Below are 55273 nucleotides of genomic sequence, written 5' to 3'. Positions count from 1 at the left end.
GCGCACTGACTCGGGATAGCGCCAGTGCTCGTCCCAACCGCCTTGACCGGCGGTCTCTACTAGGTCCCCGTACCTCACGACTTGTGAATAGTGGAACTTCCGCAGCTGATGGTCGCCATAGCCGGGAGTGACAGAAAATATCGGCCTACCCATGCGAGCCATCTTCGTCGCCGGCAATCAAACGCGCCCGCGGCCAGAGGCCTTTAAGGTGCTGGCATGCAGACACTGCTGTTCACGCTCGGGCTGGTCCTGTTCCTGCTCGGACTGCTCACCGGGTTCGCCGTCGCCGCGCTCAAGAACCCGCGCATGGGGCTGTCGAGTCACCTCGAAGCCGTCCTCAACGGCATGTTCCTCGTGCTGCTCGGCCTGCTCTGGCCGCACATCCACCTGCCCCACGCGTGGGCAGTCACGGCGGCGGTGCTGATCGTGTACGCCGCCTACACGAACTGGCTGGCAACCCTGCTCGCGGCGGCATGGGGCGCCGGCCGCAAACTAGCGCCGATCGCGGCGGGCGACCACGAGGCCTCAGCGCCAAAGGAGTGGATCGTCAGCTTTCTGTTGCTGTCGCTCGCAGTGGCGTCGATCGCCGGCGTGGTCATCGTCATCATCGGGCTATGACACCCCACTAGACGGCGTGCACGTCGGGCGTACGGACATGCTCCGGACGGAAACCGCGACCGACCAAAATCGGCGGAATCGCTTGCAGTGGACCGAATCCCACGATCTTCGGCACGCGAATCGGGGACAAGTCACCGTTCAGATTGGGAGCGACCACATTGTCCTGCACGAGCACCTGAAAAGCCTGGACGATACGGGTGGGCAGTTCGCGTCGCCGCTGCACCCTGGCGAGATCTTTGTCGGTCAGCCGACCACCGCGAAGCGGAGCGCACAAGATGTTGGCCGCGGCCACCGCATCGGCGACGGCGAGGTTGATTCCGACGCCGCCGGCCGGCGACATGGCATGCGCGGCATCGCCGATGCACAGCAACCCGGTACGCCACCACGCCTCGAGCCGGTCCACTCGCACGTCGAGCTCGCTGGTGTCGTCCCACGAGCTCAGGTCATCGACATGCTCGCGCAGCCGCGGCTGCGCGGTGACCATCCGCTCCTTGAACTCCTCCAGTGATCCGCCGCGGGGATTCGAGCCCTTTGGCATCAGATAGGCGACTTGCCAATAGTCGCCCCGGTAGATCATGACCATCATCAGGCCTTTACGGGCCACGCCGAACAATTCCTGAGGGTCACCGGGGCGCCACTTCAACCGGAACCACAGCACGTCCATCGGCGAGTGCGCCGCGGCGATCTGCAGCCCCGCCGCCGCGCGCACCGCCGACTTGCGTCCGTCCGCGGCTACCACCAGCTCGGCACGCACCTCCAGATTCGGCGTGCGCACCCCGGTCACCCGGTCGCCGTCGAATACCAGGTCGGTGACCTCCGCATTGCGGACCAGGGTGAATTCGGGGTAGGCAGACGCCTTTTCGGCTATGAAGTCGAGAAAGTCCCACTGCGGCATCATGGCGATATAGGGCTGCCTGAAACCGAGCCACTTGAGGACCTTGAAGTTGCCGAAGGTGCGAATCGAGCCGTCGGTGTCGAAGGCGACGCGGTCGATCTTGGTGTGCGGCAACCGCAGGAACTCGTCGATAAACCCCAGCTCGTCCATGATCCGCAGGGTGGTCGGGTGCACGGTGTCACCGCGGAAGTCGCGCAGGAAGTCGTTGTGCTTTTCCAGGACGACGACCCGGATTCCGGCCCGGGCGAGCAGGAGGGCGTGCACCATGCCGGCCGGCCCGCCGCCGGCAACGCACACCTGGGTCTCCATCACTTGCGTCATGGTCGCGACTCCTCATGGAGTGTGGAATAGAATTGCAGGCTACATCAAGTAACGTTCATAGCGGTGGAGGGGGCGGTATGGCTCGGCAGGTGTCGCCGCCCCAGGTGGTGGAGGCCGCACTGCGCGCCGCGGAAAAGCTGGGCAAGGACGTGGCCGACGTTTCCGTCGCCAGGATCGCCACCGAGGCCGGGATCTCGCGAAGCACCCTGTTGCGCCGCTTCGGCGGCTCACGCACCGCCCTGAACGAGGCCATCCGCGCCGCCGGAGTCGACCCCGGCGGCCTGCCCCCCGTCCGCATCCGTGCCGTGGCCGCCGCCGCGTCGTTGATCGGCGAATCCGGCCTTGCCGCAGCAACATTGGAAGCCGTTGCCGCTCGGGCACATTGCTCGGTCTACAGCTTGCACGCGGTGTTCGGCGGGCGCGACGAGTTGATGCGAGCGGTCTTCGAGCAGCACAGCCCGGTCCGCGACATCGAGGAATACCTCGCGGGTGCCGACGGTGAGCTGCCCGAAACGGTGCGGGGGTTCTACCGGACCGTGGCGAACGCGCTGAGCCGCGAACCCCGCGTCGCCCCAGCGATATTCGCCGAGGCCTTCGCACGGCCGACAAGTCCCGCCGTGCAATCGCTGGCGGCCTACGGCGCCCCGCGCATGCTCGGCGTGCTCGGTCGCTGGTTCGAAGCCGAGATCCGTGCCGGACGCATCCGCGAGTTGCCCATGCCGCTACTGGCCCAGCTACTCCTGGGACCCATCATGATCCACCTGCTGACCCGACCGGTTTTGCCGAATGTCGTCGCGTGGCCGCTGCCCGAAATCGACACCGCCACAGAAGTTCTCGCCGATGCGTTCGTCCGCGCCGTCGCGACGTAATTTCCCCTGGATCAGCTCGCGCCCGCCGCGATCACCTCGTCCACCTCGACGGCTCGGGCGGCCATCTCGGCGTGTGCCTGGTCCAGCGCGGCGGCCTGATCCTCGTCGGCCTTCATCAACGCCTCGATGTCGGAGCCGGCCATGTCGAGCACACCCATGTCCCTGAAGGCCCCCTGCACCTTGTCGCCCCACAACCCGATGTCCTTGACGATCGGCACGATCCGGCTGAACAGGTGCGAGCGGAACTGGATCATCAGCGGCGACGTGTCGACCCACTCGGCACACGCTTTGACGTCCATGCCCAGGGTCTCGAAGACCTCCTCGCCGCGGAACCGGTCGCGCATCAGGTAACAGTCGTCCACGACGAACTCTTCGCGCTCGTCCCGCTCGGCCTCGGTCAGTGCGGAGTAATAGTCCTTCAGCGAGATTCGGCCGAACGCGACATGCCTGGCCTCGTCCTGCATGACATAAGCCAGCACGGACTTGGCCAGTGAGCCCGGCGCCGACATGTCACGCAGCACCCCGAAGGCGGCGAGCGCCAGCCCTTCGATGAGGACTTGCATGCCCAGGTAGGGCATGTCCCAGCGCGAGTCGCGCAATGTGTCGTCGAGCAATGCGGTCAGGTGCTTGTTGATCGGGTAGACCACGTCGACCTTGTCCTGCAGGAACCGCGAGAACGCCTCGACGTGCCGGGCCTCGTCCATGGTCTGGGTGGCCGCGTAGAACTTCGCGTCCAGGTCCGGGACGACCTCGACGATCTTGGCCGCGCACACCATCGCACCCTGCTCCCCATGCAGGAACTGCGAGAGCTGCCAGGCCTGGAAGTGCTGGCGCATCTCGGCGCGACGTGCGTCGTCTGCGGAGTCCCACATCGGACTGCCGAACAGCGGATGGAACTCGTCAGGCAGCCCGACCGGGTTCATCGGGTCGACGTCTTGCGCCCAGTCGATGCGCGACTGGGCATCCCACTGCTTGTCCTTCCCCTTTTGGTAGAGGGAAAGCAGCCGGGCGCGCCCGTCGTCGTACTCCCAGGTAAAGCGCGCGTCACCGGCACTGGGGACCTCCCATGAGTAGGGCGCGGGCACTTCGGTGTACTTGTCCCTCGTGGTCATGCGCGGCCGCCTTTCTGCCCGGTGTGACCAGTGGTCATATGACGTGCATCACATTGTGCCGGGTTCGGCCGCGCTGTCAACCCTGAATGCAAAACACCCCCGGCCATCAGGCCGGGGGTGTTTCTTCGGCACTACCTAGTGGTGGTGATGGCCGTGGCCGTGGTCGTTGGCCTCCTCGGCCGGTTTCTCGACAATCGCCGTTTCGGTGGTGAGGACCATCCGGGCCACCGAGGCCGCGTTGACCACCGCCGAGCGGGTGACCTTGACCGGGTCGATGACGCCGTCGGCGATCAAGTCTCCGTAGGTCAGTTTGTCGGCGTTCAGCCCGTGGCCGTTGGGCAGCTCGGTCACCTTGTGCACGGCGACCGCGCCGTCGAGCCCGGCGTTGGCGGCGATCCAGTACAGCGGCGCCGCCAACGCCTCGGAGAAGACGTCGACGGCCAGCGCCTGATCGCCGCTCAGCGACTTGCGGAGCTTTTCCAGCGCCTTTCGGGTCTGCAGCAACGCGGAGCCACCGCCCGCGACGATGCCCTCCTCGACCGCGGCCTTGGCCGCCGCGACGGCATCCTCGACGCTTTCCTTGCGTTCCTTGAGCGCGGTTTCGGTGGCCGCGCCCACTTGGATCACGGCCACGCCGCCGGCCAGCTTGGCCAGCCGCTCCTGCAGCTTCTCGCGGTCCCACTCGGAGTCACTCGCCTCGATCTCGGCGCGCAGCTGCTTGATCCGGTTGGCGACCGCATCCTTCGCGCCGCCGCCGTCGACGATGACGGTGTCGTCCTTGCTGACGACCACGCGACGGGCCGAGCCCAGCACGTCCATGCCGACCTCACGCAGCAATAGGCCCGCGTCTGGGTTGATCACCTGGCCACCGGTCACCACCGCCAGGTCCTCGAGGAACGCCTTGCGGCGGTCACCGAAGAACGGCGCCTTGACCGCGACGGCCTTGAGCGTCTTGCGAATGGAGTTGACGACCAGGGTCGCCAGCGCCTCGCCCTCGACGTCCTCGGCGATGATCAGCAGCGGCTTGCCCGATTCGGCGACCTTCTCCAGCAAGGGCAGCAGGTCGGGCAGCGAGCTGATCTTGTCCTGGTGCAACAGGATCAACGGGTCGTCCAGCACGGCCTGCTGGGCGTCGAAGTCGGTGACGAAATACGCCGACAGGAAACCCTTGTCGAAACCGACGCCCTCGGTGAACTCGAGCTCGGTGTTCAGGGTCGAGGATTCTTCGACGCTCACCACGCCGTCGGTGCCGACCTTGGTCATCGCTTCGCCGACCAGCTCACCCAGCAGCTGGTCGCGCGACGACACGGTCGCCACCTGCGCGATCGCGTCCTTGCCGGAGACGGGGGTGGCCGACGCCAGCAGCGCCTCGGACACCGCGTCGGCGGCCCTGCCGATGCCCGCCCCCAGCTCGATAGGGTTGGCGCCGGCCGCGACCAGTCGCAGGCCGCCCTTGACCAGCGCCTGCGCCAGCACGGTCGCCGTCGTGGTGCCGTCGCCGGCGACGTCGTTGGTCTTGGTCGCCACCGACTTCACCAGCTGGGCGCCCAGGTTCTCGAACGGGTCTTCCAGGTCGATCTCGCGCGCGACGGTCACGCCGTCGTTGGTGACCGCGGGCCCGCCGAATGCCTTGGCCAGCACCACATGCCGGCCGCGCGGCCCGAGCGTCACGCGCACCGCATCGGCGAGCGTGTTCACGCCGGCCTCGATGGCGCGACGCGCTGTCTCGTCGTACTCAATAATCTTGCTCATCAGGCTCCTTCACCCAAACGCATGCCGCCCCGGAAATCACCCACGCAAAGCGCGGGGATCGCCGGGGCGGAACACGGTTATTACTTGGAGACGACAGCCAGCACGTCGCGTGCCGACAGGATCAGGTACTCCTCGCCGCCGTACTTGATCTCGGTGCCGCCGTACTTGCTGTAGATGACGGTGTCGCCTTCCGAGACGTCCAGCGGGATGCGCTTCGCGCCGTCTTCGTCCCACCGGCCGGGGCCGACTGCGACGACGGTGCCTTCCTGCGGCTTCTCCTTGGCGGTGTCAGGAATGACCAGACCAGACGCGGTCGTGGTCTCGGCCTCGTTGGCCTGCACGAGAATCTTGTCCTCGAGTGGCTTGATCTTCACCTTCGCCACGATTGGAGCCCTCCAGTGTTTGGGTCGGGTCCGGGACATCCCCGGACCGGAGTTGACGGCCGGCACGGGTTGACCCCGAACCGTCCGAGTTATCAGGTGTTCGGCATCCGTCCGTGCCCGAGCGCCGTCGTCGCGGGTGCCGACACAGGGCTTGGCCGATTGCCACCTAGCACTCTATACATGCGAGTGCTAGCACTCAAGGGCGGCCTGCTGCTTCCTTTTCGTCCGTGAGCGATACCGGCACCCGTGCAAGTCATTCCGGGCAAGCGCGAAAGGTGAATAATGCAAACTGTGCGTCCTGGCAGCTTTTTTGTGAATCGTGTCGGACTTGTCACGGCGATCGCCACCGTGCTCGTAGTGGGCTTCACCGGGTTGACCGGGCTAGCCAAGGCCGACCCGAACGGGCAGATGTATGGCAACCCGCAGCAAGCCGCCGCCTACTGGCGCTACCAGCACCAGGAAGACTGCGGCCTGATGGCCGTCGCCGACGTGGTCGGCCAGCTCACCGGTCACGAGCCCACCCAGCTCGGCGTCGAGCTGCGAGGCATCTTCACCCCGAGCCAATCCCACGGCGGAGACGTCTACTTCTTTGACGGCACGTCCCCGCAGGACATGGTCATGCTGCTGCAGCACTACGGCATCCAGTCGGACATCACGACCGGCAACACCATGCAAGGACTTGAGCAATACCTGGCCGGCGGCCACAAGGTGATCGCCGCGCTCAACGCGGAAACCATCTGGAACTACCCCCGGGGTAAGGGGCAGCGCGGGCAGGCAGATCACGCGGTCGTCGTCACCGGGGTCGACACCACCAACAACGTCGTCCACCTCAACGACAGCGGCACCCCCTCTGGCCGCGACGAGCAGATCCCTATGGCCACCTTCACCCAAGCCTGGTCAACCAGCAACAACCTGCTGATCGTCAGCCGGCAGACCGGCTATGGCACCGTGCAGTGGATGCCCCACCACATCTGATGCGTCAGCTCACCTGCGCCTTGATCACCGGCAGCCCCGGATCGCTCGGCGCGTCGAGCGGCGAGGGCGGCGCCCCGGCGGCCACCAGGTGCGCGGCGAAGGACGCAATCATCGCCCCGTTGTCGGTGCACAGCCGCGGCCTGGGGATCCGCAGCGCCAGCCCGGCCGCCGCGCAGCGCTGCTCCGCAAGCTCGCGCAACCGCGAATTCGCGGCCACTCCCCCGGCGATCAGCAGGGTCTGCACGCCGAGCCCGGCGGCGGCGCGCACCGCCTTTTTGGTCAGCACGTCGGCGACGGCCTCCTGGAACCCGGCCGCAATGTCGGCGTTGACGGCGTCCGGGTGGCTTTCCAGATAGCGCGCGACGGCCGTCTTCAGCCCGGAGAAGCTGAACGCGTACGGGTCGTCGCGCGGCCCGGTCATGCCGCGCGGGAAGGCGATGGAGTCGGGGTCTCCGGTGCGGGCCAGCTCGTCGAGCACCCTGCCGCCCGGGTAGCCCAGGCCGAGCAGCCGAGCCACCTTGTCGTAGGCCTCGCCGGCGGCGTCGTCGACGGTGCTGCCCAGCTCGACGATCGGCTCGCCGAGCGAGCGCACGTGCAACAGGTGGGTGTGGCCGCCGGAGACCAGCAGCGCCACACACTCGGGCAGCGGCCCGTGCTCGTAGACGTCGGCGGCCAGGTGTCCGCCCAGGTGGTTCACCGCGTAGAAGGGCACGTCCCAGGCGGCCGAATAGGCTTTGGCCGCAGCGATTCCCACCAGCAGGGCGCCGGCCAGCCCGGGCCCGATGGTGGCCGCGACGACGTCGGGCTTGTCCAGGCCGGCGGTCGACAGCGCGCGGCGCATGGCGGGGCCCAGTGCCTCCAGGTGTGCGCGGGAGGCGATCTCGGGTACCACGCCACCGAACCGCACGTGTTCGTCGACGCTGGAGGCCACCTCGTCGGCCAGCAGCGTCACGGTGCCGTCGGCGTCCAGTCGTGCGATGCCGACTCCCGTTTCGTCACAAGAGGTTTCGATCGCCAAGATGGTTTTCACCGGGCCTCCCGCCGCATCGTGTACGCGTCGGCGCCGCTGACGCGGTAGTAGCGGCGGCGCAGGCCGATCTGCTCGAACCCGACGCTGGTATACAGCCCGATGGCCGCCGCGTTGTCGGTGCGGACCTCCAGGTACACCGCACCGCCGTCGGCGAAGGTCAGCAGCGCGTCGAGCAGCCGGCGGCCGATGCCCCGGCCCTGGTATGCGGGATCCACGCCGATGGTGTGCACCTCGTACTCATAAGGCGGGGTGCGGCCCAGCCGCGAGATACCGGCGTAGCCGACCAGCGTCTCGCCGATCCGGGCGCCCACGTAATGGTTGTGCGCGCTGGCCAATTCGCGGTGGAACGCCGCCGCTGGCCACGGGTCGTCGCCGTCGAAGAGCTGCGCCTCCAGCTCGGCGCAGCGCTGCGCGTCGGATCGGGTCAGGCCGCCGACGGTGACGGCCTCGCTGTGAGCGGTCATTGGCGTGCCGCCAACGGTTTGGCGTCGGGCCTACGCAGATACAGGGCCACCAGCGGTTCGGGCTCGGCGGACCAATCGCCCACCGCCGCAACCAATCCGGCCGACGTCGGGCAGCTGGGCTCGCACACCGGAAGGCCGAACAGGCCGGCGTGTTCGGGTGAGCCGGCGACGGTCGCGGCGGTACCCGGGTCGACGTCGACCGGCGAGCTGACCGCGGGACCGTGGGTGCGCACGCCGTCGCGGTAGCGGGCCCAGTACACCTCGCGGCGGCGGGCGTCGGTGACCACCAACGCGTCCCCGGTGGTTCGCACGCCGATGGCGTCCAGGCTGCACACGCCGTGCACCGGGATGCCCAGCGCATGCCCGTAGGCGGCGGCGGTGGCCATCCCGGCCCGCAGACCGGTGAACGGGCCCGGCCCGCAGCCCACCACGACGGCGTTCAGGTCAGCCATCGTCATCCCCACATCGGCTAGGGCCGCAACGACATTCGGGGTGAGCCGTTCGGCGTGGGCCCGGGGGTCGACGGTGACCCGCTCGGCCAGCACGCTCAGGTCGTCGCTGCGAACCAGGCCGGCCGTCACCGCCGGGGTGGCGGTGTCCAGCGCAAGGACGATGCTCATGAATGGCCCTCGTTATCGGCGTTGCCGGCCCACTGCCAGGTCGCGATTCGAACGTCGGAGTTGGTGACGCGCTCCAGCCGGATGTCCAGATGACGCTCGGCGAGCCGCTCGGCCAGGCCCTCGCCCCATTCCACCACGACCACAGCGTCGTCGAGATCACTGTCCAAGTCCAGTGAATCGAGTTCACCGAGCAGGTCGGCTCCCTGGTTGCCGGTGTGGTCGAGCAGCCGGTACATGTCGACGTGAATCATGGTCGGCGCGCCGGAGCGCCGCGGCGGATGCACCCGCGCCAGCACGTAGGACGGTGAGGTGACCGGCCCGTCGACATCCATCGCCGCGGCGATTCCCTTAGCCAGCACGGTCTTTCCGGCGCCGAGCGGGCCGGAGAGCACCACCACGTCGCCCGCCCGCAGGTGTTGCCCCAGCCGCGACCCCAGCGCCATGGTGTCCTCGACGCGCTCCAGCGTCGCGGTGCCGCCATTGACCTCAACCACGGCGCCGCAACCTTTCTCGGATCCGTCGTATCCGCAGCGCCGCCTTGGACGGGGTGGCCCGTCCGACCAGTCGGACCAGTCCGCCGTTGATCGCGTCGGGCTTGTCCAGCAGCGCCAGGTGGCTGGCCCCGGCGACGATGACCAGCTCGGACTGCGGCAGGCTGGCGGCCATCTTCCGTGAATACTCGTCCGGGGTGAGCAGATCGTGGTCGCCGCACGCGATCACGGTCGGGACGCGCAGCAGCGTCCACAGCCCGGCGGTTTCGTCATGCTTTTCCAGCGCGTCGAGGAAGCCAACCATGGTGGGGATCGGGGTGCTGTTCATCATCCGCTGGGAGAATGCGTCCAGGCTGCGGCTGACCTGCAGGTCGCTGTAGGAGGCAGCCCGCAGCACCGGGCCGATCAACGAGCGGGACACGTTGCGGCCGCGGTGCATCAGCTTCGGCGCGGACCGGGCTGCGACCCGGACCGCTTCCAGCGCAGGGTTTTTCAGTATCTCACCCAGCGGTGACCTCGAAACACCTTCGGCCGCCGAGGAAATCAGCGCGGCGCCCACGATGCGCCGCCCGTACTGCTCGGGGAACTGGCGAGCATGGGCCAACACCGTCATGCCACCCATCGAGTGGCCCACCAGCACGATCATTCCACGCGGTGCCATTACGTCCAGCACGTTCTGCAGGTCCCTGCCGAGTTGGGTCAGCGTGTAGGTCTCGGGGTCGGCCTCGCCGGACCTGCCGTGCCCGCGCTGGTCGTAGAAGACCATCCGCACGTCGGGACCCAGCTGATCGGGCAGCCGCGTGCGCTGAAAATGAAAGGCGCCCATCTGCAAACAGAATCCGTGGACGAACACCAGGGTCAGCGGTGCATCGGCCGGGCCCGCCTCGCGGACCGCCAGCGGTACCCCGTCTGGCGTGGTCACCACCGACCTGGTGTCGTCCTCGATCCTGTTGAAATCCTCGTGGGCGTACGGGTCTTCGACCGTGGCACGCTGGGTCATCGACCGGCGGGCCGAGGCTCCGATGATGGTGGCGACGGCGGTCACCCCCGCGCCTCCCGCGAGCCAGGCGCCGGCCTTGCGGCGCCTGCGGGATTTCTCACGACTCAACGGTTCGCGCCTCGCGGTAGGTCCTGGTGATCCGCCCGCGGGGGCTGGTCACCACTTCGTAGTGGATGGTCCCGAGCAGGTCGGCCCAGTCCTGCGCGGTGGGCTCGCCATTGGTGCCCGGCCCGAACAGGATCGCCTTGTCGCCCTCGGCCACGTCGGTGCGTCCCGGACCGAGGTCGACGACGAACTGGTCCATGCAGATCCGCCCGACACCCGGTCGCCGCCTGCCGTTGATCATGACCTCCAGCCGGCCGCCCAGCGACCGGAAGACGCCGTCGGCGTAGCCGACCGGGATGAGCGCAAGGTTGGTGTCGCGCTGCGCGGTCCAGGTGTGGCCGTAGGACACGCTCTCCCCCGCACGAATCGACTTCACCAGGGCCACAGTGCATTTCACCGTCATAGCCGGGACCAGACCCATGCCGCCGCGCTCGGGGACCGGGCTCAGCCCGTATATCGCGATGCCGGGGCGCACCATGTCGAAGGCCAGGTCGGGACGGGACATGGTGGCCGACGAGTTCGATAGGTGTGCCACGTCGAACCGCACACCGTGATCGCGCGCCTGGGCCAGCATGTCGCTGAATCGTTGGGCCTGAAGGTTATTCACGGGATTGGCGGGCTGGTCGGCGTACACCATGTGCGACATCAGGCCCCGCACCGCGATGGCCTCTTCGGCGACGGCCTTGCGCAGCGCAGTCAGCATGGCGGGGTACTGCCCCGGCGGGACCCCATTGCGGTTCAGCCCGGTGTCGACCTTGACGGTCACCGTCGCGGTCCGTCCGGTGCGGCGCGCCGCGTCCAGCAGCTCGTCGAGTTGGCGCTCCGATGACACGGCGATCTGGAGGTCGGCCAGCAGCGCGGGCCCGAAGTCGAAGCCGGGCGGGTGCAGCCAGGCCAGCACCGGGGCGGTGATTCCGGCCGCGCGCAGCGCCAGACCCTCGGCCACGGTGGCGACGCCCAGCTCGGTGGCCCCCGCGGCCAGCGCGGCGCGCGCCGTTTGGGGGGCTCCGTGGCCGTAGCCGTCGGCCTTGACCACGGCCATCACCTGCGCGCCGGCGGCCTGCTCGCACAGCAGCCGCACGTTGTGCTCAATCGCGCCCAGGTCGACCAGGGCCTCAGCGAGGACGCCCGGTGTCAGGGATATCGGCGTAACGGCCAAGGAAGTCGCGCTCCACTCGTCTGTCTGTCAGTTCGCAGCAGCCATTGTCCCAGAACCGGTCGGACACACCGCTCGCCGACGGCGGGCGAACCGCGCGCGGCCGGGCCCGCGTCGCCGCAATGGTCACAGCCGCCACATGCGCCCCGGCCACAGGGTGGAGGGACAATTGCCCGCCCCGCGCCGAGGCCACTGTGGCCGGTGTGACAAAGCCCGGTGTGACGAAGCCCGCTAAACGGACTCAGTGTGCGAAGTGTTCGGCGCGGTAATGCCCGCCCGGCTTGAGCTTGTCCAGTGACGCCAGCGCGGTGCGGGCGTCGTCGTGCAGCGCCCGGGCCAGGTCGGCGGACAACCCCTCTCGCACAACGATGCGCAGCACCGACACGTTCGTCGCGTTGTCGGGCATCGTGTAGGCCGGCACCTGCCAGCCGTATCCGCGCAGCTCGTGCGAGACGTCGAACTCGGTGTAGCCGCGGTCCTTGGCGAGCCGGAAGCTGACCACCGGGATCGCCGAGCCGTCGGAGATCAGCTCGCAGTGATCCCCGACGCGCAACTGCTCGCCCAGCCAGCGCGCGGTCGACGACAGCGATTGCATGACCTGGATGTAGCCCTCGCGGCCCAGCCGCAGGAAGTTGTAGTACTGGCCGATTACCTGGTTGCCGGGCCGGGAGAAGTTCAGCGTGAAGGTCGGCATGTCACCGCCCAGGTAGTTGACGTGAAAGACCAGGTCCTCGGGCAGGTACTCCTTGCTTCGCCACACCACGAAGCCGATGCCCGGGTAGGTCAGGCCGTATTTGTGGCCGCTGACGTTGATCGACACCACCCGGGGCAGCCGGAAATCCCACTTCAGCTCGGGGTGCAGGAAGGGCACCACGAATCCCCCGCTGGCGGCGTCGACGTGCACCGGGACGTCCACACCGCCGCCGGATGCCAGTTTGTCCAGCGCCGCGCAGATCTCGGCGATGGGCTCAAGCTCACCGGTGTAGGTGGTGCCCAGTATCGCCACCACGCCGATGGTGTCCTCGTCGACGGCGTCGAGGACCTGCTCGGGGGTGATGACGTAGCGGCCCTCCTCCATCGGCAGATAGCGCGGTTCGACGTCGAAGTAGCGGCAGAACTTCTCCCACACCACCTGGACGTTGGAGCCCATCACCAGATTCGGGGTGCGGCCCTTCCAGTCTTTGCCGACCTTTTCCCGCCAGCGCCATTTCATGGCCAGCCCGCCGAGCATGACCGCCTCGCTGGAGCCGATGGTCGACACCCCGACGGCGCTGGCCGGATCGTCGTCGCGCAGGTCCTCGGCGTGAAAGAGGTCGGCCACCATGCAGACGCAGCGCTGCTCGATGGCCGCGGTCGCCGGATATTCGTCTTTGTCGATCATGTTCTTGTCGAGTGTCTCGCCCATCAGCTTTCCGGCCTCGGGGTCCATCCAGGTGGTGACGAAGGTGGCCAGATTCAGCCGGGAGCTGCCGTCGAGCATCAGCTCGTCGTGGATGAAGCGGTAGGCGGCCTCCGGATCCATCGACTCCTCGGGCAGCCGCAGCGCCGGCACCGGGGTGGTGAACAGCCGACCGGTGTAGGCGGGGGCGATGGAGTGCGCGGGCACGGACGGATGGCTGAGGGTCACGTGGATCCTTTCGTTGGACGGTATTCGTTGGACGGTATTGGGCTACAGGGCGGCCAGAGCGGCGCGGATGTGCCGCAGGATGCGTGACGCCGAGGTGGGCGCCTCACCGGGTCCCGGGTCGGCGGCCGACAGTGCCGCCGCGTGCGCGTGCACGAAGGCCGCGGCGGCGGCCGCCTCGGCCGGGGGCAGGCCGGCCGCCAGCAGCGCGCCGATCATCCCGGACAGCACGTCGCCGGAGCCGGCGGTGGCCGCCCAGGACTGCCCGGCCGGGTTGAGGTAGACCGGGCCGCCCGGGTCGGCGATGACCGTGACGTTGCCCTTGAGCAGGACCGTGGCGCCCAACGCGTCCGCCAGCTTGCGGCACGCACCCACCCGGTCATCACCGGGCGGGTTACCCGCTAAGCGGGTGAATTCACCGGCGTGCGGGGTCAGCACCGTCGGCGCGGTGCGGTTGGCCACCAGCTCGGGATGGGCTGCCAGAATGGTCAGCCCGTCGGCGTCCACGATCACCGGCAGGTCGGTTTCCAGCGCGAACCACAGCGCCGCGGCCCCAACGTCGTCGGTGCCCAATCCCGGCCCGACGACCCAGGACTGCACGCGGCCGGCCGACACGGGGGTGGGCGAGGCGATCACCTCGGGCCAGACCGCGAGCACCTCGCGGTGCGCGCTGCCGGCGTAGCGGACCATGCCCGAGGTCGCCGCGACGGCGGCGCCGGTGCACAGCACGGCCGCGCCCGGATACGTCGACGAGCCGGCCATCACGCCTGTGACGCCCTGCGTGTACTTGTCGTCGTGGGGCCCGGGGACCGGCCAGCGGGCGGCCACGTCGGCGGCTTCGAACCCCAGCGCTGCGACGTTCGGTGGACCGGGCAGGCTCAGCCCGATGTCGATCAGCTTCACCCGCCCGCAGTCGCCGAGCGCGTGCACGGGTTTGAGGCCGCCGAAGGTGACGGTCAACGTGGCGTGCACCGCGGGGCCCGTGATCGCCCCGGTCGCCGCGTCGATGCCGCTGGGGATGTCGACGGCGATCACCGGGATTCCCGCGTCGTCGACGGCGGCGAACACCTCGGCCGCCGCGGGCCGCAGCGCCCCGGAGCCGGAGATGCCCACCACGCCGTCAATGACGAGATCGGTTGTCGGCGAAACACTTTCGACGACACGACCGCCGGCCCGCCGAAACGCCGCCAGCCCCTTGCGGTGGGTGCGCTCCGGGTTGAGCAGGATCGCGTCGGCGGCCGCGCCGCGACGACGCAGGAAGGTGGCCGCCCACAGCGCGTCACCGCCGTTGTCCCCGGAGCCGACGACCGCGCACACACGTCGCCCGGCTACCCCGCCGGTGCGGGCGGCTAACTCAGCGATGATCTCGGTGGCCAGCCCGTAGGCCGCGCGCCGCATCAGCGCACCGTCGGGCAGGCTGGCCAGCAGTGGCGCCTCGGCCTGGCGGATCGCGTCTACGGAGTAGTAATGCCGCATCAGAGTCAGATTACGTGGCAGCGTCGCGGTGTACGGCCGCGCTCGGATCGCCGGCGTCCAAAGCAGCCGGCGCCGTTACGGAGTGGTTTGGCGCCCAAGATCTTTCGGTAGCGGCCGGTGCCGGCATCAGGTCGGGGTATCCGGCGGCACGTTGCGGCGCGCCATGGCCCGCAGGCGCGCGGGACTCACCGGGCTGCTGCGTTTGGAGCGCGTGCGAGTCATCGGGTAGAAGCACAAGCCGATCAGGATCGAGGTGAAGTGCCCGATCGCGGTGAAGTTCAGCTCGCTGCCCATCGTGATCAACGGGAAACCGAAGATGAGGAACAACACCCCGAGATATCCCCAGCGCCACGGGCGGGCGATGTGGTAGCTCAGCACGGCCATCACGCCGACGAGGAAATAGCTGACCCCGATGTCGCGGGCGTACACGAGCCGCTGCGAGGCGTCGTGTTCCTCGATCGCGAAGTAGAGGATGCCTTCGCTGATGTAGGTGGCGAGGATGTGCGAGCTCAATCCCACACTGAGCCAGCGCAGCTGGCCGAGCCAGTGTTCGGCCGGCGCGAGAAACAGGGTGAACAGAAGCAGGTAGGGCTCGAAGTTTTTGCCGTCGATCCACAGCAGGCTGGAGAACAGGACGTGGAGCGGGTCCCTGCCCAACTCGTGAATGTTGGTGGAGCGGTGCAGCAGTACCGAGTGCAGCTCCCGGCCGGTGAGATGGGTCTGGATGAACGTCGTGATCATCAGCACCAACAGCCAGCCGTAGGTCAGCGGTGCGCTGATGACGAAATGCCAGACCACCAGCGTCATGCTGCGCACTCGACTGCGAACCGAGGGACCCGCCACGACATCAACCTTCGCACGCGCGGCGGGGCACGGGACAACTTCGGCGGCAAACACGCCGCCGGCGATCGGCTACTTCGCCGACGCGGGCGTGGGTTCTGCCGCGGGGGCTGGTTCCGGTGCGGGCTCGGGTTCCGCCGGTGCGCGCGCGGGCACCGGCTTCAAATGCCGCCACCAGCAGCCGATGTAGAGAATCATCGAGACCGCCAGCGCGACCAGCACCCAGATGACGACGGTGATATCGACCCAGCTGCCGAATGGTGGGGAGCCGGGCAGCGCGTTGCGCAGTGGCACCACCGCGAAAAGCATGGCCGCGTACCACGTCGTCATCGGCGGCTGAAACGGGCGCCGGTCGCGCGCCGTCTGAATCGCAACCACCAGAGCCAGACTGGCGATCGTGATGAGCACGCCGAGGATGACGATCGCGAACGCCGCGGTGCTGAGCGAGCGATGCACGTTCAGCCGGTAGGGACCGTCCGCCTGGGTTCTGGTGGCGGACAGCCGCCACCCCGACAGGTGATCGATGAAGGTGACCGGCACGTGGTCGGGCGCCCGGTCGGTGTCAGGGCCGTAGAAGATTTCGACTTCGATCGGCCCCGAGCGGTATTGATCGAAGGGCCACCGCTCGATCTGGCCGGCGATGGTCAGCGGGACGGCCATCAGGCCGGGCAGCATCCCCTTGGTCCAGGTGTGCCGGGCCGGCATCGCGGAGGACCTGACGCGCAGGCTGAGATCGTCCTTGAGGTGGTGGGTTTTCGGGTCCAGCAACGCCGATCCGGGATTGAACGCCAGGTTGACGGCGAGCACGCTGTTGTTGGACTGGATGTCTTCGACGTTGATCGTCGCCGACGGCTTGTCGCCGTCGACGGTCGGGGCGGTCGCGTCCAGACGCTGGCCGTTACCGCTTTGCGCGTACATCCCGACCGCCGCCACGTATGCCGTGAGGATGAGGACGATAAGGCCTACGACGCCGTACTTCGTGCCGGCCGATCGCATACTTCCTCCCGTACGGACTTAGCCCAACCCACCTGCCGCAAATGCTGTCCCAGGGCAATGTAATGGATCGGCCGCGTGTCCGCGGGGTATCCGGACGAAGCGGCGCAAGCTGTTCCCCGCCTATTCGACGGTGACGGACTTGGCCAGGTTTCGCGGCTTGTCGACGTCGTAGCCGCGGGCCTGCGCCACCGACGCCGCGAACACCTGAAGCGGGATGGTCGACAGCAGCGGCTGCAGAAGTGTTGACACAGAGGGAATTTCGATCAGGTGGTCGGCGTAGGGCCGCACGGTGTCGTCGCCTTCCTCGGCGATGACGATAGTGATCGCGCCGCGGGCCTGGATCTCGCGGATGTTGGACAACAACTTGGCGTGCAGCACGGCCGACCCTTTGGGCGACGGCATGATGACGATGACCGGCAGGTCGTCTTCGATCAGCGCGATGGGGCCGTGCTTGAGCTCGCCGGCGGCGAATCCCTCGGCGTGCATGTACGCCAATTCCTTCAGCTTCAGCGCGCCTTCCAGCGCCACCGGGTATCCGACGTGGCGGCCCAGGAACAGCACCGTCGGCGACTGGGCGAATTGATATGCCAGCGCGGCCACCGGCTCGATCGTCGCGATGACCCGCGCGACTAGGTCCGGCATCGCTTCCAGCTCGTGGTATTCACGCCAGACCTCGTCGGGGTACTTGGTGCCACGGGCCTGCGCCAGCGCCAGCCCGACCAGATAGTTGGCGGTGATCTGCGCCAGGAACGTCTTGGTCGAGGCCACCCCGATCTCCGGGCCGGCGCGGGTGTACAGCACCGCATCGCACTCGCGCGGAATCTGCGAGCCGTTGGTGTTGCAGATCGCCAGGACCTTGGCCTTCTGCTCCTTGGCGTGCCGTACCGCTTCGAGGGTGTCCGCGGTCTCGCCGGACTGCGAGATGGCGACCACCAGGGTGCTGCGGTCCAGAACCGGGTCGCGGTACCGGAATTCGCTGGCCAGCTCGACCTCGACCGGCAGCCGCGTCCAGTGCTCGATCGCGTACTTCGCCAGCAGGCCGGAGTGATACGCGGTGCCGCAGGCCACCACGAACACCTTGTCGATCTCGCGGAGTTCCTGATCGGACAGCCGTTGTTCGTCGAGGACGATCCGGCCGTCGACGAAGTGCCCCAGCAGGGTGTCGGCGACGGCCGCGGGCTGCTCGGCGATCTCCTTGAGCATGAAGTACTCGTAGCCGCCCTTTTCGGCGGCGGCCAGGTCCCAATCGATGTGGAACTCGCGGTATGCCCCGGGCCCCAGGTCCTCGTTGCCGTCGAAGTCGGTGATCCGGTAGCTGTTCGCGGTGATCACCACGGCCTGGTCCTGGCCGAGTTCGATGGCGTTGCGAGTGTGCGGGATGAACGCCGCCACGTCGGAGCCGACGAACATCTCGCCGTCGCCGATGCCGATCACCAGCGGGGTGGAGCGGCGGGCGGCGACGATGGTGCCGGGGTCGTCGGCGTTGGCGAACACCAGAGTGAAATGGCCGTCCAGGCGGCGCAGCACCGCAAGCACCGACGCGGCGAAATCGCCTGCCGTGGGACCGTGCCGGTATGCCCGCGACACCAGATGCACCGCCACCTCGGTGTCGGTGTCGCTGGCGAACTCCACGCCCTCTGCCTCCAGCTCGTGGCGCAAGTTGGCGTAGTTCTCGATGATGCCGTTGTGGACCACGGCGATCTTGCCGGCGGCGTCGCGGTGCGGGTGGGCGTTGCGGTCGGTGGGCCGTCCGTGGGTGGCCCACCGGGTGTGGCCCAGGCCGGTGGTCCCGGTCAGCGACGACGCCGGCATCTCGGCGACCGCCTCTTCCAGGTTGGCCAGCCGGCCGGCGCGACGGCTGACCGTCAGGGTGCCTGCCGAGGGGCCACTGCCGTCGACCAAGGCGACGCCCGACGAGTCGTAGCCCCGGTACTCCATCCGGCGCAGCGCGGCCATGACGACCTCACAGGCGGGCTGCTGCCCGACGTAGCCGACGATTCCGCACATTCTGAACAGGGTAGTGCAGGTGGAGCACCGACCCCGCACTCCGCGGTTGGGGTTAGGCCGCCCACCTGCGTAAAGGCCCGCTGTGACCTACCCCGTACCGCCAGTTCTCCGTCCGGCTCGTCGAGCCCGCCGCCGTCGGGCTGGTATCGCGACCCCGGCGGACGCCCCGGACCCATCGGTCATTCACTCAATCGTCATGAACGGTGGAATTGTTTTCACCTGATGTATTTGCGACGTTTTCGTGTCGCAACAACAACGACAGGACACGCCGCTTTAACATTCGAAATATCAGCAAATACTGGAAACGACCGGATCCAGCGAAAGGACGAGCTGCTTGAAGCCCGCCCGATCACGATTACGCAGCGTGTCAGCGTCGAAACCGTGGTCAAAGATTTGCAGCCCGGCTTTTATTAGGCATAGGCCAGATATTCTGGCTACCTGGGGCCACGCTTTTAGCCGAGCAATGATTGCAATCGTCAGTGGTTGTTAACCGGGAATTGTGCAACGGGTCGTATTGAGATGCGTAACTTTTCGGACCGCCCGCCGGGCGCCATGAGGAGGCAATCATGACCGCAGTTCGCTACGACGATGTGGTGCCCGCCCCCATGGCGCCGGCCCCCCAGACCCCCAAGCTCCGGCCGCAGGCGCCGGCCGGCTCCGGAAACCCTCTGATGGACATGACCACCCAGCTGCTGTCCATCCCGCTGCACCAGCTGTACGCGGCGCTGTGGCGGATGGGTGTCATCGAGGTCAGCGGCTAGAAAGGGCCCGCGCACCCACCGGCAAGCCGGCCGGCGTTCCTTCTCCCCCGGCGTCCGATTGGCGATGCGCTAACGTCAACGCGTGGCCCGCATCCGCAAGCTCGTCGCAGCTCTCAGCCGCCGTGGTCCGCATCGAGTTTTGCGTGGTGACCTGGCCTTTGCCGGCCTACCGGGCGTGGTGTACACCCCCGAGGAGGGGCTGAACCTGCCCGGCGTGGCGTTCGGCCACGACTGGCTCGCCGGCGCGGCCCGCTATTCGAGCCTGCTCGAGCATCTGGCGTCGTGGGGCATCGTGGCCGGCGCTCCCGATACCCAGCGCGGCGTGGCCCCGTCGGTGCTGAACCTCGCCTTCGACCTCGGCACCGCCCTGGACATCGTGTCGGGCGTGCGGCTGGGCCCCGGCAAGATCAGCGTGCATCCGGCCAAGCTCGGCGTGGCCGGCCATGGCTTCGGCGGCTCGGCGGCGGTGTTCGCCGCGGCGGGGATGCCGGCCAAGCCCGCGGCGGTGGCGGCGATCTTCCCCAGCGTGACCAGCCCGCCTGCCCAGCAGCCGGCCGCGACGCTGAAGGTCCCCGGGGTGATCTTCACCGCGCCGGGCGATCCGAAAAGCCTGAACTCCAACGCGTCGGCGCTCGCCGAGGTGTGGGACGCGGCGACGCTGCGCATCGTCAGCAAGGCCGAATCCGGCGGGCTGGTCGAGGGCCGGCGGCTGACCAAGGTGCTGGGTCTGGCCGGACCGCACCGGCGCACCCAGCGGTCGGTTCGGGCGCTGCTGACCGGCTACCTGCTCTACACCCTGGGCGGCGACAAGAAGTATCGCGACTTCGCCGACCCGGAGGTGCACCTGCCGGGCACGGACGCGATCGACCCCGAGGCCGAGGGGATTCCGCTGGAAGACAAGATCGTCGCCCTGCTGAAGTGAGACGCTAAGGCCGACCGCGCGCGCGTGGTAAGTGTCATGGATGCGAATCGGGATCGCTCTGAATTATTCGGGTGGCTTTCACGAGGCCGTGGACCACGTGGTCGAACTCGAGAAGTCCGGCATCGAGGTCGTGGTGGTGGCCGAGGCGTATGCCTTCGACGCCATCAGCCAGCTGGGCTATCTGGCCGCCAAGACGAACACCGTTGAGTTGGCGTCCGGCGTGCTGCCCATCTACATCCGCACGCCGTCGCTGCTGGCGATGACCGCCGCGGGGCTGGATTACGTGTCCGACGGGCGATTCCGGTTGGGCATCGGCACCTCGGGACCGCAGGTGATCGAGGGGTTCCACGGCGTCCCGTTCGACGCCCCGATCGGCCGCACCCGCGAGATCGTGGAGATCTGCCGCAAGGTGTGGCGCCGTGAACGCGTGCAATACGACGGCAAGCACTACCAGCTGCCGTTGCCCGCGGATCGCGGAACTGGCTTGGGCAAGTCGCTGCAGCTCATCAATCACCCTGTGCGCGAACGTATTCCGGTCAGCATCGCCGCGCTGGGCCCCAAGAACGTGGAGCTCACGGCCGAGATCGCCGAGGGCTGGCAGCCCGTCTTCTACCTGCCGGACAAGGCCGACTCGATCTGGGGCGAGGCGCTGGCGGCCGGAGCCGCCAAGCGTGATCCCGCGCTGGGGCCGCTGGACGTGATGGTGCACGCGTCGCTAGCCATCGGGGAGAACCTCGACGAGCGGCTGGCGTGGGTCAAGCCACAGCTGGGCCTCTACATCGGCGGAATGGGCGCCAAAGGCCGCAATTTCTACCACAATCTGGCGACGCGATACGGGTTCGGCGAGGTCGCCGACCGCATCCAGGAGCTGTACCTGTCCGGCCGTAAGCAGGAGGCCATCGACGCGGTGCCCGACGAGCTGGTGCGCGGCATGTCGCTGATCGGCCCGCCCGGCTACGTCGCCGAACGCATGTCCGCCTTCGCCGAGGCCGGTGTGACCACGCTGTTACTGAACCCGTTGTCGACCGACCGCGCCGAATCCGTGCGCTTTGTCGAGGAAGCCCTGAAGCGCAAGCCTGCCTGAGCGGTCACTGCCCCGCCTGCGGAAGCTGGTCCGCGGCAATCTCGCACGGCGTTTTCTCCTGGTCGGCCGCGGGTGCCGGTTCGGCGACGGGAGCCGCGGGAGGTGCGTCCGGTGCCGGTGTGTCGGGCGGCGGGGTTTCGACCGGTTGGATCGCGTCGCCGGGCTCGGGCTGAGGTTCGCCCACGGGTTGGACCTGGTCGGCTTCGGCGGGACCGTCTGGATCGTCGGCGGTCTTGTCGGCGGCCGTGTCCTCGGAATCTTCTGCTTGGAACGGCTTTTCGTCGACGGTGTCCGGGTCGCCGTTCAACACGTCCGCGCCGTCCACCCCATCACCCGCCGATCCGATCAGCCCGCCCATCGCGTCGACGATCCGACCGGCCAGCCCGAGAAGCCCACCGCCACCGCCGAGTCCACCACCTAGACCGCCACCGCCGAGACCGCCGAGGTCGCCAGCGCCGAGACCGCCGAGCCCGCCACCCACATCGCCCGCGGGCATGCCCAGCGCGTCGCCGAGCCCGGCTCCCCAGTCCGTGGGAGGCGCGACACTGACCGGCGGCGGCGCGGGAGCGAGCGAATGCGGCGCGGCACCAACCGGACTGGGCGCAGCGGCCGTCAAAGTCGGCGCGGGATCCGCCGCCGCGACGGGCGCCGCGGATACTGGCGGGGCCAGCTGCACCGGCGCAACGCCGGTCCCGAGATCGCCGGGAAACTCGAAGCGCGCCGTCGGGACGGCGGTCATCTTGTCGATGACCATGGCGTAGGACGTCTCGACCCCGTTTGAGGCGGACCGCATCGCCGTCAACCAGTCATCGCGAATGTCGTTGTCCACGTACGGCATTACCTGCTCGCCCACCACATCGGCCGCGCCGTCCCGGTCGCCCGCCGTGACCGCGGCGGCGGCCGTCAGCCACGCCGGCCGCTGAGCGCGCACGCGGTCATCGATGGCGATGGCGGTCGCCACCTCCGAATCGACCAGATACCACAGGTTGTCGCGCAGCGACTCGCACCGCTGAGCCGCCGCGCGCAGTTCGGTGGCGACGGCGTCCGCGGTGTCGCAGTGCCGTTGCAACAGCTGCACCGCGGTGTCCCCGCCCGGGCCCGTCCACGCCGCGGCCAGCTCGGCCACCTGGGCGCGCTGCATCCGCAGCGCCTCGGCGACCACCACACCCGCCGCCCGCAGCTCAGCACAATCGCGGTCCAGCGCACGCAGGTCCAGGCCATCCTCTCCCGCATACCATTCGCGAACCTGTACGAGATGCGTTGTCAGGTCGGGGTTTTGGTAGCCCAGCGCATGACAGGCCTGCACGTAGGTCTGGGTGTGCTCGACGGCCGCGCGGCCCTCGGCGAGGCGCCCGGCCACATCCAATCGGTCGGCCATGGGCTAGGCGATCCGCGCCGCGGCATACAGTTCGGCGTCGGCGTAGCGCTCGGCGCTGGACCGCAGCGCGGCGGCGATCTCGGCCGACGCGCGCGACCACTGCGACACCTGCGCCACCAGCCGCTCCAACTCGACGCGCAGCGCGTCCCCGCGCGCGGCGTGCTCCCGGCCCGCGTTGGCGCCACCGAAAGCCAGCCTGGACAGGTGGTCGCTGACCGCGCGGTCGATGAATTCAGCCGCCATCGCGAATTGGTTAGCGACCCGCTGCGCCGCCGGCACGTCGATCTGCGTGCGCGCGATGGCTAGCGGGCATGTTCCCCCAACGAATTTCATGCCTTATCCGACGCCCGCGGGCGCGGTGGGGTTCCGGGGAGATCAGAGGGCGTCGCTGACCGCTTCGGCGACGCGGGTGGCGACCCGCTGAGCTATCTCTTTTTCGGGCGCTTCCACCATGACGCGGATCATCGGCTCGGTTCCCGAGGGGCGCAACAGGATTCGTCCGGTATCGCCCAGTTCCGCCTCGGCCTGCCCGAGGGCGGTCTGCACCGCGGGCGCCGCGGCTGCGATGTCCTTATCGGCCACGGTGACGTTGATCAGCACCTGCGGCAGCGTCTGCATCGCCGAGGCCAGCGCGGCCAGCGACGAGCCGGTCTGGACCATGCGGGTCATCAGCCGCAGGCCGGTGACGATGCCGTCGCCGGTGGAACCCAGCGCGGGCATCACGATGTGCCCGGACTGCTCGCCGCCCAGGCTGAAGTCGCCGGCCCGCAGCTCCTCCACCACGTAGCGGTCGCCAACACCGGTGGTGCGCACCGTGATTCCGGCCGAGCGCATGGCCAGGTGCAGCCCCAGGTTGCTCATCACGGTGGCGACCAGCGTCTTGGACGCCAGCTCGTCGGCCTCGTGCATCGCCAGGGCGAGCACCACCATGATGTGGTCGCCGTCGACCAGGTTGCCGTCAGCGTCGATCGCCAGGCAGCGGTCGGCGTCCCCGTCGTGGGCCAGGCCCAGGTCAGCGCGGTGCGCGACGACGGCCGCGCGCAGCGAGTCCAGGTGAGTGGAGCCGCAGTTGTCGTTGATGTTGAGCCCGTTGGGGTCGGCGTTGATCGCGATCACCCGGGCACCGGCGGCGCGGTAGGCGCGCGGGGCCACCGCGGAGGCCGCGCCGTGGGCGCAGTCCACCACCACGGTCAGTCCGTCGAGGCGCAGCGTGCTGGCCTTGCTGAGGTGGCGCAGGTAGCGGTCGGCCGAGTCCTCGGCGTCGATGACCCGGCCGATCCCCGCGCCGACCGGACGCAACCCGGGATCGACCTCCAGCAACGCCTCGATCTGGTCCTCGGTGACGTCATCGAGCTTGCGGCCGCCGGGGCCGAAGATCTTGATGCCGTTGTCGGGCATCGGGTTGTGCGACGCCGAGATCATCACCCCGAAGTCGGCGTCGTAGGCACCGGTCAGGTAGGCCACCGCGGGGGTGGGCAGCACCCCGACGCGCAGCGCGTCGACGCCCTGACTGGTCAGCCCGGCGATCACCGCCGCCTCGAGCATTTCGCCGCTGGCCCGCGGATCGCGGCCGATCACGGCTACCCGCCGGCCCGGTGCCGGAGCGCTCGCCAGGTGCCGCGCCGCCGCGGAGCCCAGCGCCAGTGCCAGCTCGGCGGTCAGCTCGCGATTGGCGACCCCACGGACACCGTCGGTGCCGAATAGTCGACCCATGCGACCAAACCTCTCACAGTTGTCGGGCTTGCACCTAACGTGCCCGTTCCTTTGTGGACGAAACGGGCCGCGTCTGGGCGCAGACACGCCGCAACCGGCCACAACTTGTGCATGACGATGCCAAGTTGTGGCCAGTTAGCGACGGCTGATCAGCGCTTGCTGTACTGAGGCGCCTTACGGGCCTTCTTCAGGCCGTACTTCTTGCGCTCGGTGGCACGCGGGTCACGGGTGAGGAAGCCGGCCTTCTTCAGCGGGGGCCGGTCCTCGGGCTGGGCCAGGATCAGCGCCCGGGCGATGCCCAGACGCAGCGCGCCGGCCTGCCCCGACGGGCCGCCGCCGTGCAGCAGCGCGTAGATGTCGAAGGCGTCCACCCGGTCGACGGTGACCAGCGGCGCCTTGATGAGCTGCTGGTGCACCTTGTTGGGGAAGTAGCCCTCCAGGGTGCGGCCGTTCAGGTTGAACTTGCCCGTGCCGGGCACCAGGCGCACCCGCACCACGGCCTCCTTGCGGCGGCCGACGGTCTGGATGGGCCGGTCGAACACGAAGGACTCGGCGGGCGCGGGGGCTTCCGCGGTCTCAGAGGCCTCGACCGGGGCTTCGGTCACCTCGGCGACGACCTCGACGGTCTCTGCGACTTCTGGGGTGTCCGGGTTCTCCGGGTTTTCGGGGTTTTCCAAGGCCTCGGGCGTTTCGGTCACTGGGCCACCTGCTTGATCTCGTACGGAACGGGCTGTTGTGCGGCGTGGGGATGCGTCGGGCCGGCGTAGACGTGCAGCTTGCGCGCGATCTGCCGGGCCAGCTTGTTCTTGGGCAGCATGCCGACGATCGCGTCCTCCACGACGCGGTCGGGGTGCTTGTCCATCAGCTCGCGGATGGTTCGGCTGCTCAGACCGCCGGGATACCCCGAGTGGCGGTAAGCCAGCTTCTTGTCCAACTTCTGGCCGCTGAAGGCGACCTTGTCGGCGTTGATGACGATGACGAAGTCACCGCCGTCGACATTGGGGGTGAACGTCGGCTTGTGCTTGCCGCGCAACAGGGTGGCTGCCGCGACGGCAAGGCGGCCAAGCACCACGTCCGTGGCGTCGATGACGTGCCACGACCTCGTGGTGTCACCCGCCTTTGGCGTGTACGTAGGCACAGCGCTTACCTTCTTCTTCTCGAGGGTGGATCCCGGTATGACCCGGGGGTCGGTCAGGCGCTCGCGGCGAGGGCTTGGTCTCGGCGACCGACATTGACCCGAGGCCCCGGCGTACCGCACGCCAACGGAGCAGCTTACCGACCGCCATCCCCGCAGGTCAAAATGACTGTGTGGTCCCGACGGCTCTCCCCCGCCAGGACCACACAGTCTCACGGCGCGGGCTAGGACCGCGCGGTGGTCTATGCCCGCTACCGCGCCCAGATGCCGGCAGCCCGGCGGTCGGCGTTGGCCACCTCTTCGGCACCGTCGCGCACGGCATTTCCCAGCTCGGCAAGTATCTCGTTGAGGGCGGTCGCCGACTGATGCCATTTCAGCTGCTCAGCCTGGTAGGCGGCGGCCGCCTCACTGGACCAGAGCTGCCGCAGCGGCGCGATTTGCGAGCTCAGCTCGTCGAGCGCGGCGTTGAAGCGGGCCGACGTGGAGTGGATCTCCTGGCGCACCGAGTGTTCGATCTCGCCGAAGTTATAGGAAAGCACGGGGTCCACGGGGATCCTCTCTCGTCACAGGTTTCCGCCGGCGGCGGCGATGTGGTGTGCATGGTTCTCGCCGGCCTCCTGCAGGGTGGCCGCGTTGTGCCGAATGGTGTCCGCGACGGTGTTGAGGGCGTGATAGAGCCGCAGTGACTCGGCGTTCCAGCGGTCCATCACGTCTTTGAAGCGGGCCGCCGCGAGCCCACCCCAGGCCGAGGGCGGCACGCCGTTCATGCGACCGACGAATGCCTGCAGCATCGCCCTGATTTCCTCGTTGCGGGCGTCGGTGGTACCCGCCACCGACCGCATCAGGTCGAGGTCGGTGCTCAGCGAGTTCGAAGCAGCCATACCAACTACGACCCCGGGGCGAGTCCTTCGGTTCCACCGAATTTCATCCGATCGCGTGGGCGGACCGCACCGCCTGCTCGCAGGCGCCGTGGACGGCGCTTTCGTCGCCGGCCCGGCTCTGGCAACCGATGCTGATCCGAACGGGACCGTCCAGCAGCACCGTCCAGCGCACGTGATGCCCCGGACGCACTTCGCGATAAGTCACCGCCGGTCGGCCGGCGCTGGTTGCGGACGGGTTGAAGTCGACAAACACCCCGGGGGCCTCGGCATCGATCGCGCGCTTCAACCGCTCGGCGGTGCCGCTCAGGGTCTCGCCGGCGACCGGCGACTGGGTGATGTGCAGGGCCAGGTCGGGATCCGTCGGCGAGGTGACCTGCACCCGGGCCGAGCCCGGTCCGCCGACCACCCGCTGCGACGACCACGTCGCCGGCACCGACAGCGCCACCCGGCCTTCCACCAGAAACGTTGTGGGCGCGGTCTCCACCGGTGTGCGCGCCACCTCACCGGGTCGGCCCATCGTCACCGCGGTCGGCGCCGCGGCGGCGACCACGATGGCGGCCGCCCCCACCCCGCTTAGCACCCGGCCGCGCGCTCGGCCGGCACGGGCAGGCGCGGTGGCGGCCGTTCCCGACCGCCGGGCGGTTGCCGGGTAGGCCGACCGCGCGACGCGCGCCAGCCGAATGTCGTTGATTTCAAAGACTTCTGGGGTGTCCCGGTCGGCGCTGCGCACCGCGTCGGCAATGAGCCGTGCCAGCGCCGACGCACCAACGACACCGCTCGGCGTATCGATCAACACGGCTTCGGGCGCCGTCGCCGCAACGATGTCCGCAACGTCGCGGGCGACGCAAAGCGGCTCGGCCGTGCGCGGTATCGCCGTGACCTCGCCCGCGGTGATCGCCACCAGACGCTCCGCGATTTCGACCACTGCCGTCGCGTCCGGTGCGGCGCGGGACGCCCGCATCAGCAACGACGATCGCGCGTGCGTTTGGCCGGCCACGGCCGCCGCGGCCGCGCACACCACGCCCATGCGCGCCGCCGACCACCACGACGGGTGCACGACGATCGTTCCGTCGCAGTGGCCGCGACTTGCCGAACGCAACGCGGCTTCCCACAGTGCATCGACGGCCACCGGCCGCTCCCCTACCAGCGCCACCCGGTCGTCAAGCGCATCCAGCGCCGCCCGAACCATCTCGGCCGTCTCGTCGTCCGCGACGATGCTTGTGGCGCAACATAACCGCCGGATCGTGCTGGGCCCGGCTTCCACGATTGCGGGATGTTCGCTCACGGCGCGCTCCAGGCAACCTGGACAAGTTCGTCGGCACCGGTCCGCGTGGTCAGGATGCCGCGGCCCGGCGGCAATCGCGGCGGCGCAGTGGAACCGAACGATGCGCGCTCAGCCGGGCATCCGCTCATCATCAGAGACGCGGAACCGAGATCGCGCAAACTCGCCAACAGCGGCTCGAACATCGCCCGCTCGAGCCCACCGCTGCGGCGCGCGATGACCAGGTGCAATCCCAGATCCGCCGCGTACGGTAAGAATTCGACGATCGGCGCCAGCACATTGCCCGCCGGGCCGGTGACAAGGTCGTAGTCATCGACGACGACGTAGAGGTCCGGTCCGGACCACCAGGAGCCACTGCGCAACTGGGCCTGGCTCGCATCGGGCGGCGGCATCCGCGCCTGCAGAGACCCGAGCAGGTCGGGCAGCAACACCGACAGGGCGGCGGGCGATATAGCGTAACCGCCGAGATGTTCCGACTCGACGACACCGAGCAGCGCGCGCCGAAAGTCGACGATCGACAGCCGGGCTTGCGCGGGCGCCTTCGTTCGGACGATCTCCCGGCACAAGGTCCGCAGCGTCGCGGTCTTCCCGCACTCGTTGTCACCGAGGACGAGAAGATGCGAATCACGCTCGAAATCTATTGTAATTGGCTGTAGTTCGCGCTCCCCCAAGCCGAGCAGTATCCGCCTGTCCAACCCGGCGCCCGACCGGCGTACCACGGTCTCGCGGTCGACATACGTGGGCAGCAGCGGTATCGGCGGAGCGACCGACGCACCGGCGGGCACCTCGGCGACGGGCAAGGCGATCACCATGTGCAGGCCCTCGTGGGAAAGACCACGGCCCGGACTGTCACGAGGCACATGCTGCGCGGTCTTTCGGTCGATTCCGGAGTCCGCGGGATCGCCCAGCCGTAACTCGATGCGGGTGCCGATCTGGTCCCTCAGTGAGGGCCGTACCTCGGCCCACCGCGACGCCGACAACGCCACATGCACGCCGTACGAAAGGCCTTGAGCCGCAAGCATGCTTATCGGCTCCTCCAGCGTGCCGAATTCTTGGCGCACGCTTGCCCAGCCGTCGATGACAAGGAACACGTCCCCGAACGGATCACCGGCTGCGCCGAGGGCCCTGCGCCGCTGACGGTATTGGGCGATCGACGCGATGCCATGCTCTCGGAACAGTGCTTCACGGCGCCGAACGACCGACTCGCATTCGGCGACTATCCGGCCGACGAGAAGCGGCTCCGCTCGCCCGGCGACCGCACCCACATGCGGCAGCGTGCGCAACGCCGACAGCGCCCCACCACCGAAATCCAGGCAGTAGAACTGCACCTGGCCGGGATCATGCGTGGCCGCCAGGGCGGTGACGAGCGTGCGCAACGCCGTCGACTTGCCCGATTGGGGTGCGCCGATGACCGCCAGATTGCCCGCGGCCCCCGACATGTCGACCATCAGCGGCGCTCGGCACTGATCGAGCGGCCGGTCGACGGTACCGATGGGCACGGCCAGGCCCCCCGGCGTGCACGCGACGTCGGCCAGCACGGTGCGCAGCGCCGGCGCCGGCCCGAGCGGGGGCAGCCAGACCCGGTGCGCCGGCGGCCCCTGACCGGACAGCCGGTCCAGGACAGCGCTCGAGATGGTCCGTTCGGGGGTCCCGCTCTCCCCGGTGGCGCGGCTGACCGCTCCCACGATCCGGGTGCCGAACGACCGGACCGAACCCGCCCCCACCGTGGCCGCGCGGGCCGGCGTGTTCGTCGGCAGCGGCGCCGACACCAGCGCCGCCTGGAAGCGAATCGGTTCACCGCCGCCGATGCGCAAGAAGCCGGCGCCAGGGGTGCTGGGCAGTCGATATGCGTCGAGGCTACCCAGTACGGTTTGGGATTCGTTGGCGGACAGCGTCTTCAGGCACATCCGGTATGACAGGTGGGCTTCCAGTCCGCGTAGCCGTCCCTCATCGAGGCGCTGACTGGCCAGCAGCAGGTGCATACCCAGCGACCGGCCGAGGCGGCCGATCGCGACGAACATGTCGGCGAAATCCGGATGCTGGCTGAGCAGTTCGGAGAACTCGTCGACGATGATGAACAGCGTGGGCAGCGGGGCCCACGCCCTACCCTCGCGCGCCCGCTCGTAAGCCGCGACGCTGACGCAGCCCGCCGTTCGCAACAGCTGCTGGCGACGGTTCATCTCGCCGGCCAGGGCATCGCGCATCCGGGCCACCAGCGGCGCGTCGTCGGCCAGGTTGGTGATCACCGCGGCTACGTGTGGGGCCGGGGCATAGTCAAGAAATGTTGCGCCGCCTTTGAAGTCGACGAGCAGCAGGTTGAGCGTTTCCGGCGAGTTGTGCGCCATCATGCCCAGTGCGATGGTGCGAAGCAGCTCCGACTTGCCCGACCCGGTGGCGCCGATGCACAGCCCGTGTGGGCCCATCCCGTCCTCGGCCGGCTCTTTGATGTCCAGCTCGAGTGGGACATCCTCCATGGTGGTTCCGATCGGCACCCGAAGGCGGTCGCGGTGTCGTTGGCGACGCCACAACGCGGTCGGTTCGAAGCGGTCCAGGGTGGAAAGCCCGGTCAGCTCTGGCCAATTGGGGCCGGTGCTTCCCGGGCGGTCCGTGCGCGCGTGGTATCCGGCGAGCCTGCGCGCGCATATCAGCGCATCGATGGGGCTCATCTGGTCGGGACACCAACCCGGTGTGGTCAGGGCGGGCGTTCGAAGTTTCAGCGGTGCGCCGCCGCCGGTGCCGGCCCCGATGATGGTTGCGCCGACGAACGGATCGACGACCTCGGAGAGATCGTCGACCACGACGACTTCGGGACCTTGCACCGCGGAGAGCGCACCCCTCGCCTGCGCCGCACTCGAGTAGATCATCCGTACCGGACCCACCTCGTCGGCATCTACCGGATGTTGGTTGTGCGGAAGCCATTTGAGCCAATCCCAGTGGCCGCGCTTGTCGTCGTCGACGGCGGCCGCGATCAGCATTTGGTCTGGCGCATGCAGCACGGCGAGTTGGCAGAGAATCGCGCGCACTAACCCGCGTACCTCGCCCGGCTCGCCGTCGATCGTCACGATCGTTCCCGCACGCAGATCGATCGTGACCGGGGCGCGGATCGTCGAATGCGCGTCCAGGAAGCGCTGAAGTGCCATGGCGGTGACCGGATCGCGCAGCTGCTCCGGCGGAAATTGCGGGGCCACCAGGCGGCGCGCGAGCGGCTGGCTTCCCATGCCGACGCGCACGAGGCCGAAGTCGGCGTCGGTTGGCCGCCGCTCCCACATTCGTGGGCCGCCGATCAGGGTCCACAGCACGTCGGGATCGGGGTCCCGGCTGATCGATGACCGGCGTTGTGCCACAGCAATTTCGGACACGGAACGACTAAGGGTGCTGAGATAATCGAGATACCGGTCACGATCTGCATCGAGCCCACCGCCTCGCCGACGAGCACGACCGGTCACCCCCGTCACCACGGTTGAAACCAGCATCATCGCCGGCAGCGCCAGGACCGCGGGGTTGCGGGTCATGCCGGTCCCCGTGGAGAACACCGCCGCCATGGTGCCCATGCACGCCAGCGAGAGCGCAATCGGCAGTAACCGTGGCAGCATGCCCGGCGATGCCGGGGACGGCAGCTCGGGCGGAGCGTCGACAACGATGTCCCCGCCTGGCGCCGCAGGCACCAAAGCATGCGTCATCTCGCACCTCCCGGTCCGGGGACATTAGGTAGCACCGAGACCGGCGACAAGTCACCTGTGCACAGCCGGATGCCGGGCCGTGCAGACCTGGCTATCTTCTTGGTAATTCGACAGAAGGGTTTGCTGTTGCCTGCATCCGATACCGGGCTGCGGCGCGTCGCAGTGTATTGGGGCAGCGCGGCCGTCGACGTCGCCCTGCCCGCGGGAATTCCTGTTGCCGTTCTGCTTCCGTCGGTCGTCGACATCCTCGGGGTTGACCATCCTGACCGCGAGGCCGCGCGCTACCGCTTATCGGCGCCCGGCGCATCCGGGCTGGATCCGTCAATGACGCTGGCGCAGCAGAACATCGGAGATGGCGCCATCCTGGTGCTGAGCCGGCGCAGCGCCCCGCTGGCTGCGCCACGCTACTTCGATGTGGCGGAGGCCGTGTCGACCACACTCGACGCGGCGACCGCGCCGGGCGGCGGCGCTTCACGTGCACGCGCGGTCCGACTCATCGGCGCGGTGGCGGCAATCCTGTTTGCCGGCGTCGGAGCACTGGCGATTCTGCGTAACGCGTTCCGCACCTACGCTGAATCAGACGTCGCCGCGACGGTCACCGCGCTCGTGTCGGCGGGCGCCCTGACCCTCGGGCTGGCAGCCATCGCACACCGCGGCTATCGCGATCCGACCGCCGGGCTGGCTTTGAGCCTGATCGCCACGGCGTTCGCCGCGGTTGCCGGGTTTGTGGCGGTTCCCGGTGCGCCGGGCACCCCCAATGTGTTGCTGGCCGCGGCGGTGGCCGGCGTCACCGCGGTTGTCGCGATGCGCGTATCGGGTTGCGGTGTAGTCACATTGACCGCCGTAGCGGGCTGTGCCACGGTCGTCGCGGTGGCGGGGCTGGTGGGCGTGATCAGCGCGGCGCCGCTGCGCGTCGTTGCTTTGGCGGCTGCGCTGATATCCGTTGGCCTGCTTCCGGTGGCGGCGCGCGCATCGATCGCGCTGGCCGGGTTGTCGCCCCGGCTGGAGGCGCCCGACGCGGCGGAGGTCGAACCGGACGACGCGCGCACACGCTCCCAGGCGGTCCTCGCCGAAAGGTGGCTGACCAGCCTGCTCGCCGGATTGTCGGTATCGGCCACGCTGGGGGCGATCGTCGCCCTGGTTGCCGGCGCACCGCGCCTGTCGTGCACCGCGTTCGGAACGCTCACCGGCGCGCTCCTGCTGCTGCGTTCGCGATGCGCCGACATCAGAAGAATGCTGGTGTTCTCGTTCGGCGGAATCGCCATTGCCGCAACGACATTCGGTGTTGCCGCCGCGCGCACAGCGGTGTCCGGACCCTGGATCGTCACGGTGACGGCACTGGCGGTAGCCGTGGCGACGTACCTCGGCTTCGTCGGCCCCGCGCGACCCGCCTCGCCCGTCCTGCGCCGAGGCGCCGGACTGCTGGAGTGGCTGGCGCTGGCCGCAACGGTTCCGTTGGCCTGCTGGATATGTGGACTCTACGAAGCGGCCCGGGGATTGAACCTCGCATGATGAGTGCATGCGCCGGCCGCCTGTTGGTGGTGTCGGCGCTGACGCTGGCTTCGGCTTTCGGAACGCCGACGGCGCAGGCGTTTTCACCGCCGGACGTCGACGACAAGTGGCTGCCGGAACCCGCCTTGCCGGCGTCCCCGTGGCCAACCGTGCAACGTGAGATTTGCGCGCTGATGACCGTCGATGCGGGACCCGGCCGCAAACAGCCAACGGGCCTGGACGACCTGTCGGCAGTCTGGCAACTCAGTCGCGGCACCGGACAACGGGTCGCGGTCATCGACACCGGGATCTCACGACACCGTCGACTGCCCGACGTGGTGCCCGGCGGCGACTACGTGTCCACTGGCGACGGCACGCAGGATTGCGACGCGCACGGCACGCTGGTGGCCGGAATCATCGCGGCCACACCCGATTCCAAGGCCGACGGTTTCAGCGGGGTCGCACCGGATGCCACGTTGATCAGCATTCGTCAGTCCAGCGCCAAGTTCGCCCCCGCCGGCGACCGGACCCGCGTCGGCGTCGGTGACGTCGACACCCTGGCGAAGGCCGTTCGGACGGCCGCCGACCTGGGAGCCTCGGTGATCAACATTTCGTCGGTTGCGTGCGCACCGGTGGCTGCGGCACTCGACGACCGCGCGCTTGGCGCGGCACTGGCTTACGCCGTCGACGTCAAGAATGCCGTCATCGTGGCAGCGGCCGGCAATACCGGCGGCACCGGTCAGTGTCCACCGCAGCGGGCAGATGCGACCTGGCAGACCATCACGGTCGCCGTCAGCCCCGCGTGGTACGACGACTACGTCCTGACGGTCGGCTCGGTGAATGCCGATGGCGCGCCATCGCCATTCACCCTTGCCGGCCCCTGGGTTGATGTCGCCGCGCCCGGTGAGGCGGTGTCGTCGCTCGCGACGGAACCGGTATCCGGCACGAGCTACGCCGCCCCGGTGGTCAGCGGACTGGCCGCGCTGATCCGGGCCCGCTTCCCGGCAATGACCGCCCGCCAGGTGATGCAGCGCATCGAGACGACGGCACATCATCCACCCGCCGGATGGGATCCCCTCGTCGGCAACGGCACCATCGACCCGCTCGCCGCCGTCAGCACCGGCACGGGTCCGGTCGGCACCAGCGCCGGCCCACCACCGGCACCGGTGCCGATCGCCGCGTCGCCGCCGATTCCGCCGCGCGATTCTCGCGCCCGGGACACCGCGCTCCGGGGTGCCGCGATCTGCCTCGTTGCTGTGATCGCCGCTCTGGCGACCGGAGCAATAAGGAGTCACTCAAGGCGAGCGCGCGACCACGTCACGTGCGATTGATGCGTTCTGCCGGCTCAACTCCGGCCCGGCCGGCAACAAACTGAGAAGCGGCCACGGCGCCGGGCCCGCGTCGCCGAGGCCGAGGTCGTGCGCGGCGGCGTCGTCGTGAATGGCGAACCGGACTCCCGTGTCGGCGATCAGGTAGCGGGTGCCGGCCTCATCACCCGCCCGCACGTACGCGCTTGCGCCGGGCGGCACGTACACGGCGTCCAACGCGGGGCCGTCACCGTCGGCCTGCGCCAACGCCACCGGTGCCCGACCGGGCGGGATGGGCAGCCCGATATCTCCCACAAACGCGACGCCGGTTCTCGCCTCCTCCCAGCTTGCACACAAGGTGTCGGCGGGCTGGGAGAGCGTCGGCGCCCGGTCAGGGAAGAGAGCAACCGGCAGCTCGGCGACGACGGGAGCGGCCCGGATCGCGTCGGGCGCGACCGTGACGGCGTTGGCCGTTCCCTGCGGGTTGCTGAGGCGCAGGAGGTCGGCGGCCACCTGGCCGATGCGCTGCACCCCCGCCGCGAGCACCGCGTAAAACTCGTCGCCGTCGGCCCGTGTGATGCGAAGCACACTGCCGACCGCGAATCCGGGCAATGCCGGCGCCCTGGCGCCCCGACCGCGGATCCGTGGCGGCGCGATCGGCGGCGCTTCCGGCACGGCGTTCAGCAATGCCTGCGAGACGAGTAGCGGCGTACGGCCCTCGATGCGCAGCGCGCGGACCACCGCGGCATCGTCGAGGTCCACGATCGCCCGGTGGCCGTCGTGGAGCAGGTAGGCCGGCGAACCGGAGGCCGGGGCCGCCAGGATCGCGCCCCCGGCGGCCAGGCGGTGCACCGCCGGCGCCTCGGAGCGGCGGCCGACGATGACTGTCGTGGTGCTAGCGCCGGTGCTAGCGCATATCGACCAAGCCATATCCCCCGAAGACAGCGGCCTGCCGAGAAATTGTGGTGCGCCCGGAATGCCCAGCAGCGGGCCACGTTTGGTGGCGCCCAGGTCGGACTCGGTGACCGGCTGCGGGTCGGCGGCCGTCGCCGCGATGAGACGGGCGGAGGCCAGGTTGAGCACCGGATGCCACACGTCGCCCAGTCGAACGAAGAGGGCGCCCGATTCCCGGCTCAGCACGATCTGCGCGCGGTCCAGCGCTACATGAGGTCGCAGCAAACCGAGAACCGCGCAACCCGCCACGAGGATGGCCGTGACGGCGCACCCGAGCGCCAGCGGTCCGGAGCGAGGGTGCGAAGGGAATCCCGTCGCCCGGATTTGTTCGCCGAGCAACGCGCGTTCGGTGCGCCGCAGCAAATACCGATACGCGCTGACGTACAGCCACGTAGCCGGCTGACGCGGCACTGAATCTCCCCATCCCGTGAACTCGTTACCGCCCACGGTAGGCCGCCGATTCGCGCCGTCAGAGCGGTTATCCACAGGTCGCCCGGGTTTCGGCACGTCACAATTTGGGTAAAATTGCCCGGTGAAATCTCACCGTGGACGTACCCGTCGGGCGGGCACCGCGCGGTCAGCAGGCCGTTTCATCGGCCTGGGTGCTTCTGCCCTGGTTATCGCTGCTGGCCTGTTCGCCCCCCCCGCCGCAGCGCCCAAAGCCTCCGCCGACGACTGCCCGGACGTCGAGGTGATCTTCGCCCGCGGCACCAACGAACCGCCCGGGCTGGGCCGGGTCGGCGACGCGCTCGTGGACTCGCTGCGCCAGCAGACCAACGGCCTGAACATCCTGCCCTACGGGGTGAACTACGCCGCCAGCAAGCTGCAGCTACACGGCGGCGACGGCGCCAACGACACCATCGACCGCGTCAAGAAGAGCGTGGAGAAGTGCCCGAACACCAAGATCGTGCTGGGCGGCTACTCGCAGGGCGCGTCGGTGATGGACATCGTGGCCGGCGTTCCGATCGGTGGCATCAGCTGGGGCAGCACGCTACCCGCGCAGTACGCCAACAACATCGTGGCCGTCACCACCTTCGGCGACGTGGCCGACCGCGCCGGCGGCACCCTGCCCAGCCAGAGCACGCTGCTGGGCTCCAAGGCCGTCGACTATTGCAACCCCAACGACCCGATCTGCCACGCCGGCCCCGGTAACGAGTGGAGTGGCCACACCGAGGGCTACGTCCCCGTCTACACCACCCAGGCCGCGGCGTTCGTCGCGCAGAAGCTGGCGGCCGCCGGTCTCGGCCAGCAGTCACCCGCGTTCGGTCCACCGATGGGCCCCGGCTACGGCCCCCAACAGCCCGGCTACGGCCCGCAGTCGCCGGGCTACGGGCAGCAGTCGCCGGTCTACGGGCAGAACCCGCCCGGGTCGGGCCCCTCGATCCATGGCGGCACCGGCACCGCTCCGGCGCCCGCGCCGTCGCTGCCGACCCCCGCTACCGACTCACCGCAAGCACCTCTCGTCTAAATCGTTACCGTCGGGTTATCAACTCCCCCTTAACATCGCTGTGTGAGGCTTATCCCGTTAGGGCTGGGCATCGGAATTGGCGCAACGGGCGCGTTGTTGGTTGCCCCCCAATTGGTTCCGCATGCATCGGCGTCGTGCCCCGGCGTTGAGGTAGTGTTCGCCAGGGGCACCGATGAGCCGCCCGGTGTCGGCAAGGTTGGCGGTGCGTTCGTCAGCTCGTTGCGCGAGCAGACCCGCAAAAGCATTGGCGCATATGCGGTGAACTATCCGGCCAGCAAGGACTTCCTGGCCGCGACCAACGGCGCCAACGACGCCAGCACCCACATCCAGCAGATGGCCGCCAACTGCCCCAACACCAAACTGGTGCTGGGCGGATACTCGCAGGGCGCCGCCGTCGTCGACATCGTCACGGCCGCACCGGTGTCCGGCCTCGGCTACCGCCAGCCGTTGCCGCCCGCGGCCGCCGATCACGTCGCCGCCGTCGCCCTGTTCGGCAACCCATCCGGCCGGGCGGGTCAGCTGATGAGTGCCCTGTCCCCGAATTTCGAGGGCAAGACCATCGACCTGTGCAACCCGGGCGATCCGATCTGCTCGAGCGGCATGCAGTGGAGTTCGCACCTGAGCTACGTCCCCGGATTGACCAACAGGGCAGCGAATTTCGTGGCGGCCAGGGTCTAGAGCCTTGGGCCACCGCTGGTTTCCGGACTGGTGGATCAGGCCGCGGGGTTCGTCGCCGCCAGGCTGTAACCGCTCAGTCCCGCGAGCGGATGTCCCGGGTGATCAGGTTGCGCGCGGCCAGCTGGTCATCGGGCGGATAGTCGACACCGACCAGCGACAACCCGTGGGCGGGCGCGGCGGCGAAGTCGCTGGAACGCTCTGTGGCGCTGAGCAATTCGCGGCAATACGAGACGGGGCGGCGGTGTTCACCGACGGCCAGCAGCGCGCCGACCAGCGAGCGCACCATCGACCAGCAGAACGCGTCGGCGCTGACCTGCGCGGTGATCAGGTCGCCGTCGCGGGTCCACTCCAGGCGCTGCAGGTCGCGGATGGTGGTGGCGTTCTCGCGGTGACGGCAGAACGCGGCAAAGTCGTGCAATCCCAGCAGGTCTCGCGACGCGGCGGCCATCGCCTCGACGTCCAGCGGACGCGGCCAGGCGGTGACGTAGCGGGCCTGCAGCGGCTGCGCGCCCCACGGCGCCGTCGAGATCCGATACACGTAGTGACGCCGCAGCGCCGAGAATCGGGCGTCGAAACCCGCAGGGGCGCGGCTGATATCGACGACCCGGACATCGGTCGGCAAAAATCGGCCCAGCCGGCGCAGCAGCGGCAGGAATTCGGGTTCTCCGACGTGGGGCGCGCGCGAGTAGGCGTTCGGAAGCGCCTCGAGCGGTACGTCGACGTGAGCCACCTGCCCGGTGGCATGGACTCCGGCGTCGGTGCGTCCCGCCGCGCGCAGCCGCGCCGGCGTGCGAAAGACCGTCGTCAGCGCCTCGTCGAGAATTCCTGCCACGGTCCGCTGGCCGGACTGAGAGGCCCAGCCCGCGAAACCCGTTCCGTCGTAGGCGATATCAAGCCGCAGACGGACATCCTCGCTAACTCTCGTCAGCCTCGTCATCAGCGTCGGCAGCTTCGGCGGCTTCGGCCTCGGCCCGCGCGGCCACGGCCTTCTCGGCCTTGTCTTCAGCTTCTGCCTGCGCCTTGGTCGGCTCGCCCTCGGTCGTGGTCTCCTCGACCTCGGCCGTGGCCTCCTCGGCCGTCGGGCCGACGGCTTCCCCAGGCTCGACAGCCGCCTGAGGTGCCGCCGCTGCCGCGACAGGGGCGTCAGACTTCTTGGAAGCCTTCACCCGACGAGCCCGATCGGCCTCGGAGGTGACCGTCTTCTCCCGCACCAGCTCGATCACGGCCATGGGCGCGTTGTCGCCCTTGCGCGGCTCGACCTTGATGATGCGGGTGTAGCCGCCGTTGCGGTCGGCGTAGAACGGACCGATCTCCGCGAACAGGGCGTGCACCACGTCCTTATCGCGGATCTTCTTCAGCACCTCTCGACGGTTGTGCAGCGCACCCTTTTTCGCGTGGGTGATCAGCTTCTCCGCGTACGGCCGCAACGCCCGCGCCTTGGGCTCGGTCGTCTTGATCCGGCCGTGCTCGAACAGGGAGGTGGCCAGGTTGGCGAGAAGCGCCTTCTGGTGCGAAGACGACCCGCCGAGGCGAGGTCCCTTAGTGGGCTTGGGCATTGCGACTATCTCCTAATTGGGGCCGGTCCCCGTATCAGGTAGGACCGGGACGGAATTCTTTACAGCTGTTCGGTTTCCGCGTAGTCCTGGTCGTCGTAGGCCGCCTCGCTGGACCAGGTGCCGGTGGCGACGTCGTAGCCCGCGACCTGCGAGGGGTCGAAGCTCGGCGGGCTGTCCTTGAGCGACAGGCCCAGCTGGTGCAGCTTGACCTTCACCTCGTCGATGGACTTCTGACCGAAGTTGCGGATGTCGAGCAGGTCGGACTCGGTGCGGCTGACCAGCTCACCGACGGTGTGCACACCCTCGCGCTTGAGGCAGTTGTAGGACCGCACCGTCAGATCCAGGTCGTCGATCGGCAGCGCGAACGACGCGATGTGGTCGGCCTCGGCCGGCGACGGCCCGATCTCGATGCCCTCGGCCTCGACGTTGAGCTCGCGGGCCAGGCCGAACAATTCGACCAGGGTCTTACCCGCCGACGCCAGCGCGTCGCGAGGGTTGATCGAGCTCTTGGTCTCGACATCCAGGATCAGCTTGTCGAAGTCGGTGCGCTGCTCCACACGGGTGGCGTCCACCTTGTAGGTGACCTTGAGCACCGGCGAGTAGATGGAATCGACTGGGATACGGCCGATTTCGGCGCCCGAGGCGCGATTCTGCACGGCCGGCACGTAACCACGGCCGCGCTCGACGACCAGCTCGACTTCGAGCTTGCCCTTGTCGTTCAGCGTCGCGATGTGCAGGTCGGGGTTGTGCACGGTGACACCGGCGGGCGGCACGATGTCCCCCGCGGTGACCTCACCCGGGCCCTGCTTGCGCAGGTACATGGTGACCGGCTCGTCCTCCTCGGAGGACACCACCAGGCTCTTGAGGTTCAAGATGATCGCGGTGACGTCTTCCTTGACACCCGGCACGGTGGTGAACTCGTGCAGCACGCCGTCGATGCGGATGCTCGTGACGGCCGCACCCGGAATCGAGGACAGCAGCGTCCGGCGCAACGAATTGCCAAGGGTATAACCGAATCCCGGCTCCAGCGGCTCGATGACGAACTGGGAGCGGCTGTCGGTGAGGACGTCCTCCGACAATGTGGGTCGCTGAGAGATCAGCATGGTGTTTCTCTATCTCCTTCTCGGCACCCGCTATTTGATGCCGCTTGGTTGTCCGCGTCGACCCGCTGCGCCCGGCTTCGCCGCGCTTGCGATCGCCGCAGACCTGCGCCGGGTTCAGCGCAAGGGTCTTTACTTCGAGTAGAACTCGACGATGAGCTGCTCGGTGAGCGGCACGTCGATCTGTGCCCGCTCGGGCAGCTGGTGCACGAGGATGCGCTGACGCTCCCCCACCACCTGCAGCCAGCTCGGGATCGGACGGTCGCCCGCCGTCTCCCGCGCGATCTGGAACGGCACGGTGTTCAGCGAGCCGTCCCGCACGTCGATGATGTCGTACTGCGACACCCGGTAGCTGGGCACGTTGACGTGCACACCGTTGACGCTGAAGTGTCCGTGGCTGACCAGCTGACGCGCCATCCGGCGGGTACGAGCCAGGCCGGCGCGATACACCACGTTGTCCAGCCGGCTTTCCAGGATGCGCAGCAGTTCCTCACCGGTCTTGCCGGATTGCCGGGAGGCCTCTGCGTAGTAGCGACGGAACTGCTTTTCCATCACGCCGTAGGTGAAGCGGGCCTTCTGCTTCTCCTGCAACTGCAGCAGGTATTCGCTCTCCTTGATCCGCGCGCGGCCGTGCTGGCCGGGCGGGTAGGGGCGCTTCTCGAACGCCTGGTCGCCGCCGACGAGGTCGGTGCGCAGCCGGCGCGACTTGCGGGTAACGGGTCCGGTGTAACGAGCCATTGGGTTCCTTTCCTCCTAGACCCTGCGTCGCTTCGGGGGGCGAACGCCGTTGTGCGGTTGGGGGGTGACGTCGGAGATCGCGCCGACCTCCAGACCGGCGGCCTGGAGCGAACGGATCGCCGTCTCCCGGCCCGAGCCCGGGCCCTTCACGAACACGTCCACCTTCTTCACGCCGTGCTCCTGCGCCTTGCGGGCCGCGTTCTCGGCGGCCAGCTGCGCGGCGAACGGCGTCGACTTCCGCGAGCCCTTGAATCCGACGTGACCCGACGACGCCCAGGCGATGACGTTGCCCTGCGGGTCGGTGATGGTCACGATCGTGTTGTTGAACGTGCTCTTGATGTGCGCCGCACCGTGCGGGATGTTCTTCTTTTCCCGGCGACGGGTCTTCTGCCCCTTCTTGGGAGCAGAGGCTGCCTTCTTGGCTGGTGGCATTTGGGGTTACCTGGCCTTCTTCTTGCCCGCGATGGTGCGCTTGGGCCCCTTGCGGGTGCGCGCGTTGGTCTTTGTCCGCTGGCCGCGCACCGGCAAGCCGCGGCGATGCCGCAGACCCTGGTAGCAGCCGATCTCGATCTTGCGGCGGATGTCGGCCTGGACCTCGCGACGCAGGTCACCCTCCACCTTGAGGTTGGCCTCGATGTAGTCACGCAGGTGGGTCAGCTGGTCGTCGGTGAGGTCCCGGGTGCGCAGGTTCCGGTCGATGCCGGTAGCTGCCAGGATCTCGTTCGACCGGGTGCGGCCGACGCCGAAGATGTAGGTCAGCGCGATCTCCATCCGCTTGTCACGCGGGAGATCGACGCCTACTAGTCGAGCCATAGGTGGCGTTTCCTCTTTTTCTAGGCGGAGGTCTGATCCCAGCCCGTTCCCTGCCCAAAAACGATTTGGGCTCGGGGCCCGGCCTCCGACCGGGCGTAGATGAGCGGCCTATCCGCTCAGTGGTGCTGGGAGGTCTGCATTCAGTTGTGTCGTGCGATCGCCGCGGGGTGCATGGCGGCGACCCGCTGCGCCCGGCTACGCCGCGCTTGCGATCGCCGCTAGCCCTGGCGCTGCTTGTGGCGCGGATCGGAGCAGATCACCATGACCCGCCCATGCCGACGGATCACCCTGCACTTGTCACAGATTGGCTTGACGCTCGGGTTCACCTTCACGGCTGTTCGATCCTGTTCTGTCTATTCGTAGGTTGTTCTGATCAGGCGCTTTACTTGTACCGGTACACGATGCGGCCGCGGGACAGGTCGTAGGGAGACAACTCCACCACCACCCGGTCCTCGGGCAGGATGCGGATGTAGTGCTGCCGCATCTTGCCGCTGATGTGGGCAAGCACCTTGTGACCGTTCTCCAGCTCGATGCGGAACATCGCATTGGGCAGGGGCTCGACCACCCGGCCTTCCACCTCGATGGCGCCGTCCTTCTTGGCCATAACTAGTTAAAAATCCTCGTCATATAGTTTCGTTCTCGTCTGCGCCTAGTCGACGCGACATTGCACCGACTTAGAACGTGAGCCGGTGACAGGAAATTCCTAGGGACTTGGCACACAAGAAGTCGGCGCGGATGCCGCACCGTTGTTCCACGATACCTGGTTATTCCGCTCCACCAAAATCGCTGTCGGCCGAACGCGGCCCGCCTCCTCGACCTCCCACATGGCCGCTGACGAGCGCATACTTAACGCCGATGACCAATCCCGGTGCGCAGCCGCGCAAACCCGTGATGCTGACCGTCGACGACGATCCAGCAGTGTCGCGCGCGGTGGCCCGGGATCTGCGTCGCCACTACGGCGAGGGCCACCGCATTGTGCGGGCGGAATCGGGTCCCGACGCCCTGGAAACCCTACGGGAACTCAAGCTGCGCGGCGAGGTCGTCGCGATGCTGATCGCCGACTACCGGATGCCGCAGATGTCCGGTATCGAGTTCCTCGAGCAGGCCATGGACCTCTATCCGCAGGCACGCCGGATACTGCTGACCGCCTACGCGGACACCCACGCCGCGATCGACGCGATCAACATCGTCGACCTGGACCACTACCTGCTCAAACCGTGGGATCCGCCCGAGGAGAAGCTCTACCCCGTCATCGAAGCGCTGCTGGACGCGTGGCGGCGCACACCCGAACACTCGATCCCGCACACCAAGGTGATCGGGCACCGCTGGTCGGCCCGGTCCTGGCAGGTGCGCGACTTCTTGGCCCGCAACGGGCTCTACTACAACTGGTTCCTGGCCGACGAGCCGGACGGCGAGCGGCTGCTGCACGCCGCCGGTGAGGACGGGCTGCGGTTGCCGGTCGTGGTCACCGAGGGCGGCAACACCCTGGTCGAACCCACCGACGCCGAGCTGGCCGACACGTTGGGCCTGACCACCAGGCCTTCGCAGAAGTTCTATGACCTGGTGGTCGTTGGCGGTGGGCCGGCGGGTCTGGCCGCCGCCCTGTACGGCGCGTCCGAGGGCCTGCGCACGGTGCTCATCGAGCGCACCGCGACCGGCGGCCAGGCCGGTCAGAGTTCGCGGATCGAGAACTATCTGGGCTTTCCCGACGGAGTATCGGGGGGCCAGCTGGCCGAGCGGGCACGCAGGCAGGCGGAGAAGTTCGGCGCCGAACTGATCACCGCCCGCGCGGCAACCGCGCTGGAGATCAACGGAAGCGCGCGCACCGTGCGGTTCTCCGACGGCGGCTCCATCGACACGCACTCGGTCATCCTGGCCACCGGCGTCTCCTACCGTCAGCTGGAAGCGGAGGGCTGCGAAGACCTCAACGGCTGCGGCGTCTATTACGGGGCGGCGGTCTCCGTCGCCCCGGACTGCAAGGACGACGAGGTCTACGTGATCGGCGGCGCCAACTCGGCCGGTCAGGCCGCGATGTATCTGTCCCGGGAGGCGAAATCGGTGACCATCGCGGTGCGCGCCCCATCACTTCAGGCCTCGATGTCCTACTACCTGATCCAGCAGATCGAGCAGAACCCCAAGATCACCGTCCGCACCTGCACGGAAGTGCAACGGGTCACCGGGGACGACCACCTGGAGAAGCTCACCCTGGTCGACAACCGCACCGGTGAAACCGAGGAAGTCAGCTGCGCGCGAATGTTCATCTTCATCGGCGCCGCCCCACGCACCGATTGGCTGGACGGGGTGCTGGCCCGCGACGACCACGGCTTCATCCTCACCGGCCCGGACCTGCGCAACGTGTGCGGCTGGACGCTGGACCGCGCGCCGCACCACCTGGAGACCAGCGTGCCCGGCGTGTTCGCCACCGGCGACGTGCGATCGGCGTCGGCCAAACGGGTCGCGGCCGCGGTCGGCGAAGGATCGATGGCCGTGATGCTGGTCCACCGCTACCTGGCCGAGTCATGACCGCCGGAACCCCGTGCAAGCCCGACGAGCTGCGCTCGCTGTTCCTGTTCGAGGCGCTGACCGACGAGCAGCTTGCGGTGTTGTGCGCCAACGGGCAGATCGAGAACTATCAGCCGGGACCGATCTGCGTCGAGGGCGAACCGGCGACCTGCTTCTACGTGCTGATCGAAGGCGAGCTGACGATGTCCAAGCTCTCCGGCGGTCAGGACATCGAAACCAACCGCACCTCGCAACGGGGTGTCTACGCCGGCGCCTGGCGAGCATTCACCGGCGGGAAGCAGAAGAGCTACGACGCCTCGGTACACGTGACCAAACCGTCGCGGTTCTTCGTGATGGACGCGCCGGTGTTCGCCCAATTCATGCGGGACCAGTTCCCGATGGCGGTGCACCTGCTCGACGGCATCGCCGTGGGTACCGACCGCACCCGGCGCATCATCGACAACCGGGAGAAGCTGCTGGCTCTGGGCCGGTTGTCGGCCGGGCTAACCCATCAATTGAACAATCCCGCGGCGGCCATCTCACGAGCCACCGCCGACCTGCGCGGTCGCATCGCCGGCATGCGACACAAGCTGGAGATGCTCGCCGACGGCAGCGTCACCCCCGAGGCGCTCAATGGCCTGGTCAAGCTACAGCAAGGAGTCGCCGAGCAGGTCGCCAAGTCGGCATCGGAAACTCTCACCGCACTCGAGACCGCCGACCGCGAGGACGCTCTGGGCGAGTGGCTGGAAGACCACGGCATCGAGGGCGGCTGGGACATCGCCCCGACGTTCGTCGAGGGCGGCATCGACACCGACTGGCTGGAGCGGATTTCCGTGGCCACCGACGAGCTGGCGTCGGCGTCGTTGGAAGGAGCGATTCGATGGATCCACTACACCGTCGAAAGCGAGCTGCTGATGAACCAGATTTTGGAGGCAAGCAAGCGCATCTCGGCGTTGGTCGCCGACGCCAAGCAGTACTCGCAGATGGACCGGGCCCCGTTCCAGGTGGCCGATGTGCACGAGCTGCTGCGCAGCACGATCGTCATGTTCGCCGATCGTCTGGGTAAGGACACGTCCAAGGACTCCCCGGCCATCACCCTGGTCAAGGAATTCGATCGCTCGATTCCCGAAATACCTTGCTACCCAGGAGATCTCAACCAGGTGTGGACCAATATCATTGACAACGCGATCGCGGCGATGCGCGATAAAGGGGGCACGCTGACCGTCCGCACCTGCCGGGAAGGCGAGACCATGGTCCGCGTCGAAATCTGCGACACCGGGCCGGGCGTGCCCGAGGACGTGCGGGAGCACATCTTCGAGCCGTTCTTCACCACCAAGCCGTTCGGCGAAGGCACTGGCCTGGGGCTCGACCTGGCGTTCAACATCGTCGTGAAGAAGCACCGCGGGGACCTGCGGGTGGAATCGGTGCCCGGTGACACCCGGTTCATCGTGCTGCTGCCGCTGGAACCCCCGGCCCCGGACCCGGCCGCGGTCGACTTGGACGACGCCGACTCAAATGGCTTAGCCGACCCGGAATAGCGTCACCATACGCCCAGTTGGAGACAGTCATGACCGACTCTGCTTCAAGCAAACCCGACCTTGGCCGGTTCGGATCGTTCGGACGCGGCGTCACGCCTCGACAAGCCAAGGAAATCGAGTCCCTGGGCTACGGGGCCGTCTGGGTGGGCGGCTCGCCGGCGGCCGAGCTGGCCTGGGTGGAGCCCATCCTCGAAGCGACCACGACGTTGCAGGTGGCCACCGGAATCGTCAACATCTGGACGGCGCCGGCCAAAGCGGTCGCCGAGTCGTTCCACCGCATCGACAAGGCCTACCCCGGACGATTCCTGCTCGGCATCGGCGTCGGCCACCCCGAAGCGCACACCGAGTACCAGAAGCCCTACAACGCGCTCAGGGAGTACCTCGACCGGCTCGACGACTACGGCGTGCCGGCCAACCGACGGGTGGTGGCGGCCCTGGGCCCGCAGGTGCTGAAGCTGGCCGCGCGGCGCAGCGCCGGCGCGCACCCCTACCTGACCACCCCCGAGCACACCGCGCAGGCCCGTGAGCTGATGGGCCCCGCGGCGTTCCTGGCCCCTGAACACAAGGTGGTGCTGACCACTGACGCCGAGAAGGCCCGCGCGGTGGGCCGCAAGGCGCTCGACGTCTACTTCAACCTCGCCAACTACCGAAACAACTGGAAGCGGCTGGGTTTCACCGAGGACGAGGTCACCCGGCCCGGCAGCGACCGTCTGGTTGACGCGCTGGTGGCCTATGGCACCGCGGACCAGATCGCGGCGCGGCTCAAGCAGCACCTCGACGCCGGCGCCGATCACGTCCCCGTGCAGGTCCTGACAAGGGATGAAAACCTGGTCTCGGCCCTGGCCGAACTGGCGGGTCCGCTTGCACTGACGCAGTCGTAAACAAGCAAGTTAAGGAGCACAGATGACCGAGGCAGTAGCACTCAAACCCGACTTGGGCCGGTTCGGCGTCTGGCTGCCCAACCGCTCGGTCACTCCCGAGCTGGCCGCGGGCATCGAATCCCTCGGATATGGCGCCGCCTGGATCGGTTGGTCACCGGACGCCGAACTGGCCTGGGCCGACCCGGCGCTGGCACAGACCACCTCGCTGCAACTGGCCACCGGGATCATCAACATCTGGACCGCGGCGGCGCCGACCGTCGCGCAGTCCTTCGCGCGCATCGAGAGCGCGTACCCCGGAAGGTTTCTGCTGGGCATCGGGGTGGGCCATCGCGAGCACACCGAGGAGTACGTAAAGCCGTACGACGCGGTGGTCGCCTACCTCGACGAGCTGGACGCGGCGGCGGTGCCGACTAGTCGTCGGGTGCTCGCGGCGCTCGGGCCGCGGATGCTGCGGCTGGCGGCGCGGCGCAGCGCGGGCGCCCACCCGTACTTGACCACACCGGAACACACGGCCAAGGCACGCGAACTGCTCGGCAATGCGGTGTTCCTGGCACCGGAGCACAAGGTGGTGCTGACCACCGACGTCGAAAAGGCCCGCGCGGTCGGCCGCGAAACCGTCGACACCTATCTGGGCCTGAGCAACTACGTGAACAATTGGCTGCGGCTGGGATTCACCGAAGCCGACGTGCGCAAGCCCGGCAGCGACAAGCTGATCGACGCGGTGGTGGCCCACGGCACCCCGGAGGCCGTCGCACAGCGCCTCAACGAGCACCTGGCAGCGGGCGCCGACCACGTGGCGATCCAGGTGTTGGGCGCCGCGAATGACGAGACGCTGCTGTCCACGCTCCACGAGCTGGCCGGACCATTAGGGTTAACCGCCGCAACCTGACCGATCGGCTCCGTTAGGGTTTGACCATGCGGTTACTGGTCACCGGCGGCGCTGGATTCATCGGCGCCAACTTCGTCCACAGCACGGTCCGCGAACACCCCGAGGATTCCGTGACGGTGCTCGATGCCATGACCTATGCGGGTCGGCGCGAGTCGCTGGCCGACGTCGAGGACTCGATAGAGCTGGTGGTCGGTGACATCACGGACGCCGAGCTGGTGTCGCGGCTGGTCGCCGAATCCGACGCGGTGGTGCATTTCGCGGCGGAGAGCCACGTCGACAACGCGCTGGACAGCCCGGAGCCGTTCCTGCACACCAACGTCGTCGGCACCTTCACCATCCTCGAGGCGGTGCGGCGTTACGGCGTGCGGCTGCACCACATCTCGACCGACGAGGTCTACGGCGACCTGGAGCTCGACGATCCGCAGCGGTTCACCGAGGCGACGCCCTACAACCCGTCCAGTCCGTATTCGGCGACCAAGGCCGCCGCCGACATGTTGGTGCGCGCCTGGGTGCGCTCGTATGGGGTGCGCGCGACGATCTCGAACTGCTCCAACAATTACGGGCCGTATCAGCACGTCGAGAAGTTCATCCCGCGCCAGATCACCAACGTGCTCACCGGCCGGCGGCCCAAGCTGTACGGCGCCGGCGCCAACGTCCGCGACTGGATTCACGTCGACGACCACAACAGCGCGGTGCGGCGCATCCTGGACAAGGGCGAGATCGGGCGCACCTACCTGATCAGCTCCGAGGGCGAGCGCGACAACCTGACCGTGTTGCGCACGCTGCTGCAGATGATGGGCCGCGACCCCGACGATTTCGACCACGTCACCGACCGCGTCGGACACGATTTGCGTTACGCCATCGACCCGTCGACGCTGTATGACGAATTATGTTGGGCGCCAAAGCATACCGACTTCGAGGAGGGGCTGCGTGCCACCATTGACTGGTATCGCGCCAACGAATCGTGGTGGCGTCCGTTGAAAGACGCCTCGGAAGCCCGCTACGAAGAGCGTGGGCAGTAGCGTGGAAGTTCGCGAACTGAAAGTTCCCGGCGCCTGGGAGATCACCCCTACCGTGCACGGTGATTCGCGCGGCCATTTCTTCGAATGGCTCACCGACAAGGGTTTCCGCTCCTTCGCCGGTCATCGCCTGGACGTCCGGCAGGCCAATTGCTCGGTGTCATCGGCCGGCGTCCTGCGCGGACTGCATTTCGCACAGGTGCCGCCGAGCCAGGCCAAGTACGTGACCTGCGTTCGCGGTTCGGTGTTCGACGTCGTCGTCGACATTCGGGTGGGTTCGCCGACGTTCGGGCAATGGGATTCGGTTCTGCTCGACGACAGCGATCACCGGACGATCTATCTGTCCGAAGGCCTGGGGCATGGCTTCCTGGCGCTGGAAGACAATTCGACAGTGATGTATTTGTGCTCGGCGGAATACAACCCGCAGCGCGAACACACGATCTGCGCAACCGATCCGGCGCTGGGCATCGACTGGCCGCTGGTGGACGGCGCGCCGCCCAACCTCTCCGACCGCGATGCGGCGGCGCCCAGCCTCGAGGAAGTGCGCGCCGCCGGACTGCTGCCCACCTGGGACGAGACAACGGCATTCATCGACGGTATGCGCGGCTGACGCCGCAATATCGGTCGTAGCCAGACATACTCTTAGCCAGGGCAATTGGCTGGACAGTCGGTACCGGGCCGGCAGCACTCACCGATTGCCCAGCACATCGCGCCGGCTCACCGCCGCGATGTGCTTTATCCCGCAACGTTGTTGGACTCACCGCGTGCAAAAAGGCGCCGGCCACCTCACCACCTCGTTAGACCTCGTTAGACGCATATAAATTATCAATGCGTTTGCGGTCACCTGATCCGTCGGATAGCGTGAACGGGCCCTTTTCTCTCTTCGAGGGCGCTAAGATTGCGCCGATGATGCCGATGACGCCCAATGCGGGTGGCGGGGGACGCCGATGAAGCTAGGGCAGGTTTTCGATCCGCGAAGCAACGCACTGAACGCATGGCGGCTAGCGCTCGCGGCGGAAGTCATCTTCTGGCACACCTACCCGGTCCGGGGCCATCTGCCCTCGCTGCGGGCCGTTCTGCAGCTCCTGCTCTCCGTGGGGGTGGACGGGTTCTTCGCGATCTCGGGATTCCTCATCACCGCGAGCTGGCTGAGCAACCCGAAGCTGCGCGCTTACCTCGCCGCCCGGGCCCTGCGCATCCTGCCCGGCTTCTACGTCTGCATGATCGTGACGGCCTTCGTGTTCGCCCCGCTCAGCGTGGCGATCCAGGGCGGTTCGCCGACCAAGCTGCTGTTCTCGTTCGCGCCGTTCGAGTACGTCCTGAAAAACATCGCGGTCTTGTGGCTCAAGCCCGACGTGGGCGGCACTCCGTTCAACATCCCCAATGCGGGCATCTGGAACGCTTCGCTGTGGTCGCTGTTCTGGGAAGTGATGTGCTATCTGGTCGTCGCCGCCATCGGCGTGGCCGGACTGGCCAACCGCCGGTGGGTCTCCCCGGCGATATTGGTGGTGGCCGCCATCGGGGCATCCATGATGCCCCCCGTCACCTTCCCCGAGGTGTTCAGCAAGCCGACCGGCAACGTGGGCGTCGTCATCATCTTCCTGGCATGCCGGGCCGCGATCATGTTCGCCGCCGGAGCGCTGCTCTATCAGTGGCGCGACGTGATTCCCGCCCGCTGGTCGCTGGTCGCGGTGAGCGTGGTCATCGTGCTGGTGGCCGGCCAGCTGCCGGACTACCGGGTGGTCGCCGCCGTGCCGCTGGCCTACGCCGTCATCGTCTCCGGGTCGCTGTTGCACAACAAGCGATTGAGGTTGCGCACCGACCTGTCCTACGGCATGTACATCTACGCGTACCCGACCCAGCAGCTGCTGGCGGTGCTCGGGCTGCTCAGCCTGAATCCGATCGTGTTCTGCCTGACCGTGGCGCTGGCCACCCTGCCGCTGGCCGCGGCGAGCTGGTTCCTGGTCGAAAAGCCGGCGAGGTCGCTCAAGGCGCGACTGACACGGAGGCCTGCCGACTCCCGCGGGCAAGCGGCCGTGGCGATGCCGCCGGAGGCCCCGGTGCCGCTTGGCCATGGCAATGTGAACGCGCAAGACGCGGCGCTACCGGCAAAGGATCGCGGGGCGGCGACCTGATCAAGGCGACCGCCGGCGTCAGGGCCCGTCGACTTTCGGCCCGTACGATGGCGCGGATGACGAGTGGTGTGCAGGGGGCGGAGGCTGGATGAAACTAGGGCAGGTATTCGATCCGCGAAGAAACGCGCTCAACGCACTTCGGTTGGCGCTCGCGGCCGAGGTGATGCTCTTCCACTCGTGGCCTCTCACCGGCCACATGCCACCGAAGGCGACTCTGCAGCTTTTCTTCTCGGTAGGTGTCGACGGTTTCTTCGCGATCTCGGGCTTCCTCATCACCCGGAGTTGGCTCACCGACCCACGACTGCGCGACTATCTCACCGCCCGCGCGCTGCGCATCCTGCCCGGCTTCTACATCTGCCTGCTCCTAACCGCGTTCGTCTTCGCCCCGCTCAGCATGGTGATCCAAGGCGGTTCGGCCACCAAGCTGCTCGCGTCCACCGCCCCGCTGGTGTACGTCGTGAAAAACAGTGCGATCGCTTATCTGCAGCCCACTATCGACGGAACGCTGCACGGCGTGCCGGGTGGACCCGCGTGGAACGGTTCCATGTGGTCGCTGGTCTGGGAACTGCTGTGCTACCTCTTCGTTGCCGCGATCGGCGTGGCGGGACTGGCTAACCGCCGCTGGATCTCCCCCGCGGTTCTGGTGGTGGCAACACTGGCGGCGTTGGTCGTGCCGCCCCTGACATTCCCCGGGGTATGGACCGTTCCGCAGCTTGCGGTGCGCTCGGCCATCATGTTCGCGGCCGGAGCCATCATGTACCAGTGGCGCGACGTCATCCCGGCCCGATGGTCGCTCGTCGCCGTCTGCCTGGTCATCGTGGCGGCGGCCGGGGTGCTGCCCGATTACCGGGTGGTCGGTGCGCTTCCGCTGGCCTACGCCGTCGTCGTGTCGGGCTCGCTGCTCAAGAGCGAACGGTTGAGGCTGCGCACCGATCTGTCCTACGGCGTCTACATCTACGCATTCCCGGCCCAGCAATTGCTGGCCGTCAGTGGGCTCGCGACGCGCCTGCACCCGGTGCTGTTCTTTATCGTGGCGGTGGCGACCACCCTGCCGCTTGCCGCGGTGAGCTGGTTCCTCATCGAGAAACCCTCGATGTCCCTGAAGCGCCGGCTTCGGATCAAATGGTCGGCTCCCGTCGCGTCCAGCTCCGACGAGCCCGGGCCTGTCAGCACCGCCGACGCCCGGGCTGACCAGCCGGCTCCGGAGGCCCCGGGCCCCGCCTAGCCCCGCCTGGCCGCGAGCACCCCGCCCACAGCCTTGGGACCTGGCCCATCACGGGCAAGCTGCGCCGCCGGTGTCACCTGACGCCGGCTCAAACGACAGTGGTCTGGGCCCCTCGAAGCCGAAAGCGTGCACCCAGCCCCCACAGCACCACCGTGACCACCTCGGCCGCCACGCTGACGACCGCGTACGGTGCCGGCTCCCAGCCCCGTTCGGAGAAGCCGGACAGGCCGACGGTGCGCGATAAGGCGAACGCGACCAGGGAGCCGGCCGCCACCGCCGCACCGGCCCAGCGCAGCCACGCGGGACCGCCGACCACTATCAGCAGCGCGATCGCGAACGAAAGGCTGGCCTGGGCCATGAATGCGGGACCGATATCCGGAATGTGCCGGTAGCCATGCACATAGAGGTAGGCATGGCTGGCGGCGCTGATGATCAACGACGCGGCCAGGCCGAGCCGGACCAGGATACTCGTCAAAGTCATTGCAATGCAGTCTCCTTCAAGGCGAGGGCGGCCTCTCCCTTGGTGTAGCTGACCTCGCGGATGCCCAGCGCATCGCGCAGCTTGCCGGCCGGCAGCGTTACCGGCTTGGGCGCGGGACCGTCACCCGGTCGCGGCAGCGGGTACGCGGTGGTGGTTCCGCTGTAGAACGTGACGTTGTCCTCCGTCTTGGAGAACAGTTGGTGGACGTGGCCGTTGAGGCACGTGACCGAGGAGAACCGCCGCAGGTAGCTCAGCGCCTGGGTGGCATCGTCGGTGCCCCAGCCCCATTGCGGGTACATCGCGAACAGCGGGATGTGGCTGAACACGATGATGGGGGTATCGCTGGAAAGACGCGCGACGTCCTCCTTGACAAACTCCAGCTGATCGGAACCCAGATGCCCGAGCTTGCGCAGGTTCAACGTATTGACCAACGCGATCAGGTGCACGCCGGCGATGTCGAGGCTGTACCAGCCATCGCCAACGGAGCCGGCGCCGAACGTGTTTCGGTACTTCTGACCCGCGTCATCGATCGAGTCGTGCTCCCCCGGCACGGTGAACACGTGCGGCGTCTTGAGACCGGTCATCATCTGCTTCGCCTGGTCGAACTGGTCGGGGCTGGACAGGTGGGTGAGGTCTCCGGTGTGGATGACGAAATCCGGTGTGTACCCGAGGTTGTTGACCTGATCGATCGCGTGGCTGAACGTACCGGCGACGTCCGGGTTGGGCGCCCCGGCGAAACCGATATGGCTGTCGCTGATCTGGGCGAACCGCAGGGCGGGCCGGGCCGCCGCGTGCTGCGCATTCGCCCGACCCGCGACATGCGAGATGACCTCGCCGCCGGTCACGGCGAGTCCGACCGCCGCTCCGAACCATGCCGTGTGCCGGATGAGCTGGCGGCGTGTCATGCCGTTCTCCTCGGCACTCATCGCGTCACCACCACGGTGCCGCGCATCATCGGGTGGATCGAGCAGACGTAGTCGAAAGTCCCGGCGGTGGAGAAGGTGTGGGTGAAGGTGGCTCCGGTTCCCATGCCGGGTGAATGAAACGAGCCGTCGCTGGCGGCCACCGTATGGGGTTCTTCGTCGCGGTTGGTCCACGTGACGGTGGTCCCGACGGGCACGGTCAGGGTCACCGGCGCGAACGCGAAACCGTCGATGCTGACCTGGTCGCCGCGCACCGGAGCCGCCGGCACGGTGATCGACATCGCGGTGGTGGGCGCGGCGGTGGTCGCCACCGGCCGTGACTGGGAGCAACCGGCCAACAGCAGCGCACCCACGGCCGCCATGGTCGCCGAATGCCTTCGAAACATGGGTATATCCATGCCCAGAGGTAGGGCGGTGGGTTACACGCCTCAGGCCGGTCGCTCGGTGCGCGGCGGGGCGAATACCTCGATGACCCCGTTGACCTCACGAACCATCAATGCGGGCAACGGCTTTGGCGCGATCGGCAGCTGATGGGCGAGCACCTGCCCGCTGGGCGAGAACGACGTGGTGTGGCAGGGGCAGCGCAGCGTGTCGTCGGGTGCGTCGAACCACAGCTTGCAGCCCTGATGGGTGCACACCCCGGAGATCGCCTGGATCTTGCCGTCGACGCGGCGGACGAATCCGGTCACAGAGCCGAGGTCGAAGGCGCGCGTCGCGCCGTCGGGCACATCCGAGCCGGCCGCGACGCGCTGCCAGCTGCCCTCGTTGGGCGTGAGTTGCCCGGCGGCAACCTCGGGTGCCCGACCGTCGCCGGTCCGCCCCGCGATCAGCGTGCGATCGACGGACACCGCGGCGACCGCGGCGGTGGCGGCGGCCGACGTGCCGACGATGACCTGGCGGCGCGTGCTGCCGCGCGCCTGCGGGGGTTCCGTTGGCGCGCCGGACATCTGCTCGGCGATGCGCCGGTGCAGGTCGGTGACGAATTCCCGGCGCGGCGCGTCCCCACCCTCGCGGGCGGCGCGCAGCTCGATGGCCGTGCGCAGTTGTGCCGCCTCGAAGTCGTCGGGCGTGAACGGCCTGGGCCGGCGCCCCCGCAGCAGATCGTCGACATAACGTCGCAGCCCTCGCGCATTCATGGCTGGCCCCCATCGTTGACCTGCGCCGCCAGCCGCAGGGCGCGGTGCTGGAGCACTTTGGCATTGGCCACGCTGATCCCGAGTTCCGCGGCTGACTCCTTGATCGAATTGCCCTGCAGGAAGCGCGATTCCAGAATCTGACGGTAGCGGTCCGGCAGGTTGTCCAGGACCCGGGCGACACGCTGCGGCGCCGTGCTGATCGCGTCCTGGCTCTCGGCCGGTTGTTCGATGTCCTCGATCGAGGTTATCTCCCGGCCCAGCGTCTCGCGCCAGTGCGCGGCCAGCACCGTCCTGGCCGTCGCCCGCAGGTAGGCGCGCACCTCGGCGACGCTCGCGGTCAGTCGCAGCGGCCGCAGCGCGGCGAGGAACACCTCGGCGGTGAGGTCTTCGGCGTCGGTCTGGTTGCCGACGCGCGCGAACAGCGTGCGGTACACCCAGGTCACATTGTCGGAGTAGACGGCTTCCCAGTTCGGGTAGCCGGCATCATCGCCACTGTCGGGCACCGCGCGCAGGGGTCGCGGGCCGACAGGTTCGTTTCTTGCCGCCACATGCCTCCTTCACCCGATGAATATCGACTCGGGTTACACGGGTCAGGGCGCCGCGAGTGCGGCTTCGGCGGCCATCAGCCGGTCCGGATGGTGCGCATACAGCTGTCAGGCTAGCCCGGCACCCACCTTGCCAAGGGTCGAACAGGGTTACTAGGATATGCAAGTATCCGCTTACGCCCGTCAACCACTCTCGAGGGCCCCATGACCACACAGATTCCGCACTTCATCGATGGGCAGCGCACCGCCGGGCAGTCCGGTCGCAGCGCTGACGTCTTCGACCCCAGCACCGGGGGTGTTCAGGCGACGGTGCCGATGGCCGGC

59 protein-coding genes (1 of these 59 cut by a window edge) are annotated in these 55273 nt (G+C 68.2%); 20 read left to right on the top strand and 39 right to left on the bottom strand.

Going from position 1 to position 55273, the window contains the following annotated elements; all coding sequences use genetic code 11:
• Nucleotides 1-153, bottom strand: partial view of a Rid family hydrolase gene (locus B8W69_RS22995; protein WP_085292064.1) — the 5' end (the start) only. It extends 270 nt beyond the left edge of the window; only the first 153 of its 423 coding nucleotides appear in the window; the start codon lies at nt 151-153; its stop codon lies off the left edge, out of view.
• A gap of 63 nt (nt 154-216) precedes the next feature.
• Between B8W69_RS22995 and B8W69_RS22990 the strand changes: the two genes are divergently transcribed.
• A complete protein-coding gene (locus B8W69_RS22990; protein WP_085292063.1) occupies nt 217-618 on the top strand; it encodes a styrene oxide isomerase in 402 nt (133 codons plus the stop codon).
• 7 nt (nt 619-625) lie between these two features.
• On the opposite strand, the gene B8W69_RS22985 is transcribed toward B8W69_RS22990, so the two are convergent.
• Nucleotides 626-1834, bottom strand: coding sequence for an FAD-dependent oxidoreductase (locus tag B8W69_RS22985; RefSeq protein ID WP_085292062.1), 1209 nt, complete (start codon nt 1832-1834; stop codon nt 626-628).
• Nucleotides 1835-1911: 77 nt separating this feature from the next.
• Here B8W69_RS22985 and B8W69_RS22980 point away from each other — a divergent pair, with 77 nt between their 5' ends.
• Nucleotides 1912-2703: a TetR family transcriptional regulator gene (locus B8W69_RS22980; protein ID WP_085292061.1), complete on the top strand. Its 792-nt coding sequence runs from the start codon at nt 1912-1914 to the stop codon at nt 2701-2703.
• Nucleotides 2704-2714: 11 nt separating this feature from the next.
• Here the strand turns inward: B8W69_RS22980 and B8W69_RS22975 are convergent, their stop codons facing one another.
• The 3 genes from B8W69_RS22975 to groES all read right to left on the bottom strand — a co-directional run bounded on the left by B8W69_RS22975 (nt 2715) and on the right by groES (nt 5950).
• Nucleotides 2715-3815 carry a ferritin-like domain-containing protein gene (locus B8W69_RS22975; RefSeq protein ID WP_085292060.1) on the bottom strand — a complete coding sequence of 367 codons (1101 nt, stop codon included), beginning with the start codon at nt 3813-3815 and terminating at the stop codon, nt 2715-2717.
• 135 nt (nt 3816-3950) lie between these two features.
• Entirely contained in the window at nt 3951-5567 is a 1617-nt protein-coding gene (gene groL, locus B8W69_RS22970; RefSeq protein WP_085292059.1) for a chaperonin GroEL, read from the bottom strand.
• 80 nt (nt 5568-5647) lie between these two features.
• Nucleotides 5648-5950: a co-chaperone GroES gene (groES, locus tag B8W69_RS22965; RefSeq protein WP_007773431.1), complete on the bottom strand. Its 303-nt coding sequence runs from the start codon at nt 5948-5950 to the stop codon at nt 5648-5650.
• A gap of 312 nt (nt 5951-6262) precedes the next feature.
• On the opposite strand from groES, the gene B8W69_RS22960 reads away from it, so the two are divergent.
• Nucleotides 6263-6925 carry a C39 family peptidase gene (locus B8W69_RS22960; protein ID WP_165762670.1) on the top strand — a complete coding sequence of 221 codons (663 nt, stop codon included), beginning with the start codon at nt 6263-6265 and terminating at the stop codon, nt 6923-6925.
• Between the two features lie 4 nt (nt 6926-6929).
• Here B8W69_RS22960 and tsaD read toward each other — a convergent pair whose 3' ends face one another.
• The 11 genes from tsaD to glmS form a co-directional block, all read right to left on the bottom strand.
• Complete coding sequence (gene tsaD / locus B8W69_RS22955) at nt 6930-7955, bottom strand: tRNA (adenosine(37)-N6)-threonylcarbamoyltransferase complex transferase subunit TsaD (protein ID WP_085292057.1); 1026 nt, start codon at nt 7953-7955, stop codon at nt 6930-6932.
• Entirely contained in the window at nt 7952-8419 is a 468-nt protein-coding gene (rimI, locus tag B8W69_RS22950) for a ribosomal protein S18-alanine N-acetyltransferase (RefSeq protein ID WP_085292056.1), read from the bottom strand. Before rimI ends, tsaD begins: the two co-directional genes overlap by 4 nt.
• The gene (tsaB, locus tag B8W69_RS22945) at nt 8416-9039 is read right to left on the bottom strand and encodes a tRNA (adenosine(37)-N6)-threonylcarbamoyltransferase complex dimerization subunit type 1 TsaB (protein ID WP_085292055.1); all 624 of its coding nucleotides are present in this window, start codon (nt 9037-9039) and stop codon (nt 8416-8418) included. The genes rimI and tsaB overlap by 4 nt, the downstream gene beginning before the upstream one ends.
• Entirely contained in the window at nt 9036-9533 is a 498-nt protein-coding gene (tsaE, locus tag B8W69_RS22940; protein WP_110882029.1) for a tRNA (adenosine(37)-N6)-threonylcarbamoyltransferase complex ATPase subunit type 1 TsaE, read from the bottom strand. The genes tsaB and tsaE overlap by 4 nt, the downstream gene beginning before the upstream one ends.
• Nucleotides 9526-10575, bottom strand: a complete 1050-nt coding sequence (locus B8W69_RS22935) for an alpha/beta fold hydrolase (protein WP_181447466.1) — start codon at nt 10573-10575, stop codon at nt 9526-9528. The genes tsaE and B8W69_RS22935 overlap by 8 nt, the downstream gene beginning before the upstream one ends.
• A 52-nt stretch (nt 10576-10627) precedes the next feature.
• Nucleotides 10628-11794 (bottom strand): alanine racemase, encoded by a 1167-nt coding sequence (alr, locus tag B8W69_RS22930; protein ID WP_085292053.1) that lies wholly within the window; start codon nt 11792-11794, stop codon nt 10628-10630.
• Between the two features lie 238 nt (nt 11795-12032).
• Nucleotides 12033-13418 carry a glutamate decarboxylase gene (gene gad / locus B8W69_RS22925; RefSeq protein ID WP_085292052.1) on the bottom strand — a complete coding sequence of 462 codons (1386 nt, stop codon included), beginning with the start codon at nt 13416-13418 and terminating at the stop codon, nt 12033-12035.
• 42 nt (nt 13419-13460) lie between these two features.
• Nucleotides 13461-14891 carry an NAD(P)H-hydrate dehydratase gene (locus tag B8W69_RS22920; protein ID WP_085292051.1) on the bottom strand — a complete coding sequence of 477 codons (1431 nt, stop codon included), beginning with the start codon at nt 14889-14891 and terminating at the stop codon, nt 13461-13463.
• 126 nt (nt 14892-15017) lie between these two features.
• On the bottom strand, nt 15018-15734 hold the full coding sequence (locus B8W69_RS22915) for a rhomboid-like protein (protein WP_245843342.1): 717 nt from the start codon (nt 15732-15734) through the stop codon (nt 15018-15020).
• A gap of 69 nt (nt 15735-15803) precedes the next feature.
• Nucleotides 15804-16727: a DUF4436 domain-containing protein gene (locus tag B8W69_RS22910; protein ID WP_085292050.1), complete on the bottom strand. Its 924-nt coding sequence runs from the start codon at nt 16725-16727 to the stop codon at nt 15804-15806.
• Nucleotides 16728-16847: 120 nt separating this feature from the next.
• The gene (glmS, locus tag B8W69_RS22905) at nt 16848-18734 is read right to left on the bottom strand and encodes a glutamine--fructose-6-phosphate transaminase (isomerizing) (RefSeq protein ID WP_085292049.1); all 1887 of its coding nucleotides are present in this window, start codon (nt 18732-18734) and stop codon (nt 16848-16850) included.
• Nucleotides 18735-19300: 566 nt separating this feature from the next.
• On the opposite strand from glmS, the gene B8W69_RS22900 reads away from it, so the two are divergent.
• From B8W69_RS22900 to B8W69_RS22890, 3 genes are all read left to right on the top strand, one after another.
• Nucleotides 19301-19495, top strand: coding sequence for an Rv1535 family protein (locus B8W69_RS22900; RefSeq protein WP_085292048.1), 195 nt, complete (start codon nt 19301-19303; stop codon nt 19493-19495).
• 82 nt (nt 19496-19577) lie between these two features.
• Nucleotides 19578-20417 (top strand): dienelactone hydrolase family protein, encoded by an 840-nt coding sequence (locus tag B8W69_RS22895; RefSeq protein ID WP_085292047.1) that lies wholly within the window; start codon nt 19578-19580, stop codon nt 20415-20417.
• A 40-nt stretch (nt 20418-20457) separates the two neighbouring features.
• A complete protein-coding gene (locus B8W69_RS22890) occupies nt 20458-21501 on the top strand; it encodes an LLM class F420-dependent oxidoreductase (RefSeq protein ID WP_085292046.1) in 1044 nt (347 codons plus the stop codon).
• A 4-nt stretch (nt 21502-21505) separates the two neighbouring features.
• Here B8W69_RS22890 and B8W69_RS22885 read toward each other — a convergent pair whose 3' ends face one another.
• The 9 genes from B8W69_RS22885 to eccCb all read right to left on the bottom strand — a co-directional run bounded on the left by B8W69_RS22885 (nt 21506) and on the right by eccCb (nt 31570).
• Nucleotides 21506-22879: a hypothetical protein gene (locus B8W69_RS22885; protein ID WP_085292045.1), complete on the bottom strand. Its 1374-nt coding sequence runs from the start codon at nt 22877-22879 to the stop codon at nt 21506-21508.
• Nucleotides 22880-22882: 3 nt separating this feature from the next.
• On the bottom strand, nt 22883-23212 hold the full coding sequence (locus B8W69_RS22880; RefSeq protein WP_085292044.1) for a type VII secretion target: 330 nt from the start codon (nt 23210-23212) through the stop codon (nt 22883-22885).
• Between the two features lie 42 nt (nt 23213-23254).
• Nucleotides 23255-24592 (bottom strand): phosphoglucosamine mutase, encoded by a 1338-nt coding sequence (gene glmM / locus B8W69_RS22875; RefSeq protein ID WP_085292043.1) that lies wholly within the window; start codon nt 24590-24592, stop codon nt 23255-23257.
• A gap of 149 nt (nt 24593-24741) precedes the next feature.
• On the bottom strand, nt 24742-25290 hold the full coding sequence (gene rpsI, locus B8W69_RS22870) for a 30S ribosomal protein S9 (protein WP_085292042.1): 549 nt from the start codon (nt 25288-25290) through the stop codon (nt 24742-24744).
• Nucleotides 25287-25730, bottom strand: a complete 444-nt coding sequence (gene rplM, locus B8W69_RS22865) for a 50S ribosomal protein L13 (RefSeq protein WP_007773455.1) — start codon at nt 25728-25730, stop codon at nt 25287-25289. Before rplM ends, rpsI begins: the two co-directional genes overlap by 4 nt.
• A gap of 248 nt (nt 25731-25978) precedes the next feature.
• Nucleotides 25979-26281 carry a WXG100 family type VII secretion target gene (locus tag B8W69_RS22860; protein WP_110882028.1) on the bottom strand — a complete coding sequence of 101 codons (303 nt, stop codon included), beginning with the start codon at nt 26279-26281 and terminating at the stop codon, nt 25979-25981.
• Nucleotides 26282-26290: 9 nt separating this feature from the next.
• Complete coding sequence (locus tag B8W69_RS22855) at nt 26291-26608, bottom strand: WXG100 family type VII secretion target (RefSeq protein WP_085292040.1); 318 nt, start codon at nt 26606-26608, stop codon at nt 26291-26293.
• Between the two features lie 43 nt (nt 26609-26651).
• Nucleotides 26652-27893, bottom strand: a complete 1242-nt coding sequence (locus tag B8W69_RS22850) for a type VII secretion-associated protein (protein WP_085292039.1) — start codon at nt 27891-27893, stop codon at nt 26652-26654.
• Nucleotides 27890-31570: a type VII secretion protein EccCb gene (gene eccCb / locus B8W69_RS22845; RefSeq protein ID WP_085292038.1), complete on the bottom strand. Its 3681-nt coding sequence runs from the start codon at nt 31568-31570 to the stop codon at nt 27890-27892. The genes B8W69_RS22850 and eccCb overlap by 4 nt, the downstream gene beginning before the upstream one ends.
• Before the next feature lie 93 nt (nt 31571-31663).
• Here eccCb and eccD point away from each other — a divergent pair, with 93 nt between their 5' ends.
• Together eccD and mycP are read left to right on the top strand one after the other, a co-directional pair.
• Nucleotides 31664-33082: a type VII secretion integral membrane protein EccD gene (gene eccD / locus B8W69_RS22840; protein ID WP_085292095.1), complete on the top strand. Its 1419-nt coding sequence runs from the start codon at nt 31664-31666 to the stop codon at nt 33080-33082.
• Nucleotides 33079-34392, top strand: a complete 1314-nt coding sequence (mycP, locus tag B8W69_RS22835) for a type VII secretion-associated serine protease mycosin (RefSeq protein ID WP_085292037.1) — start codon at nt 33079-33081, stop codon at nt 34390-34392. Before eccD ends, mycP begins: the two co-directional genes overlap by 4 nt.
• Here the strand turns inward: mycP and eccB are convergent.
• Complete coding sequence (eccB, locus tag B8W69_RS22830; protein WP_085292094.1) at nt 34357-35733, bottom strand: type VII secretion protein EccB; 1377 nt, start codon at nt 35731-35733, stop codon at nt 34357-34359. The two genes, mycP and eccB, sit on opposite strands and share 36 nt — an antisense overlap.
• Nucleotides 35734-35914: 181 nt before the next feature.
• Here eccB and B8W69_RS22825 point away from each other — a divergent pair, with 181 nt between their 5' ends.
• Nucleotides 35915-36790, top strand: a complete 876-nt coding sequence (locus tag B8W69_RS22825; protein ID WP_085292093.1) for a cutinase family protein — start codon at nt 35915-35917, stop codon at nt 36788-36790.
• A gap of 42 nt (nt 36791-36832) precedes the next feature.
• Nucleotides 36833-37468, top strand: coding sequence for a cutinase family protein (locus B8W69_RS22820; RefSeq protein ID WP_085292036.1), 636 nt, complete (start codon nt 36833-36835; stop codon nt 37466-37468).
• A 73-nt stretch (nt 37469-37541) separates the two neighbouring features.
• Here the strand turns inward: B8W69_RS22820 and truA are convergent, their stop codons facing one another.
• Genes truA through B8W69_RS22805 form a run of 3 tightly spaced genes read right to left on the bottom strand, consistent with a single transcriptional unit; the run spans nt 37542 to nt 40127 of the window.
• Complete coding sequence (gene truA / locus B8W69_RS22815; RefSeq protein ID WP_085292035.1) at nt 37542-38405, bottom strand: tRNA pseudouridine(38-40) synthase TruA; 864 nt, start codon at nt 38403-38405, stop codon at nt 37542-37544.
• The gene (gene rplQ, locus B8W69_RS22810; protein WP_085292034.1) at nt 38383-39024 is read right to left on the bottom strand and encodes a 50S ribosomal protein L17; all 642 of its coding nucleotides are present in this window, start codon (nt 39022-39024) and stop codon (nt 38383-38385) included. Before rplQ ends, truA begins: the two co-directional genes overlap by 23 nt.
• Before the next feature lie 59 nt (nt 39025-39083).
• On the bottom strand, nt 39084-40127 hold the full coding sequence (locus tag B8W69_RS22805; RefSeq protein WP_085292033.1) for a DNA-directed RNA polymerase subunit alpha: 1044 nt from the start codon (nt 40125-40127) through the stop codon (nt 39084-39086).
• Between B8W69_RS22805 and B8W69_RS30725 the strand changes: the two genes are divergently transcribed.
• Nucleotides 40126-40269 carry a hypothetical protein gene (locus B8W69_RS30725; protein ID WP_165762669.1) on the top strand — a complete coding sequence of 48 codons (144 nt, stop codon included), beginning with the start codon at nt 40126-40128 and terminating at the stop codon, nt 40267-40269. The two genes, B8W69_RS22805 and B8W69_RS30725, sit on opposite strands and share 2 nt — an antisense overlap.
• On the opposite strand, the gene rpsD is transcribed toward B8W69_RS30725, so the two are convergent.
• The 5 genes from rpsD to infA all read right to left on the bottom strand — a co-directional run bounded on the left by rpsD (nt 40257) and on the right by infA (nt 42279).
• Entirely contained in the window at nt 40257-40862 is a 606-nt protein-coding gene (rpsD, locus tag B8W69_RS22800; protein ID WP_066999464.1) for a 30S ribosomal protein S4, read from the bottom strand. The genes B8W69_RS30725 and rpsD overlap by 13 nt on opposite strands.
• A gap of 15 nt (nt 40863-40877) precedes the next feature.
• Nucleotides 40878-41294 (bottom strand): 30S ribosomal protein S11, encoded by a 417-nt coding sequence (gene rpsK, locus B8W69_RS22795; protein WP_085292032.1) that lies wholly within the window; start codon nt 41292-41294, stop codon nt 40878-40880.
• A 6-nt stretch (nt 41295-41300) separates the two neighbouring features.
• Nucleotides 41301-41675 (bottom strand): 30S ribosomal protein S13, encoded by a 375-nt coding sequence (gene rpsM, locus B8W69_RS22790; RefSeq protein WP_007773477.1) that lies wholly within the window; start codon nt 41673-41675, stop codon nt 41301-41303.
• Between the two features lie 218 nt (nt 41676-41893).
• Entirely contained in the window at nt 41894-42007 is a 114-nt protein-coding gene (gene rpmJ / locus B8W69_RS22785; protein WP_003879483.1) for a 50S ribosomal protein L36, read from the bottom strand.
• 50 nt (nt 42008-42057) lie between these two features.
• Complete coding sequence (infA, locus tag B8W69_RS22780) at nt 42058-42279, bottom strand: translation initiation factor IF-1 (RefSeq protein WP_003418601.1); 222 nt, start codon at nt 42277-42279, stop codon at nt 42058-42060.
• 251 nt (nt 42280-42530) lie between these two features.
• Here infA and B8W69_RS22775 point away from each other — a divergent pair, with 251 nt between their 5' ends.
• The 8 genes from B8W69_RS22775 (at nt 42531) to B8W69_RS22740 (ending at nt 51864) form a co-directional block, all read left to right on the top strand.
• Nucleotides 42531-44198, top strand: coding sequence for an NAD(P)/FAD-dependent oxidoreductase (locus tag B8W69_RS22775; RefSeq protein WP_085292031.1), 1668 nt, complete (start codon nt 42531-42533; stop codon nt 44196-44198).
• A complete protein-coding gene (locus B8W69_RS22770; protein ID WP_085292030.1) occupies nt 44195-45715 on the top strand; it encodes an ATP-binding protein in 1521 nt (506 codons plus the stop codon). Before B8W69_RS22775 ends, B8W69_RS22770 begins: the two co-directional genes overlap by 4 nt.
• 29 nt (nt 45716-45744) lie before the next feature.
• Complete coding sequence (locus B8W69_RS22765; protein WP_085292029.1) at nt 45745-46596, top strand: LLM class F420-dependent oxidoreductase; 852 nt, start codon at nt 45745-45747, stop codon at nt 46594-46596.
• A gap of 22 nt (nt 46597-46618) precedes the next feature.
• Entirely contained in the window at nt 46619-47485 is an 867-nt protein-coding gene (locus tag B8W69_RS22760; protein ID WP_085292028.1) for an LLM class F420-dependent oxidoreductase, read from the top strand.
• Between the two features lie 26 nt (nt 47486-47511).
• On the top strand, nt 47512-48507 hold the full coding sequence (gene rfbB / locus B8W69_RS22755; protein ID WP_085292027.1) for a dTDP-glucose 4,6-dehydratase: 996 nt from the start codon (nt 47512-47514) through the stop codon (nt 48505-48507).
• 1 nt (nt 48508) lies between these two features.
• Nucleotides 48509-49114, top strand: coding sequence for a dTDP-4-dehydrorhamnose 3,5-epimerase (rfbC, locus tag B8W69_RS22750; RefSeq protein WP_110882027.1), 606 nt, complete (start codon nt 48509-48511; stop codon nt 49112-49114).
• 337 nt (nt 49115-49451) lie between these two features.
• On the top strand, nt 49452-50639 hold the full coding sequence (locus B8W69_RS22745) for an acyltransferase family protein (RefSeq protein ID WP_085292025.1): 1188 nt from the start codon (nt 49452-49454) through the stop codon (nt 50637-50639).
• Nucleotides 50640-50727: 88 nt separating this feature from the next.
• Entirely contained in the window at nt 50728-51864 is a 1137-nt protein-coding gene (locus B8W69_RS22740; protein WP_085292024.1) for an acyltransferase family protein, read from the top strand.
• A gap of 88 nt (nt 51865-51952) precedes the next feature.
• On the opposite strand, the gene B8W69_RS22735 is transcribed toward B8W69_RS22740, so the two are convergent.
• The 5 genes from B8W69_RS22735 to B8W69_RS22715 are packed head-to-tail and all read right to left on the bottom strand — an operon-like array spanning nt 51953 to nt 54952.
• Nucleotides 51953-52345: a hypothetical protein gene (locus B8W69_RS22735; protein ID WP_085292023.1), complete on the bottom strand. Its 393-nt coding sequence runs from the start codon at nt 52343-52345 to the stop codon at nt 51953-51955.
• On the bottom strand, nt 52342-53271 hold the full coding sequence (locus B8W69_RS22730) for a metallophosphoesterase family protein (protein WP_085292022.1): 930 nt from the start codon (nt 53269-53271) through the stop codon (nt 52342-52344). The genes B8W69_RS22735 and B8W69_RS22730 overlap by 4 nt, the downstream gene beginning before the upstream one ends.
• On the bottom strand, nt 53268-53654 hold the full coding sequence (locus B8W69_RS22725) for a cupredoxin domain-containing protein (protein ID WP_085292021.1): 387 nt from the start codon (nt 53652-53654) through the stop codon (nt 53268-53270). The genes B8W69_RS22730 and B8W69_RS22725 overlap by 4 nt, the downstream gene beginning before the upstream one ends.
• Before the next feature lie 42 nt (nt 53655-53696).
• Complete coding sequence (locus B8W69_RS22720) at nt 53697-54404, bottom strand: Rieske (2Fe-2S) protein (RefSeq protein ID WP_085292020.1); 708 nt, start codon at nt 54402-54404, stop codon at nt 53697-53699.
• Nucleotides 54401-54952, bottom strand: coding sequence for an RNA polymerase sigma factor (locus B8W69_RS22715; protein WP_085292019.1), 552 nt, complete (start codon nt 54950-54952; stop codon nt 54401-54403). The genes B8W69_RS22720 and B8W69_RS22715 overlap by 4 nt, the downstream gene beginning before the upstream one ends.
• Nucleotides 54953-55153: 201 nt before the next feature.
• On the opposite strand from B8W69_RS22715, the gene B8W69_RS31585 reads away from it, so the two are divergent.
• A partial coding sequence (locus B8W69_RS31585; protein WP_245843343.1) for a hypothetical protein occupies nt 55154-55273 on the top strand: 120 nt, incomplete at its 3' end.

The sequence above is a fragment of the Mycolicibacterium vulneris genome, from assembly GCF_002104765.1.
In the GTDB taxonomy this organism is placed as follows: domain Bacteria; phylum Actinomycetota; class Actinomycetes; order Mycobacteriales; family Mycobacteriaceae; genus Mycobacterium; species Mycobacterium vulneris.
Note: the sequence above shows the minus strand (reverse complement) of the source record. Positions and strands in the feature narration are given on the sequence as shown.

What these genes read in the sequence shown, in the direction of transcription:
- B8W69_RS22990 (WP_085292063.1), top strand. Translation starts at nt 217, where the DNA reads ATGCAGACACTGCTGTTCACGCTCGGGCTGGTCCTGTTCCTGCTCGGA.
- B8W69_RS22985 (WP_085292062.1), bottom strand. Translation starts at nt 1,834, where the DNA reads ATGACGCAAGTGATGGAGACCCAGGTGTGCGTTGCCGGCGGCGGGCCG.
- B8W69_RS22980 (WP_085292061.1), top strand. Translation starts at nt 1,912, where the DNA reads ATGGCTCGGCAGGTGTCGCCGCCCCAGGTGGTGGAGGCCGCACTGCGC.
- B8W69_RS22975 (WP_085292060.1), bottom strand. Translation starts at nt 3,815, where the DNA reads ATGACCACGAGGGACAAGTACACCGAAGTGCCCGCGCCCTACTCATGG.
- groL (WP_085292059.1), bottom strand. Translation starts at nt 5,567, where the DNA reads ATGAGCAAGATTATTGAGTACGACGAGACAGCGCGTCGCGCCATCGAG.
- rimI (WP_085292056.1), bottom strand. Translation starts at nt 8,419, where the DNA reads ATGACCGCTCACAGCGAGGCCGTCACCGTCGGCGGCCTGACCCGATCC.
- tsaB (WP_085292055.1), bottom strand. Translation starts at nt 9,039, where the DNA reads ATGAGCATCGTCCTTGCGCTGGACACCGCCACCCCGGCGGTGACGGCC.
- B8W69_RS22920 (WP_085292051.1), bottom strand. Translation starts at nt 14,891, where the DNA reads ATGCGGCATTACTACTCCGTAGACGCGATCCGCCAGGCCGAGGCGCCA.
- B8W69_RS22910 (WP_085292050.1), bottom strand. Translation starts at nt 16,727, where the DNA reads ATGCGATCGGCCGGCACGAAGTACGGCGTCGTAGGCCTTATCGTCCTC.
- glmS (WP_085292049.1), bottom strand. Translation starts at nt 18,734, where the DNA reads ATGTGCGGAATCGTCGGCTACGTCGGGCAGCAGCCCGCCTGTGAGGTC.
- B8W69_RS22900 (WP_085292048.1), top strand. Translation starts at nt 19,301, where the DNA reads ATGACCGCAGTTCGCTACGACGATGTGGTGCCCGCCCCCATGGCGCCG.
- B8W69_RS22890 (WP_085292046.1), top strand. Translation starts at nt 20,458, where the DNA reads ATGCGAATCGGGATCGCTCTGAATTATTCGGGTGGCTTTCACGAGGCC.
- B8W69_RS22885 (WP_085292045.1), bottom strand. Translation starts at nt 22,879, where the DNA reads ATGGCCGACCGATTGGATGTGGCCGGGCGCCTCGCCGAGGGCCGCGCG.
- B8W69_RS22880 (WP_085292044.1), bottom strand. Translation starts at nt 23,212, where the DNA reads ATGAAATTCGTTGGGGGAACATGCCCGCTAGCCATCGCGCGCACGCAG.
- glmM (WP_085292043.1), bottom strand. Translation starts at nt 24,592, where the DNA reads ATGGGTCGACTATTCGGCACCGACGGTGTCCGTGGGGTCGCCAATCGC.
- B8W69_RS22855 (WP_085292040.1), bottom strand. Translation starts at nt 26,608, where the DNA reads ATGGCTGCTTCGAACTCGCTGAGCACCGACCTCGACCTGATGCGGTCG.
- eccCb (WP_085292038.1), bottom strand. Translation starts at nt 31,570, where the DNA reads ATGACGCATGCTTTGGTGCCTGCGGCGCCAGGCGGGGACATCGTTGTC.
- mycP (WP_085292037.1), top strand. Translation starts at nt 33,079, where the DNA reads ATGATGAGTGCATGCGCCGGCCGCCTGTTGGTGGTGTCGGCGCTGACG.
- truA (WP_085292035.1), bottom strand. Translation starts at nt 38,405, where the DNA reads ATGACGAGGCTGACGAGAGTTAGCGAGGATGTCCGTCTGCGGCTTGAT.
- rplQ (WP_085292034.1), bottom strand. Translation starts at nt 39,024, where the DNA reads ATGCCCAAGCCCACTAAGGGACCTCGCCTCGGCGGGTCGTCTTCGCAC.
- B8W69_RS30725 (WP_165762669.1), top strand. Translation starts at nt 40,126, where the DNA reads ATGGTGTTTCTCTATCTCCTTCTCGGCACCCGCTATTTGATGCCGCTT.
- B8W69_RS22805 (WP_085292033.1), bottom strand. Translation starts at nt 40,127, where the DNA reads ATGCTGATCTCTCAGCGACCCACATTGTCGGAGGACGTCCTCACCGAC.
- rpsD (WP_066999464.1), bottom strand. Translation starts at nt 40,862, where the DNA reads ATGGCTCGTTACACCGGACCCGTTACCCGCAAGTCGCGCCGGCTGCGC.
- rpsK (WP_085292032.1), bottom strand. Translation starts at nt 41,294, where the DNA reads ATGCCACCAGCCAAGAAGGCAGCCTCTGCTCCCAAGAAGGGGCAGAAG.
- rpsM (WP_007773477.1), bottom strand. Translation starts at nt 41,675, where the DNA reads ATGGCTCGACTAGTAGGCGTCGATCTCCCGCGTGACAAGCGGATGGAG.
- infA (WP_003418601.1), bottom strand. Translation starts at nt 42,279, where the DNA reads ATGGCCAAGAAGGACGGCGCCATCGAGGTGGAAGGCCGGGTGGTCGAG.
- B8W69_RS22775 (WP_085292031.1), top strand. Translation starts at nt 42,531, where the DNA reads ATGACCAATCCCGGTGCGCAGCCGCGCAAACCCGTGATGCTGACCGTC.
- B8W69_RS22770 (WP_085292030.1), top strand. Translation starts at nt 44,195, where the DNA reads ATGACCGCCGGAACCCCGTGCAAGCCCGACGAGCTGCGCTCGCTGTTC.
- B8W69_RS22765 (WP_085292029.1), top strand. Translation starts at nt 45,745, where the DNA reads ATGACCGACTCTGCTTCAAGCAAACCCGACCTTGGCCGGTTCGGATCG.
- B8W69_RS22760 (WP_085292028.1), top strand. Translation starts at nt 46,619, where the DNA reads ATGACCGAGGCAGTAGCACTCAAACCCGACTTGGGCCGGTTCGGCGTC.
- rfbB (WP_085292027.1), top strand. Translation starts at nt 47,512, where the DNA reads ATGCGGTTACTGGTCACCGGCGGCGCTGGATTCATCGGCGCCAACTTC.
- B8W69_RS22745 (WP_085292025.1), top strand. Translation starts at nt 49,452, where the DNA reads ATGAAGCTAGGGCAGGTTTTCGATCCGCGAAGCAACGCACTGAACGCA.
- B8W69_RS22740 (WP_085292024.1), top strand. Translation starts at nt 50,728, where the DNA reads ATGAAACTAGGGCAGGTATTCGATCCGCGAAGAAACGCGCTCAACGCA.
- B8W69_RS22735 (WP_085292023.1), bottom strand. Translation starts at nt 52,345, where the DNA reads ATGACTTTGACGAGTATCCTGGTCCGGCTCGGCCTGGCCGCGTCGTTG.
- B8W69_RS22730 (WP_085292022.1), bottom strand. Translation starts at nt 53,271, where the DNA reads ATGAGTGCCGAGGAGAACGGCATGACACGCCGCCAGCTCATCCGGCAC.
- B8W69_RS22725 (WP_085292021.1), bottom strand. Translation starts at nt 53,654, where the DNA reads ATGTTTCGAAGGCATTCGGCGACCATGGCGGCCGTGGGTGCGCTGCTG.
- B8W69_RS22720 (WP_085292020.1), bottom strand. Translation starts at nt 54,404, where the DNA reads ATGAATGCGCGAGGGCTGCGACGTTATGTCGACGATCTGCTGCGGGGG.